The sequence below is a fragment of the Nocardiopsis sp. NPDC057823 genome, assembly GCF_042797335.1.
GTDB classification, from domain to species: Bacteria; Actinomycetota; Actinomycetes; order Streptosporangiales; family Streptosporangiaceae; genus Nocardiopsis; species Nocardiopsis changdeensis.
This window is the reverse complement of record NZ_JBHVLR010000029.1, coordinates 1-57,081: the sequence shown is the minus strand read 5'-3', so window position 1 is coordinate 57,081 and position 57,081 is coordinate 1. Positions and strand designations below refer to the sequence as shown.

At 73.5% G+C, this 57,081-nt stretch carries 49 protein-coding genes; 33 read left to right on the top strand and 16 right to left on the bottom strand.

Features of this window, described 5'->3' with window-relative positions; genetic code table 11:
* Nucleotides 1-269 precede the first annotated feature (269 nt).
* The 3 genes from ACFVNO_RS29825 to ACFVNO_RS29815 are packed head-to-tail and all read right to left on the bottom strand — an operon-like array spanning nt 270 to nt 4,814.
* The gene (locus ACFVNO_RS29825; RefSeq protein ID WP_355260124.1) at nt 270-2,585 is read right to left on the bottom strand and encodes a transglutaminaseTgpA domain-containing protein; all 2,316 of its coding nucleotides are present in this window, start codon (nt 2,583-2,585) and stop codon (nt 270-272) included.
* Nucleotides 2,582-3,775 (bottom strand): DUF58 domain-containing protein, encoded by a 1,194-nt coding sequence (locus ACFVNO_RS29820; protein WP_378897548.1) that lies wholly within the window; start codon nt 3,773-3,775, stop codon nt 2,582-2,584. Before ACFVNO_RS29820 ends, ACFVNO_RS29825 begins: the two co-directional genes overlap by 4 nt.
* A gap of 46 nt (nt 3,776-3,821) precedes the next feature.
* A complete protein-coding gene (locus ACFVNO_RS29815) occupies nt 3,822-4,814 on the bottom strand; it encodes a MoxR family ATPase (RefSeq protein WP_355260130.1) in 993 nt (330 codons plus the stop codon).
* A gap of 430 nt (nt 4,815-5,244) precedes the next feature.
* On the opposite strand from ACFVNO_RS29815, the gene mraZ reads away from it, so the two are divergent.
* The 4 genes from mraZ (at nt 5,245) to ACFVNO_RS29795 (ending at nt 9,405) form a co-directional block, all read left to right on the top strand.
* Complete coding sequence (gene mraZ / locus ACFVNO_RS29810) at nt 5,245-5,676, top strand: division/cell wall cluster transcriptional repressor MraZ (protein WP_355260133.1); 432 nt, start codon at nt 5,245-5,247, stop codon at nt 5,674-5,676.
* Between the two features lie 271 nt (nt 5,677-5,947).
* Entirely contained in the window at nt 5,948-6,985 is a 1,038-nt protein-coding gene (gene rsmH, locus ACFVNO_RS29805; RefSeq protein ID WP_355260136.1) for a 16S rRNA (cytosine(1402)-N(4))-methyltransferase RsmH, read from the top strand.
* 12 nt (nt 6,986-6,997) lie between these two features.
* Nucleotides 6,998-7,444, top strand: a complete 447-nt coding sequence (locus tag ACFVNO_RS29800; RefSeq protein ID WP_355260139.1) for a hypothetical protein — start codon at nt 6,998-7,000, stop codon at nt 7,442-7,444.
* Nucleotides 7,441-9,405 (top strand): peptidoglycan D,D-transpeptidase FtsI family protein, encoded by a 1,965-nt coding sequence (locus ACFVNO_RS29795; protein ID WP_378897543.1) that lies wholly within the window; start codon nt 7,441-7,443, stop codon nt 9,403-9,405. Before ACFVNO_RS29800 ends, ACFVNO_RS29795 begins: the two co-directional genes overlap by 4 nt.
* 202 nt (nt 9,406-9,607) lie before the next feature.
* On the opposite strand, the gene mmuM is transcribed toward ACFVNO_RS29795, so the two are convergent.
* Nucleotides 9,608-10,528: a homocysteine S-methyltransferase gene (mmuM, locus tag ACFVNO_RS29790; protein ID WP_378897540.1), complete on the bottom strand. Its 921-nt coding sequence runs from the start codon at nt 10,526-10,528 to the stop codon at nt 9,608-9,610.
* A 114-nt stretch (nt 10,529-10,642) separates the two neighbouring features.
* Between mmuM and ACFVNO_RS29785 the strand changes: the two genes are divergently transcribed.
* The 15 genes from ACFVNO_RS29785 (at nt 10,643) to ACFVNO_RS29715 (ending at nt 28,779) form a co-directional block, all read left to right on the top strand.
* Nucleotides 10,643-12,304 carry a UDP-N-acetylmuramoyl-L-alanyl-D-glutamate--2,6-diaminopimelate ligase gene (locus ACFVNO_RS29785; protein WP_220562506.1) on the top strand — a complete coding sequence of 554 codons (1,662 nt, stop codon included), beginning with the start codon at nt 10,643-10,645 and terminating at the stop codon, nt 12,302-12,304.
* A 328-nt stretch (nt 12,305-12,632) separates the two neighbouring features.
* Nucleotides 12,633-14,075 carry a UDP-N-acetylmuramoyl-tripeptide--D-alanyl-D-alanine ligase gene (gene murF / locus ACFVNO_RS29780; RefSeq protein WP_378897538.1) on the top strand — a complete coding sequence of 481 codons (1,443 nt, stop codon included), beginning with the start codon at nt 12,633-12,635 and terminating at the stop codon, nt 14,073-14,075.
* Nucleotides 14,072-15,145, top strand: coding sequence for a phospho-N-acetylmuramoyl-pentapeptide-transferase (gene mraY, locus ACFVNO_RS29775; protein ID WP_220562504.1), 1,074 nt, complete (start codon nt 14,072-14,074; stop codon nt 15,143-15,145). Before murF ends, mraY begins: the two co-directional genes overlap by 4 nt.
* Before the next feature lie 6 nt (nt 15,146-15,151).
* Entirely contained in the window at nt 15,152-16,588 is a 1,437-nt protein-coding gene (gene murD, locus ACFVNO_RS29770; protein ID WP_355260154.1) for a UDP-N-acetylmuramoyl-L-alanine--D-glutamate ligase, read from the top strand.
* A gap of 167 nt (nt 16,589-16,755) precedes the next feature.
* Complete coding sequence (gene ftsW, locus ACFVNO_RS29765) at nt 16,756-18,183, top strand: putative lipid II flippase FtsW (protein ID WP_355260157.1); 1,428 nt, start codon at nt 16,756-16,758, stop codon at nt 18,181-18,183.
* Complete coding sequence (murG, locus tag ACFVNO_RS29760) at nt 18,180-19,340, top strand: undecaprenyldiphospho-muramoylpentapeptide beta-N-acetylglucosaminyltransferase (RefSeq protein WP_355260160.1); 1,161 nt, start codon at nt 18,180-18,182, stop codon at nt 19,338-19,340. Before ftsW ends, murG begins: the two co-directional genes overlap by 4 nt.
* Nucleotides 19,337-20,833 (top strand): UDP-N-acetylmuramate--L-alanine ligase, encoded by a 1,497-nt coding sequence (gene murC, locus ACFVNO_RS29755; RefSeq protein ID WP_220562500.1) that lies wholly within the window; start codon nt 19,337-19,339, stop codon nt 20,831-20,833. Before murG ends, murC begins: the two co-directional genes overlap by 4 nt.
* A gap of 15 nt (nt 20,834-20,848) precedes the next feature.
* Nucleotides 20,849-21,610: an FtsQ-type POTRA domain-containing protein gene (locus tag ACFVNO_RS29750; protein ID WP_355260166.1), complete on the top strand. Its 762-nt coding sequence runs from the start codon at nt 20,849-20,851 to the stop codon at nt 21,608-21,610.
* 493 nt (nt 21,611-22,103) lie between these two features.
* Complete coding sequence (gene ftsZ, locus ACFVNO_RS29745) at nt 22,104-23,552, top strand: cell division protein FtsZ (RefSeq protein ID WP_355260169.1); 1,449 nt, start codon at nt 22,104-22,106, stop codon at nt 23,550-23,552.
* A gap of 132 nt (nt 23,553-23,684) precedes the next feature.
* Nucleotides 23,685-24,410, top strand: coding sequence for a peptidoglycan editing factor PgeF (gene pgeF, locus ACFVNO_RS29740; RefSeq protein WP_378897529.1), 726 nt, complete (start codon nt 23,685-23,687; stop codon nt 24,408-24,410).
* A 51-nt stretch (nt 24,411-24,461) separates the two neighbouring features.
* Entirely contained in the window at nt 24,462-25,187 is a 726-nt protein-coding gene (locus ACFVNO_RS29735) for a YggS family pyridoxal phosphate-dependent enzyme (RefSeq protein ID WP_355260175.1), read from the top strand.
* 135 nt (nt 25,188-25,322) lie between these two features.
* Nucleotides 25,323-25,853, top strand: coding sequence for a cell division protein SepF (locus ACFVNO_RS29730; RefSeq protein ID WP_220562496.1), 531 nt, complete (start codon nt 25,323-25,325; stop codon nt 25,851-25,853).
* 37 nt (nt 25,854-25,890) lie between these two features.
* On the top strand, nt 25,891-26,190 hold the full coding sequence (locus ACFVNO_RS29725; RefSeq protein ID WP_220562495.1) for a YggT family protein: 300 nt from the start codon (nt 25,891-25,893) through the stop codon (nt 26,188-26,190).
* A 131-nt stretch (nt 26,191-26,321) separates the two neighbouring features.
* A complete protein-coding gene (locus ACFVNO_RS29720; protein ID WP_220565256.1) occupies nt 26,322-27,173 on the top strand; it encodes a DivIVA domain-containing protein in 852 nt (283 codons plus the stop codon).
* A 64-nt stretch (nt 27,174-27,237) separates the two neighbouring features.
* Entirely contained in the window at nt 27,238-28,779 is a 1,542-nt protein-coding gene (locus ACFVNO_RS29715) for a hypothetical protein (protein ID WP_378897524.1), read from the top strand.
* A gap of 62 nt (nt 28,780-28,841) precedes the next feature.
* On the opposite strand, the gene ileS is transcribed toward ACFVNO_RS29715, so the two are convergent.
* Entirely contained in the window at nt 28,842-32,045 is a 3,204-nt protein-coding gene (ileS, locus tag ACFVNO_RS29710) for an isoleucine--tRNA ligase (RefSeq protein ID WP_378897521.1), read from the bottom strand.
* 366 nt (nt 32,046-32,411) lie between these two features.
* Between ileS and ACFVNO_RS29705 the strand changes: the two genes are divergently transcribed.
* The 5 genes from ACFVNO_RS29705 (at nt 32,412) to ACFVNO_RS29685 (ending at nt 35,373) form a co-directional block, all read left to right on the top strand.
* Nucleotides 32,412-32,672: a hypothetical protein gene (locus ACFVNO_RS29705; protein WP_220562492.1), complete on the top strand. Its 261-nt coding sequence runs from the start codon at nt 32,412-32,414 to the stop codon at nt 32,670-32,672.
* Nucleotides 32,673-32,680: 8 nt separating this feature from the next.
* Nucleotides 32,681-33,223 carry a GNAT family N-acetyltransferase gene (locus ACFVNO_RS29700; protein ID WP_355260185.1) on the top strand — a complete coding sequence of 181 codons (543 nt, stop codon included), beginning with the start codon at nt 32,681-32,683 and terminating at the stop codon, nt 33,221-33,223.
* A 145-nt stretch (nt 33,224-33,368) separates the two neighbouring features.
* On the top strand, nt 33,369-33,779 hold the full coding sequence (locus ACFVNO_RS29695; protein ID WP_220562491.1) for a TraR/DksA C4-type zinc finger protein: 411 nt from the start codon (nt 33,369-33,371) through the stop codon (nt 33,777-33,779).
* 29 nt (nt 33,780-33,808) lie between these two features.
* Nucleotides 33,809-34,450, top strand: a complete 642-nt coding sequence (lspA, locus tag ACFVNO_RS29690; protein ID WP_355260189.1) for a signal peptidase II — start codon at nt 33,809-33,811, stop codon at nt 34,448-34,450.
* A complete protein-coding gene (locus tag ACFVNO_RS29685; protein WP_220562489.1) occupies nt 34,447-35,373 on the top strand; it encodes an RluA family pseudouridine synthase in 927 nt (308 codons plus the stop codon). Before lspA ends, ACFVNO_RS29685 begins: the two co-directional genes overlap by 4 nt.
* A 116-nt stretch (nt 35,374-35,489) precedes the next feature.
* Here the strand turns inward: ACFVNO_RS29685 and ACFVNO_RS29680 are convergent, their stop codons facing one another.
* Nucleotides 35,490-36,461 carry a DMT family transporter gene (locus tag ACFVNO_RS29680; protein ID WP_378897515.1) on the bottom strand — a complete coding sequence of 324 codons (972 nt, stop codon included), beginning with the start codon at nt 36,459-36,461 and terminating at the stop codon, nt 35,490-35,492.
* A gap of 73 nt (nt 36,462-36,534) precedes the next feature.
* Between ACFVNO_RS29680 and ACFVNO_RS29675 the strand changes: the two genes are divergently transcribed.
* Nucleotides 36,535-37,455 carry a LysR family transcriptional regulator gene (locus tag ACFVNO_RS29675; RefSeq protein WP_220562487.1) on the top strand — a complete coding sequence of 307 codons (921 nt, stop codon included), beginning with the start codon at nt 36,535-36,537 and terminating at the stop codon, nt 37,453-37,455.
* A 247-nt stretch (nt 37,456-37,702) separates the two neighbouring features.
* Here the strand turns inward: ACFVNO_RS29675 and ACFVNO_RS29670 are convergent, their stop codons facing one another.
* Nucleotides 37,703-39,385, bottom strand: coding sequence for a thiamine pyrophosphate-dependent enzyme (locus ACFVNO_RS29670; RefSeq protein ID WP_378897512.1), 1,683 nt, complete (start codon nt 39,383-39,385; stop codon nt 37,703-37,705).
* A gap of 283 nt (nt 39,386-39,668) precedes the next feature.
* On the opposite strand from ACFVNO_RS29670, the gene ACFVNO_RS29665 reads away from it, so the two are divergent.
* Entirely contained in the window at nt 39,669-40,916 is a 1,248-nt protein-coding gene (locus tag ACFVNO_RS29665) for an Nramp family divalent metal transporter (protein ID WP_355260201.1), read from the top strand.
* A 45-nt stretch (nt 40,917-40,961) separates the two neighbouring features.
* Here the strand turns inward: ACFVNO_RS29665 and ACFVNO_RS29660 are convergent, their stop codons facing one another.
* From ACFVNO_RS29660 to ACFVNO_RS29650, 3 genes are all read right to left on the bottom strand, one after another.
* Nucleotides 40,962-41,276: an AzlD domain-containing protein gene (locus tag ACFVNO_RS29660; protein WP_355260204.1), complete on the bottom strand. Its 315-nt coding sequence runs from the start codon at nt 41,274-41,276 to the stop codon at nt 40,962-40,964.
* Entirely contained in the window at nt 41,273-42,031 is a 759-nt protein-coding gene (locus ACFVNO_RS29655) for an AzlC family ABC transporter permease (RefSeq protein WP_255646753.1), read from the bottom strand. The genes ACFVNO_RS29660 and ACFVNO_RS29655 overlap by 4 nt, the downstream gene beginning before the upstream one ends.
* Before the next feature lie 98 nt (nt 42,032-42,129).
* Nucleotides 42,130-42,987, bottom strand: a complete 858-nt coding sequence (locus ACFVNO_RS29650) for an AraC family transcriptional regulator (RefSeq protein WP_355260210.1) — start codon at nt 42,985-42,987, stop codon at nt 42,130-42,132.
* A 56-nt stretch (nt 42,988-43,043) separates the two neighbouring features.
* Here ACFVNO_RS29650 and ACFVNO_RS29645 point away from each other — a divergent pair, with 56 nt between their 5' ends.
* The 3 genes from ACFVNO_RS29645 (at nt 43,044) to ACFVNO_RS29635 (ending at nt 44,840) form a co-directional block, all read left to right on the top strand.
* Nucleotides 43,044-43,481 (top strand): GNAT family N-acetyltransferase, encoded by a 438-nt coding sequence (locus tag ACFVNO_RS29645; protein ID WP_220562482.1) that lies wholly within the window; start codon nt 43,044-43,046, stop codon nt 43,479-43,481.
* 145 nt (nt 43,482-43,626) lie between these two features.
* Nucleotides 43,627-44,295 (top strand): PaaI family thioesterase, encoded by a 669-nt coding sequence (locus ACFVNO_RS29640; RefSeq protein WP_355260214.1) that lies wholly within the window; start codon nt 43,627-43,629, stop codon nt 44,293-44,295.
* 248 nt (nt 44,296-44,543) lie between these two features.
* Nucleotides 44,544-44,840 carry a chorismate mutase gene (locus ACFVNO_RS29635; RefSeq protein WP_277615487.1) on the top strand — a complete coding sequence of 99 codons (297 nt, stop codon included), beginning with the start codon at nt 44,544-44,546 and terminating at the stop codon, nt 44,838-44,840.
* Between the two features lie 13 nt (nt 44,841-44,853).
* On the opposite strand, the gene ACFVNO_RS29630 is transcribed toward ACFVNO_RS29635, so the two are convergent.
* A complete protein-coding gene (locus ACFVNO_RS29630; protein WP_378897567.1) occupies nt 44,854-46,053 on the bottom strand; it encodes an endonuclease/exonuclease/phosphatase family protein in 1,200 nt (399 codons plus the stop codon).
* Between the two features lie 98 nt (nt 46,054-46,151).
* On the opposite strand from ACFVNO_RS29630, the gene ACFVNO_RS29625 reads away from it, so the two are divergent.
* The 3 genes from ACFVNO_RS29625 (at nt 46,152) to ACFVNO_RS29615 (ending at nt 51,709) form a co-directional block, all read left to right on the top strand.
* Complete coding sequence (locus ACFVNO_RS29625; RefSeq protein ID WP_378897503.1) at nt 46,152-46,997, top strand: hypothetical protein; 846 nt, start codon at nt 46,152-46,154, stop codon at nt 46,995-46,997.
* 186 nt (nt 46,998-47,183) lie between these two features.
* Nucleotides 47,184-50,747, top strand: a complete 3,564-nt coding sequence (gene dnaE / locus ACFVNO_RS29620) for a DNA polymerase III subunit alpha (RefSeq protein ID WP_355260220.1) — start codon at nt 47,184-47,186, stop codon at nt 50,745-50,747.
* Nucleotides 50,748-50,896: 149 nt separating this feature from the next.
* On the top strand, nt 50,897-51,709 hold the full coding sequence (locus ACFVNO_RS29615) for a PadR family transcriptional regulator (protein WP_355260223.1): 813 nt from the start codon (nt 50,897-50,899) through the stop codon (nt 51,707-51,709).
* A gap of 57 nt (nt 51,710-51,766) precedes the next feature.
* On the opposite strand, the gene ACFVNO_RS29610 is transcribed toward ACFVNO_RS29615, so the two are convergent.
* Together ACFVNO_RS29610 and ACFVNO_RS29605 are read right to left on the bottom strand one after the other, a co-directional pair.
* On the bottom strand, nt 51,767-52,300 hold the full coding sequence (locus ACFVNO_RS29610) for a DinB family protein (protein ID WP_355260226.1): 534 nt from the start codon (nt 52,298-52,300) through the stop codon (nt 51,767-51,769).
* Nucleotides 52,301-52,365: 65 nt separating this feature from the next.
* Nucleotides 52,366-52,905, bottom strand: coding sequence for a DinB family protein (locus tag ACFVNO_RS29605; protein ID WP_355260229.1), 540 nt, complete (start codon nt 52,903-52,905; stop codon nt 52,366-52,368).
* Nucleotides 52,906-52,986: 81 nt separating this feature from the next.
* Here ACFVNO_RS29605 and ACFVNO_RS29600 point away from each other — a divergent pair, with 81 nt between their 5' ends.
* A complete protein-coding gene (locus ACFVNO_RS29600) occupies nt 52,987-53,625 on the top strand; it encodes a hypothetical protein (protein WP_378897498.1) in 639 nt (212 codons plus the stop codon).
* 3 nt (nt 53,626-53,628) lie between these two features.
* Here the strand turns inward: ACFVNO_RS29600 and ACFVNO_RS29595 are convergent, their stop codons facing one another.
* The 3 genes from ACFVNO_RS29595 to ACFVNO_RS29585 all read right to left on the bottom strand — a co-directional run bounded on the left by ACFVNO_RS29595 (nt 53,629) and on the right by ACFVNO_RS29585 (nt 57,004).
* Complete coding sequence (locus ACFVNO_RS29595) at nt 53,629-55,494, bottom strand: AMP-dependent synthetase/ligase (protein ID WP_378897495.1); 1,866 nt, start codon at nt 55,492-55,494, stop codon at nt 53,629-53,631.
* A gap of 128 nt (nt 55,495-55,622) precedes the next feature.
* Nucleotides 55,623-56,078 carry a Cys-tRNA(Pro) deacylase gene (ybaK, locus tag ACFVNO_RS29590; protein WP_378897564.1) on the bottom strand — a complete coding sequence of 152 codons (456 nt, stop codon included), beginning with the start codon at nt 56,076-56,078 and terminating at the stop codon, nt 55,623-55,625.
* Between the two features lie 152 nt (nt 56,079-56,230).
* Nucleotides 56,231-57,004 carry an LON peptidase substrate-binding domain-containing protein gene (locus ACFVNO_RS29585; RefSeq protein WP_355260239.1) on the bottom strand — a complete coding sequence of 258 codons (774 nt, stop codon included), beginning with the start codon at nt 57,002-57,004 and terminating at the stop codon, nt 56,231-56,233.
* Nucleotides 57,005-57,081: the final 77 nt, after the last annotated feature.

Below are 57,081 nucleotides of genomic sequence, written 5' to 3'. Positions count from 1 at the left end.
GGATCACGAACGGGGCCCCGCACACCGTGCGGGGCCCCTTCGTCGTCTCCGCCTCCGTTCCGCCGGCCGGGGGCGGTGACCCCTGCCCGGGCGGGTACTCCGGGGCCAGAGAGGATCCGCTCCCGGAAGGCGGCGTGTCCGTGCCGGGAGCGGTGGCCCTGCCCGGACGGGCGTCCGCGTTCCGTCCGGGGCGGGCACTCCGGGGCAGGGAGTGTCCACCCCCGGAAGGCGGCGGGTCCGGGCCGGGGGGCGCCCCCGGCCCGGGGCGGTCAGGCGTTCTGCGGGGTGGGGTCCGCGACCGGGCGGCGGGGGCGGTCCCACAGGGAGCGGGGGAGCAGCGCCGCGCGCAGGCGCACGCCCCGCGGCACCACGGCGGGCAGGCCGCGCACGATGGCGCGCAGGTCCGCGCCGACCTCCTCGCTCCAGGAGGCCGCCGGGGCGTACCGGTCGCGCTCCTCGGCCAGCGCCAGGCGGTGCAGGGCCGCGCGCGCCTCCTCCGGGAGCGGCACCCGGTCCGCGTCGCGCAGGGCCGCCAGGCGGGCCGCCGTGCCGCGGGGGCTCTCCGCCAGGTCCCAGCCCAGGCCCAGGTCCACACAGGTGTCGCGCAGCTCCCGCCAGGCCGCGCCCGGGCGGCCCAGGCGGGACCGGCGCACGGACGCGCGCACCGCGGCGGGCAGGAACGGCAGCAGGAGGAGGGCCGCCACGGCCGCCGCGGCGGGCAGCCACGACAGGTCCGGGGCGTCCCGGCCGCCCCCGGCGGGCGCGGCCGCGGCCTCCTGCTCCTCCTCGGCGGAGGGGGACGGGGAGGGGGAGTCCTCCGGAGTCGGCTCCGGCTCCTCCTGCTCCGGCGTCGGCGCCTCCGTCGAGCCGGGCGTGGGCTCGGGGTCGGGGCGCTCGGCGGTGAGCCCGCCCCCGTCGGTGTACTCGGGCTCGGTCGCCGAGCCCTGGCCGCCCACCCCGCCCGGCGTCGGCTCGAAGCGCACCCATCCGGCGCCCTCGAAGTACAGCTCCGGCCAGGCGTGGGCGTCGCCGCTGGTCACGGTCCAGCGCCCGTCGCCGGTGCGCTCGCCCGCGGTGTAGCCGACCGCGACCCGGGCGGGGATGCCCGCCTGGCGGGCCATCACGGCCATCGCCCCGGCGAACTGCTGGCAGTACCCGGTCCGGTCCACGGTCAGGAAGTGCACCAGCGGGTCGGCGTCGGCGGGCACCTCCGGCGGGCGCAGGCTGTAGGCGAAGTCCCCCGAGGTGAAGAACTCCTGGAGGGCGACCGCCTTGAGGTAGGGCGAGTCGGTGTGGCCGGTCACCTCGTCGGTGAGATCCCGGACCTCCCGCCCGACGGAGGAGGGCACCGAGCGGAAGTCGCCCGGCAGCGACAGCGGGGACCCCGCGGCCCCGGCCAGGTCCTCGGCGGTGACCTCCCGCTCGGTGGTCTCCACCGTGAAGCTCAGGCCCGTGGGCGGCTGCTCGGTGGTGAACACCATGAGGCTGTCGGGGTGCACGTACCAGTCGCCGGAGACGTCGACGGTCCGCGCCCAGTACGGCAGCGGCAGGAAGTCCATGCCCTCGACGTCGGAGTCCAGGGACACCCGTGTCATCACGGTGTCCTCCTCCGGCGCGGACGGCCACCCGGTGGGCAGCGGGAGCTCGTCCTGGACCCGGGTGTCCCCGGAGGCGTCGACCGGGCTCATCGTCCAGTTGACGCCGTCGAACTCGTCCAGCACGTACCGGCGCAGGTAGCCGGGCTCCTCGGCGTCGGTGCGGTAGGTCAGCACGGTCCGGTCGGAGCTGGACAGCAGGTCCCGGCGCATCGACACCAGCGGGTGCGTGGTGGTGATGACGTCGTTCTGGCGGCCGACGTAGGTTCCCTGGGCCAGGGTGTGGAAGGCGTCGGTGCGCAGGCCCGGCAGCGCGGCGGGCAGGGCCAGCGCCGGCACGACGGCGACGGTCGCGGCCAGGGCCGCGGCGGCCCCGTGCCGGAGGGCGCCCAGCGGCGGCGCGGGCACCGCCACCCCCCACTCGCGGCCGCGCACCCACATGTCCACGGCCAGCAGCTGGACGAACCCGAACACGCACACGACGACCGCGCCGGTGCCGATCCCGGACCCCTCCACCACCAGCGGCACCACGGCCAGGGCCAGCAGCAGCCCGCCGACCATGCCGGGGCAGCGGGCGGTGGCGGCCAGGAAGTCGGCGGCGACGAGGAACAGCGCGAACGCCAGCGCGATGATCAGCATCACCCCGGCGGTCGCGGTCACCGGCGGTTCGTTGGTGTCGATGACCTCCAGCCCCTGGGAGAAGGCGGTGAGCACGTGCTCGACCGCCGCACCGGAGGGCAGCACGCCCAGGGGGGCCAGGTGCCCGGCGAACAGCGGGACGACGAGCAGCGCCACCACGGCCAGCTGGAGGACGGGCACGAGCAGGCCCAGCCACCCGGTCAGCATCCGGTAGAGCACCGACACGGCGGTGGCCGCGCCCATGAGCAGGACCGCGGGGAGCCACCAGTCGTCACCGCGCACCAGCGGCGCGATGAGGGGGAGGGCGCACAGCAGGGAGACCAGTGCGGCCAGGGGCATCAGGGCTTTCAACGCGGGACCTTCCCGAGGGGTGCGGCGTCGCGCCACAGCGAAGGCAGTTCGGAGAGGGCCGGCAGGTGCACGACCCGCCAGCCGGAGGCGGCCAGGATCTCGCCGGCGCCGGCGCGCGCCCGCTCGGAGGGCCAGGCCGCCCCCGCGCACAGCACGGCCACCCGGTGCCCGCCCCCGCTCCTGGCCAGGGCCGCGGCCTCCTCCGCGGTGAGCGCGCCCGTCACCGCGACGGTCAGGGAGGCGCCGGACGCGGGGAGGGCGGGGAGGGCGGCGGCGTCGGAGGCCTCCAGGACGGCGAGTCCGTCCAGCAGGGCGCCGGGCACGGCGGCGGGCATCCGGCCGCGCTCGGTGTGCAGCCGCACCTCGTGGTTCCGGTCGAGCAGGTGCAGGGCGACGGAGGCGGCGGCGCCCACGGCGGTCTCCAGGGAGTCGGCGGGCCCGCCGCCCGCGTGCGCGCGGCGCCGGGTGTCGAGCAGGACGACGCCGTACTCGCGCCGGTGCTGCTCGTCGCGGCGCACCATCAGCTCGCCGTGCTTGGCGGTGGAGCGCCAGTGGACCCGGCGCAGCTCGTCGCCGTACTGGTACCCGCGGGGGACCGGGTCCTGCTCGCCGATCCCGCTCTGTGTGCGGCGCGGCGAGTCGTCCCCCTGGGTGCCGCCCGAGCTTCCGCTCCGGTCCAGGGGCACGGTGGCGGGGGTGACGAGCAGGTGCTCGGGGGCTCCGGGGTGCTGCTCCACCCGCACCAGGCCCAGCGGGTCGGTGAGCGCGATCCACAGCGGGCCCAGCGGGTAGTTGCCGCGCACGGCGGGGCGGACCAGGTAGGCGAGGTCGCGGACGCCGCGCGGGCCCAGGAAGCCGATGGAGTAGCGGGGCTCGTGGCCCAGCCGGGTGGGCAGGGTGTCGCCGACCGACACCGCCGCCACCGGCCAGGTGTGCGAGGAGTTGCCGATCCGGATCATGATCCGGGCGTCGTGCCCCGCCGGGACCCGGGAGGGTACGACGCTGCGGCTGTGCACCACCCGGTCGGCGGCCCCGATCAGGGAGAGCGCCGCCGCCGGCGGCAGCGCCGTGGCCAGCACGCCCAGGACCACCAGCTCCCGCTGCCCGACGACGAACCCGGCGACCAGCGCGGCCAGGCCCAGGAGCAGCATGCACACGCCTCGGGCGGTGAGGGTTCGTCGCGGGCGCATGGACCCTCTTCTCGTAGGGGACCGGTCGGCGGACCGGCGCGGGGGATCAGCGGGGGGCGGGGACGGGCAGCCGGGCGACCAGCTCGGCGACGATCCGCTCGGGGGCCGTGCGCTCCATCTGCGCCTGCGGGCCGACCAGCAGGCGGTGCGCCAGGACGGGCACGGCCAGGTTCTGGACGTCGTCGGGGACGACGTAGTGGCGGCCCTCCAGGGCGGCGTGCGCGCGGGCGGCCCGCACCAGGTGCAGGGTGGCCCGCGGGGAGGCGCCCAGGTCCAGGTCGGGGCTGGTCCGGGTGGAGTTGACCAGGTCCACGATGTAGCGGCGCATGCCGGGGGCCACGTGCACCTCGCGCACCAGGTCGGCCAGGCGGCGGACGGTGCCCGCGTCGGTGACCGCGGCCAGGCCCTCCAGCGGCGACCCGGTGCCGTGCGAGTCGATCATGTCGAGCTCGGCCTGGGGGGAGGGGTAGCCCACGGAGACACGGGCCATGAACCGGTCCCGCTGGGCCTCGGGCAGGGCGTAGGTGCCCTCCATGTCCGCCGGGTTCTGGGTGGCCACGACCATGAACGGCCGCTCCAGGGGGCGGGTGCGCCCGTCGACGCTGACCTGCCGCTCCTCCATGCACTCCAGCAGGGCGGCCTGGGTCTTGGGCGAGGCGCGGTTGATCTCGTCGCCCAGCACGATGTTGGCGAAGACCGGCCCGGGGTTGAACTCGAACTCGCGCCGCTCCTGGTGGTAGACGCTGACCCCGGTGATGTCGCCGGGCAGCAGGTCCGGGGTGAACTGGACGCGCTGCACGGAGCAGTCCACCGCCCGGCCCAGGGCCTTGGCCAGCATGGTCTTGCCGACACCGGGGACGTCCTCGATGAGCAGGTGGCCCTCGGACAGCAGGACGGTCAGCGCGATGCGCAGGACCTCCGGCTTGCCCTCGATGACCGTCTCGATGGCGCCGCGGATGCGGTCCGCCACGGCGACGACCTCTTCCACGTCCGCCTGGACGCCGCCCCCGCGGCCGCCGTGGTGTGTGCCGAGTGACACGAGACCCCTCCCGCTGCGTGTGTCGGTGTTCGGAACCGAGGCTAGGGCCAATCAGAGCGATTGCAAACCAAAGTGCCGGAATCGGTCGTCGAATGCGGTCCAGTGCTACGAAAGTGCACTAAAGCGCGAGAATTGCTCATCTGATCATTCGTGGAGCCCGGGGTGGGGCGAACGGTGCGTTGGTGAATAAGGGGGCGAAGCGGTCGCCGGGGCTTTCTCGGAGCCGCCCCGGTCCCCGCCCGGAGCCCCGGTGGCGCGGCACGCCCGGGGGCCCGACCTCCCCCACTCACACCCCACCGCTGTGACCTGCGAATTCATCGTCCAATCGGCCATTGTGCCCGCATCGGAGCTGTTGACGGTGGGGAAGAGTGGAGTAAGGTGGAGCAGCGTGGAGAGGGCGAATTCTCCACATCGGGGGGAGGTCGGGAGTGTGTTCCTCGGTACCCACACGCCCCGCCTCGACCAGAAGGGGCGCCTGTTCCTCCCCGCGAAGTACCGCGACGAGCTGTCGGGGGGTGTGGTGATCACCAAGGGCCAGGAACGCTGCCTCTACGTCTTCCCGGTCAAGGAGTTCGTGCGCATCACCGACTCCCTCGCCCAGGCCCCCGTCACCGACCGCGCGGTCCGCGACTACGGTCGCATCTTCTTCGCCGGCGCCTCCGACCAGACCTGCGACGGCCAGGGCCGGGTCACCGTTCCGGCCCCCTTGCGCGCCTACGCGGGGCTCACCCGCGACTGCGCCGTCATCGGGGCCAACACCCGGCTGGAGATCTGGGACGCCGGGGCCTGGTCGGAATACGAGGCCGCACGCGAACGCGAGTTCGCGGACCTGGCGGAGGAGGTGCTGCCCGGGGTGCTGTGAGTCCGGACACCCCCGGACCCACGGCACCGGCGAGTCCACACCCTCGCAGTCGGGGTCCGGCGACGGCCTCCGAACGCGGTGACACGAGCTGGCGCGACTTCCCCGGTGCCAGACCGTCAACGCCGGTCCGCCGAAAGGTGGACAATAGCGGCCGTGTTCGGAGGCCCGCCGGAACCCGGTGAGGCCACGCCACACCGCGGAGCCCGGCCTGGGCCGGACGCGACCGCGGCGGAACGAGGGGGAGCGCGACAGCGTGGAGGAACGGCAGCGCATGGGGGACGACACCCGGGAGCGCGGGAACGAGGGCGCGGGAGCCGGGGGGACCGGCGACGACCGCGTCGCGGCCGCCCGCACGGGGGCCGACCCCCTGCACGTCCCGGTCATGCTCGACCGCATCGTGGACCTGCTGGCACCGGCACTGGACCGGCCCGGCGCCGTGTTCGTCGACGGCACCCTGGGCCTGGGCGGCCACTCCGAGGCGATCCTCGCGGCCTGCCCGAACGCCCGCCTGGTCGGCGTCGACCGCGACACCACCGCCCTGGAGCGCAGCGCCGCCCGCCTGGCCCCCTACGCCGACCGCGTCCACCTGGTCCACGCGGTCTACTCCGAGATCCCCCGCGCCCTCGACGAGGCCGGGGCCGCGGAGGCCGACGCCGTCCTGCTCGACCTGGGCGTGTCCTCACCCCAGCTCGACGAGACCGACCGCGGCTTCGCCTACGCCCACGACGCGCCGCTGGACATGCGCATGGACCGCACCCAGCCGCTCACCGCCGCCGAGGTCGTCAACACCTACCCGGTGTCCGAGCTCACCCGCGTCCTGCGCGCCTACGGCGAGGAGCGGTTCGCCTCCCGCGTGGCCCGCGCCATCGAGCGCCGCCGCGCCCAGGGCCCCATCGAGTCCACCCGCGAACTCGCCGAACTGGTCCGCGACGCCATCCCCGCGGCCACCCGCCGCACCGGCGGGCACCCGGCCAAGCGCACCTTCCAGGGGCTGCGCATCGAGGTCAACGCCGAGCTGTCCATCCTCGAGCGCACCCTGCCCGCCGCCCTCTCCCGGCTGGCCGTCGGGGGGCGCATCGCCGTGCTGTCGTACCACTCGCTGGAGGACCGCCTCACCAAGAAGGCGTTCGCGGCCCTGGCCACCGACACCACGCCCGCCGACCTGCCCGTCCCCCTCCCGGACCGGCAGCCCGAGCTCCGGCTCCTCACCCGGGGGGCCGAACTCCCCACGGACGAAGAGAACGAACGCAACCCCCGCGCCCAGTCGGCACGCCTGCGCGCGGCCGAACGCGTGCGGCCCGCGCGGTAGTAGGGAGAGCACATGACGACGACCAGGACGGACACCCGCCGCTCCGGCAAGCGCAAGGCGCCCGCGCCGCGGCGCACCGCCGCGCGCCCGGCGGCGCCCCCGGCCGAACGCGCGCCCGCACGGGGCCCGGCCGCCGCGGCACGCGCGCGCGCACCCAGGATCCCGTTCGTCCTGCTCATCCTGTGCCTGCTCGGCGGCGCCCTGGTCAGCCTCCTGCTGCTGCGCGGCGTCATCGCCCAGGAGGCGTTCGCCATCTCCAGCCTCCAGACCCAGAACCGTGAGCTGTCCTACGAGGAGCAGAGCCTGCGGGGCAGCGTCGCCCACCTGGAGACCTCCGAGCGCATCGCGGAGGAGGCCGAGGGCATGGGAATGGAGCAGGGTGACGCGCCCCGGTTCCTGGACCCCGGCAGCGGTGAGGTCACCGGAAACGCCGCCACCGACGGCGGGAGCACCGGTTGAGCACTCCCCGACGCCCCCGCGACCCCCGCAGGCCCGGCGGTACCGGGAAGTCCGGATCCCGCCCGGCCCGCAGTACCTCGCAGAGCGGCTCCCCGCGCGGCGGCGCGCGGGGCTCCAAGGCCGAGGGCAGGCCACCGCGCGAGGCGCGCACCGCGCCCACCGAGCGCAGGCGCCGCCGCCCGGCACCGCCCGCGCCCCCGCCGCTGCTGCGCCGCACCTTCCGGCGGGGCGCCCCGGGCAAGCGCATCCGGATCGGCGGCGCCCTGGCCCTGGCCGTCCTCGTGCTGTTCGCCGGGCGCCTGATCCAGATCCAGGGCTTCGAGGCGGAGCAGTACGCCGAGGCCGCCTCCGAGCTGCGCCTGCAGACCATCGACATCCCGACCCTGCGGGGCGCGATCACCGACGCCGACGGCGACCCGTTCGCGCTGTCCATGGAGGTGCGCACCGTCTTCGTCGACCCCGAGGAGGTCCGCGAGGACGAGCGCGACCGGCTCATCGACGAACTCGTGACGCGCTTCGACCTCGACGAGGAGGAGGTCGCAGCCAAGGTCGACGCCAAGCCCAGCCGCTACCAGGTGGTCGCCCGCAAGGTGCCGCCCGGCGACTGGCAGGAGCTGCGCGACCTGGAGCTGCGCGGCGTGGGCGCCGAGGTCGACTACGAGCGTGTTTACCCGGAGGAGACCGGCGCCGCCGACCTGGTCGGCTTCGTCGGCAGCGAGGGCCACGGCCTGGAGGGCCTGGAGGCCTACATGGACGGGGTGCTCGCCGGCGAGGCGGGCGAGCGCCAGGTCGAGGTGGGCGTGGACGGCACCCAGATCCCCATGGCGGGCGGTGTGGCCAAGGACCCCGTGCCGGGCCAGGACGTGCGCCTGACCCTGGACCGGGACGTGCAGTGGTACGTCGCCCAGACGCTGGCGGCCCGGGTGGAGGAGCTCGACGCCGACGGCGGCAGCGCCATCGTCATGGTCCCCGACACCGGCGAGATCATCGCGATGGCCGACTACCCGACCTACTCGCCCACGGACATCGCCGCCAGCGGGCCCGAGCAGTGGTCCAACGGCGCGGTCGCCGAGACCTTCGAGCCCGGCAGCACCAACAAGGTCATCACCATCGGCGCCGCGCTGGAGGAGGGGCTGACCACCCCGGAGACGGTCTACACCGTCCCCTACGCCCTGCGGTACTACGACCAGACCTTCCGCAACTCCAGCAACCACGGCACCCAGCGCCTCACGGTCAACGGCATCATGGCCCAGTCCAGCAACGTCGGCACCATCAAGGTCGCCGACCAGGTGGGCGCCGGGGTGCTGCACCGCTACATGACCGAGTTCGGGCTCGGCCAGCCCACCGGCCTGGCCCTGCCCGGCGAGGAGACCGGGATCCTCACCGACCCCGAGGACTGGTGGGGCACCCAGCTGCCGTCGGTGTCCATCGGCCACAGCGTCACCGTGAACGCCGCCCAGATGGCGTCGGTGTACGCCACCGTCGCCAACGGCGGCGTCCGGGTGGAGCCGAGCGTGGTCGCCGGGACCGTCGACACCGAGGGGAACTTCACCCCCGCCGACGAGCCCGAGCGCACCCGCGTCATCAGCGAGGAGACCGCCGAGCGCCTGGCGCTCATGCTGGAGGCGGTCACCAGCGACGAGGGCACCGCGCCCCAGGCCCGCATCGACGGCTACCGGGTGGCGGGCAAGACCGGCACCGCCAACCGGGTCAACCCCGAGACCGGGAGCTACGAGGGCGGCGGGTACACCTCGACCTTCGCCGGGTTCGCGCCCGCCGACGCGCCCGAGGTCGTCGTCCAGGTGGTCCTGCACAACCCGCAGGGCACCTACTACGGCGGCGAGGCGGCCGGCCCGGCGTTCAACGACATCATGTCGTTCGCGCTCAAGACCCTGAAGGTCCCGCCGACCGACACCGACCCGCCCGCCATCCGCCTCTTCGAGGAGGAGGGCGCCGGCTAGGACCCGTTCTCCCGGGCCTCCGCCGCGCCGCGGCCCGCCCGCCGAGAAGGTCCTCGACGGGCGGGCCGCGGCTCCACCGCCGTGTCCGGCGCCCCCTGGGGGAGAGGACCCGCGGCCCCGCCTCGGCGCCCCCGTCCGCCGAGTGGCGAAGGTCCCGGCGGCCTGCGGCCGCGGGCCCTCCCCGGGGACGCCTCCCACGGGCCTACGGAACCCCGCCGTGCAGGTGCCGCCGCACCGACCGGATGTGCTCCGGTCCGGTGCGGCAGCACCCGCCCACCAGCACCGCGCCCGCCCGGTGCCACCGCACCGCCTCGGCGCCGAACTCCTCCGGCTCCGACACGCCGGTCCAGCGCCGCGCCCGGGCGTCCCACACCTCGCCGGAGTTGGGGTAGGCCACCGCGGGGAACCCGGCCGCCGCCACCGCCCGGACCAGGTCCGGCACGAACCGCGGAGCCGTGCAGTTCACCCCCACCGCCACCAGCCGCCCCGCCGCCCCGGACGCCGCCAGTTCCGCGGCCAGCCCCCGCACCGGGGTCCCGTCGCCCAGCCGCTCCCCGTCCCGGCAGGACAGGCTCAGCCACGCCCGCACCCCCGGCGTCTCCCCGACCAGCCGCACCAGCGCCCGCGCCTCCGCCGCCGACGGCACCGTCTCGCAGGCCAGCAGGTCCGCCCCGGCGTCGGCCAGCACCCGCCACCGCTCCCGGTGCCAGGCGTACAGGCCGTCCTCGTCCAGGTCGTAGGCGCCGGTGTACTCCGAGCCGTCCGCCAGCGCCGCGCCGTAGGGCCCCACCCCGGCCGCCACCAGCCCCGAACCGAACGCGTCGCGCTCGGCCCGGGCCAGCTCCACCGAACGGCGCACCAGCCCCAGCGCCTCCGGCCGCGACCACCCCCGGGCCACCAGCGCCGGAACGCCCGCCTGGTAGCCCGCGGCCGTCGCCACCTCCGCGCCCGCCTCGAAGTAGGCGCGGTGCACCCGCCGGATCGCGTCGGGGTCCTCGGCCAGCAGCCGCGCCGACCACAGCCCGCCCGACAGGTCGTACCCGTACTCCTCCAGCAGCGTCGCCAGCCCGCCGTCCAGCACCACCGGCGGCCCCCCGGCCACCGCCTGCGCCACCCGGTCCATCCGCCCCACCCCCGCCCACCACGGTATTCGGGTGCGACGGGATCCGCCCCGCACCAGCGTGGAAATTACCGGCCGGTCCGCTCGAACGGTTACCCTCCACACGTGCCACCGGTAATGCGACCTGAACATACGCCCCTGCGTCCCCTGTCCGACCTCGTGCCGCTGCTCGGCCCGGACGCCGTCCTGCTGCGCCCGGACCTGGCCCCGGACCACCCGGTCCCGGCCCGCGAGGTCCAGGTGCGCGGCATCACCCACGACTCGCGCCAGGCGGGCCCGGGAGACCTGTACGCGGCCCTGCCCGGGACCCGGGTCCACGGCGCCGAGTTCGCCGAGCAGGTCGCCCTGGCGGGGGCCGCCGCCGTCCTCACCGACCCCGAGGGCGCCGACCGGGCCGCCGCCACGGGACTGCCGACCCTGGTCGTCCCCGACGTGCGCGCCGCCCTGGGCACCGTCGCCTCCTGGGTCTTCAAGAACCCCTCCGAAGACCTGCTGCTCATCGGCACCACCGGCACCAGCGGCAAGACCACCGTCTCCTACCTGGTGGAGTCGGGCCTGCGCCGCGCGGGGATGGGCACCGGCCTCATCGGCACCGTCGAGATGCGGGTGGGCGACGAGCGCGTCGCCTCCTCCCTCACCACCCCCGAGGCCACCGACCTGCACGGCCTGTTCGCCCTCATGCGCGAACAGGGCGTCACCGGCGCCGCCATGGAGGTCTCCAGCCACGCCCTGGCCCTGGGCCGGGTCGGCGGCGCCCGCTTCGACGTCGCGGTCTTCACCAACCTGTCCCAGGACCACCTGGACTTCCACAGCGACCTGCGCGAGTACTTCGAGACCAAGGCCCGCCTGTTCACCCCGGAGTACTGCGACATCGCCGTCGTCAACGCCGACGACCGCTTCGGCCGCGCCCTCGTGGACATGGTGCAGGGCGAGGGCAAGGTGCCCGTCACCACCTTCGGCGTCGAGGGGTACTCCGACGCCGACCCCGAGACCGCCCTGGAGGCGGACTGGAACGCCGTGGACGTGCGCCTGGGCGCCGCCGGCAGCACCTTCCGCATCGTCGGCCCCGGCGGGATGGAGGCGCAGGCCTCCGTCGGCCTGCCCGGGCCCTTCAACGTCTCCAACGCCATGGCCGCCGTCGTCGGCCTGGTCGAGGCCGGGCTGCCCCTGGAGACCGCCATCGAGGGCGTCGCCGCGGCCCCCGGCGTCCCCGGCCGCATGGAGAAGGTCGTCGCGCGCGAGGTCCCCGCGTCCTTCCAGGACTTCACCGCCCTGGTCGACTACTCCCACAAACCCGGCGCCGTCGAGGCCGTCCTGACCTCGGTCCGCTCCATCGCCGAGGGCGGCGTCACCGTCGTCCTGGGCTGCGGCGGCGACCGCGACCGCGCCAAGCGCCCCCTCATGGGGGAGGCCGCGGCCCGCCTCGCCGACCAGGTCGTCATCACCAACGACAACCCGCGCTCGGAGGACCCCGTCGCCATCGCCGCCGCGATGCTGGAGGGCGTCACCCGCGTCCCCGAGGACGAGCGCGCGCGCGTCACCGTCGAACTCGACCGCGCCGACGCCATCCGCCTGGCCGTCGCCCGCGCCCGGGCCGGCGACGTCATCGTCGTCGCGGGCAAGGGCCACGAGACCGGCCAGTACGTCAAGGGCGAGGTCCTGCCCTTCGACGACCGCGAGGTGCTGCGCGCCGCCATCGAGGAGCACCTGTCCGTGGACGTCCGCGAACGCCTGGGCGTCGCCCTGCTGGACGTCCACAAACCCACCGGCGGCGGCTGAGGACGCGCCGGCGGGCCCGCTCCGTGCGTTCCGCGCACGGGGCGCGGCCCAGGGTCACGAAGTGGCGGATATTGCCGTGCACAGGCCCTGCCGGGACCCCGGACACCCCAACATGTTCTAAGGTGGGTGCGGCAATCGCAGCCCGAACACCCGCCGCCCACCGGTGGCGCCATGGACGTGGTCGCCCCCGTCACCACCGCTGTGGGACCCGGCGCGGCACCGCGTGCGCGCCCGCCCGCGGTGCCATCCCCCGACCCGAGTCCTTTGGCCGGGTGGCCTCACGTCATCCCGTGGTCGCCGCGGGTCGGGCCTGACCTGAGGAGTGGATTTGATCGCGCTCACGCTCGATCGGATCGCCGAGATCACCGGAACCGCCCTCGGCGGAGCAGCCGGCCCGGACACCACCGTCGACGGACCCGTCGTGGTCGACTCGCGGCTGGTGGAACCCGGCTCCCTGTTCGTCGCCCTGAGCGGCGAGCGGGTCGACGGACACGACTACGCGCGGGCCGCGGTCGAGGCGGGGGCGGCCGCCGCCCTGGTCTCCCGCCCCGTCGACGCGCCCCACCTGCTGGTGAAGGGCGGCGACGACGAGGTCGTCGAGGCGCTGGCCCGGCTCGCCCGGTACGCCGCCGACACCCTCGCCGCCCCCTCCCGAGGCGACGACGCGGCGGAGATCATCGGGATCACCGGCTCTTCCGGCAAGACCACCACCAAGGACCTCATCGCCCAGGTCGTCGGGCGCCTGGGCGCCACCGTCGCGCCCGCCGGCTCGTTCAACAACGAGATCGGCCACCCCCTCACCGTGCTGCGCGCCGACACCGGCACCCGCCACCTGGTGCTGGAGGTCGCCGCCCGCGGCATCGGGCACATCGCCCACCTGTGCCGCGTGGCCCCGCCCCGCATCGGCGTCGTCCTCAACGTCGGCAGCGCCCACATGGGGGAGTTCGGCGACCGCGAGGCCATCGCCAAGGCCAAGGGCGAGCTCGTCGAGTCGCTGCCCGCGGCCGGCGGCCCCCGCGGCGGTGTGGCGGTCCTCAACTCCGACGACCCCAGGGTGAAGGCCATGGCCGCGCGCACGACCGCGCGCACCGTGTTCTACGGCACCGGCGAGGACGCCGAGGTGCGCGCCACCGACATCGTCATCGGCGACACCGGCGCCGCCTCCTTCACCCTGAACGCGGACGGCGCGACGGCCCCGGTGGAGCTCGCCCTCGTCGGCGCCCACCAGGTGCACAACGCCCTGGCGGCCGCCGCCGTCGCCCGCGAGCTCGGCATGGACCTCCCCGGCATCGCCGCCGCCCTGGGAGCGGCCACCCCGGTCAGCCGCTGGCGGATGGAGGTCACCGAGTACGACGGTGTCACCCTCGTCAACGACGCCTACAACGCCAACCCCGAGTCCATGCGGGCCGCACTGACCACCCTGGGCGCACTCGCCCGGGGCCGCCGACCCATCGCCGTCCTGGGCCACATGGCCGAACTCGGCGACGGGGGACGCATCGAACACGAGAAGATCGGCGAACTCGCCGCCGCTACCGGCGTCTCCCACCTGATCGTGGTCGGAGATCAGGCCGAAGGGATCGCGGCCGGGGCCGAGCGCACCGGCCGAGAGGGACTGTGGGCGGGCGAGACCGTCCGGGTCGCGGACGCCTCGGCGGCCGCCACGGCCCTGGGCGCACGGATGCGCGCGGGAGACGTCGTCATTGTGAAGGGATCACGGGTGGCAGCACTCGAAAAGGTTATCGACCTCATCACCGAAGGTGATGCCCGGTGATCGGCATCTCCATAGCGGCCGCGCTGTCGCTGATCGTCTCCATGGCGCTGATGCCGCCGCTGATCAAGCTCCTGTACCGCTTCAAGTTCGGCCAGGAGGTCCGCGACGACGGCCCCGAGGGCCACAAGACCAAGCAGGGCACGCCCACCATGGGCGGCATCGTCATCATCCTCGGCGCGGTGATCGGCTACTTCGGCTCCCACCTGGTGCTGGCGCTGGTGCAGCCCTCCGCCACCGGGCCCACCGCCTCCGGCCTGCTGGTGATGTTCCTGTTCGTCGGGATGGGCTGCGTCGGCTTCCTGGACGACTTCATCAAGATCTACAAGCGCCGCAGCCTGGGACTGCGCAGCGGCGCCAAGATGGTCGGCCAGGCCGTGGTCGGCGTCGGCTTCGCCTACGGCGTCACCATGTTCCCCAACGGCTACGGCTACACCCCCGCCGCCCCCAGCCTGTCCTTCCTCCGTGACTTCGGCCCCCCGCTGATGATCGGCCTGTTCGTCATCTGGGCGCTGTTCCTCATCGTCGGGTTCTCCAACGCCGTCAACCTCACCGACGGCCTCGACGGCCTGGCCACCGGCGCCACCATCCTGTCGCTGGTCGCCTACGTGATCATCGGCAACTGGCAGCTGCGCCAGTCCTGCGTGTCCTACCTGTCGAGCAACTGCTACACGGTCCGCGACCCCCTGGACCTGGCCGTCGTGGCCTCGGCCGTGCTCGGCTCCTGCATCGCCTTCCTCTGGTTCAACGCCCCGCCCGCCAAGGTCTTCATGGGCGACACCGGCTCCCTGGCCCTGGGCGGCCTCATCGTGGGCCTGGCCATCACCACCCGCACCCAGCTCCTGCTGCTGCTCATCGGCGGCCTGTTCGTCATCATCACCATGTCCGTGATGATCCAGATCACGTCGTTCCGCCTCACCGGCAAGCGCGTGTTCCGCATGGCGCCGCTGCAGCACCACTTCGAGCTCAAGGGCTGGGCCGAACCGACCATCGTCATCCGCTTCTGGATCATCCAGGGGCTGTTCGTGGCGGTCGCCATCGGCCTGTTCTACCTCGAATGGATGCCGAGGTAACCCCGGATGTCCCACCACTCCACCACTTCCACCCCCTTCACCGGCCTGCGGGTCTGCGTCGCCGGCCTGGGCGTCTCCGGACCGCCCGCGGTCCGGCTCCTGCTGGAGCACGGCGCCCGCGTCACCGTGGTCGACGGGCGTGACGACGACACCGTCCGCCCGGTCGCGGCCGAGCTCTCCGCCGCCGGGGCCGAGGTCGTCCTGGGCGCCACCCCGCTGCCCGAGGAGTGCGACCTCGTCGTCACCTCGCCCGGCTGGCGCCCCGACTCCCCGCTCCTGGCCGCCGCGGCCGAGGCCGGCATCGAGGTCATCGGCGACGTCGAACTGGCGTGGCGGATCAAGCCCGCCGACCAGCTGTGGCTGGCGGTCACCGGCACCAACGGCAAGACCACCACGGTGCGCATGCTGGAGGCGATGCTGCGGGCCGACGGCCGCGACGCGCTCGCCGTCGGCAACGTCGGCACCCCCGTGATCGATGCGGTCCGCCCCGACGCGGACGGCCGCTACCCCCGGGTACTGGCCGTGGAGCTGTCCAGCTTCCAGCTGCACTGGTCCTCCAGCCTGCGCCCGCACGCCGCGGCCGTCCTCAACGTCGCCCCCGACCACCTGGACTGGCACGGCGGCCTGGAGCCCTACGCCCGGGCCAAGGGCATGGTATTCGCCCCCGGCACCCTCCGGGTCGTCAACCTCGCCGACCCCTGGTCGGTGCGCCTGGCCGAGGAGGACGGCGACCCGCACACCCCGCTGGTCGGCTTCGGCCTGGGGACCCCGCGCCCGGGCGAGCTCGGCGTCGTCGAGGACCTGCTGGTGGACCGGGCCTTCGTCGACGACCCGGTGACCAGCGCCGAGGAGCTGGCCGCACTGGCCGACGTGCGCCCGCCCGCCCCGCACAACGTCGCCAACGCCCTGGCCGCGGCGGCGCTGGCCCGCTCCATCGGGGTCGCCCCCGCCTCCATCAGGGCCGGGCTGGCGGCGTTCGCCCCCGAACCGCACCGGATCGCCCACGTGGCCACGGTGTCCGGGGTCGACTACGTCGACGACTCCAAGGCCACCAACCCGCACGCCGCCGCCGCCTCCCTGGGCGCCTACGACACGGTGGTGTGGATCGCCGGCGGCCTGCTCAAGGGCGCCGACGTGGACGAGCTGGTGGCCGCGGCCGCCGGCCGGCTGCGCGGCGCGGTGCTCATCGGCGCCGACCGCGCCCGGCTGCGCGAGGCCCTGGACGCGCACGCCCCCGACCTCCCGGTCGTGGAGATCGAGGGCCCGGCCCCCGGCGCTCCCGAGGGCCACACCGTCATGGACGCGGTCGTCGCCGCGGCCGCGGACATGGCCAGGGAGGGCGACACCGTCCTGCTGGCCCCGGCCGCGGCGTCCATGGACATGTTCGCCAACTACCCCGAGCGCGGACGCCTGTTCGCCGAAGCGGTCCGCCGCCTGGGCTGACCACCCCGATCGCCGCCCCTGCGTGACCGAAAGCGCACGGGCGGTGATCGGTGTGCGCGGCGCCACCCCCTTCCGCGCCGAAGATGGCCAACACGCGGGAAATGTCCACGGTTCCCGCCCCGCAGTTCGCCACTATTGAGGCGCGCAGGTGCGGAGGGTGGGTGCGGATGGCGACGACGACGATCCCCGGGGTGGCCCGGACCCGGGGGACGACGGTGACCGAGGGGCGCGAGCGTGCCCTGTGGCGGGAGTGGATCGGGGCGCTGGACCGGCCCCTGACCTCCTACTACCTGATCCTGGGAACGGCGGTGCTGCTCATCGCCCTGGGCCTGGTGATGGTGCTCTCCTCCACGATGGTCAAGTCCATCAGCGAGACGGGGTCGTCCTTCTCCCTCTTCCAGAAGCAGCTGGTGTCGGCCGCCATCGGCCTGCCCCTGATGATCCTCGCCTCCCACCTGCCCCAGCAGGTGTTCCGGCTGGTCGGCTACCCCGCCATGATCGTCTCGGCCGCGCTGCTGCTCCTCACCGTCTTCCAGGGCGTGGAGGTCAACGGCGCCACCCGCTGGCTCGACATCGGCGGTCTGATCGTGCAGCCCTCAGAGCCCGCCAAGCTCGCCTTCGTCCTGTGGGGCGCCGGCATCCTGGCCCGCAAGGACGAGCTCAACGAGCTCACCGAGTGGCGGCACCTGCTCTTCCCGCTGCTGCCCGGCTGCGGACTGCTCGTCCTGCTCGTGCTGCTCGGCTCCAACCTGTCCACCGCCCTGGTGTTCCTGGTCACCTTCCTCGGGCTGCTGTGGGTGATCGGCGCGCCCGGCAAGCTCTTCGTCGCCATGTTCGGCCTCGTCCTGGGCCTGGCCGTCATCGCCATCGCCATCGAGCCCTACCGGATGGCCCGCGTCACCGCGCTGTTCGACCCCACCGCCGACCCGCTGGGCGACAACATGCAGTCGCTCCACGGGCTCTACGCCCTGGGCACCGGCGGCATCCTGGGCGTCGGCATCGGCGCCAGCCGGGAGAAGTGGGGCTTCCTGCCCTTCGCCGAGTCCGACTTCGTGTTCGCCATCATCGGCGAGGAGTTCGGCCTCATCGGCACCCTGCTCCTCCTGGCGCTCTTCGGGGTCCTGGGCTACGCCGGGCTGCGCGTGGCCTCCCGGGTCAAGGAGCCCTTCCCCCGCCTGGCCGCCTTCGCCATCGTGACCTGGATCATGGGCCAGACCATGATCAACATCGGCGCCGTCATCGGGCTGCTCCCGGTGACCGGAGTCCCGCTGCCCCTGGTGTCGTACGGGGGTTCGTCGCTGATCACCACCATGGTCGCCCTGGGCGTCCTGCTGTCCCTGGCCAAGACCGAGCCCCAGGCGCAGCGGGCCCTGGCGGCCCGGGGTCCCGGTTGGGTGGAAAGGGCTCTAAGCTGGCTGGGCCTGGAGAACACCACCGCCACGGCCGCCGGCCGCGGGGGCGGCGTGCCCTCCGGGCGCGCCGCCACGGCGCGGAGCCCGCGCACGAAGGCTCCGCGGGGCGGCAGGACCAAGCCCACGTACGACAGCGGACCGATCCCGTCCGGGGACCGGTCGAGGAGGAATCGGCGACGATGAGGGTAGCCCTCGCCGGAGGCGGCACGGCCGGGCATATCGAGCCCGCGCTCTCCCTTGCGGACGCGCTGCGGCGCATCGACCCCAACACGGAGATCCTCTGCCTGGGCACCGAGCGGGGACTGGAGACCCGCCTCGTGCCCATGCGCGGATACGAGCTGGGCCTGATCCCGGCCGTCCCCCTGCCCCGCAAGCTCACCCCGCAGCTGCTCAGCGTCCCCGGCAAGCTCGCCGGGGCCCTCAGCGCCGCGGGCGACCACCTGGACCGGCTCCAGGCCGACGTCATCGTCGGCTTCGGCGGCTACGTCGCCACCCCCGGCTACCTGGCGGCCCGGCGGCGGCGCGTGCCCATCGTCGTCCACGAGGCCAACCCCCTGCCCGGGCTGGCCAACCGCCTGGGCGCCCGGCTGACCCCCCACGTCTTCACCGGGCACCCCCACACCCAGATCCGCAACGGACGGTTCGTCGGCATCCCGCTCCGCCAGCAGATCACCACCCTGGACCGGCTGGCCATGGGCGACAAGGCCCGCACCTACTTCGGCCTGCGCCCGGACCTGCCCACCCTGCTGATCTTCGGCGGCTCCCAGGGCGCCCAGCGCATCAACGAGACCGCCTTCGCCGCCCGTGACGCCTTCCGCGACCACGGCGTCCAGGTCCTGCACGTCGTCGGCCCCAAGAACGCCGACGAGCCCCAGGACCTCACCCAGGACGGCATCCCCTACGTCGCCGTCCCCTACGTCGACCGCATGGACATGGCCTACGCCGCTGCGGACGTGGCCATGTGCCGCTCCGGTGCGCTGACCTGCGCCGAGCTCACCGCCGTCGGCCTGCCCGGCGCGTTCGTGCCGCTGGCCATCGGCAACGGCGAGCAGGCCCTCAACGCCGAGCCCGTCGTCCAGGCGGGCGGCGGCCTCATGGTGAACAACGCCGACGTCTCCGTCGAGTGGATCACCGGCACGCTCATCCCGCTGCTCACCGACACCGACCGGGTCGTCGCCATGTCCGAGGCCGCCGCCCGCATGGGCCGCCGCGACGCCGACATGGAACTGGCCCGCGAGGTCATGGCCGTCGCCCGCGGCGACCGCCCCGCGCCGGAGGTGCCCGTCGCCGAGGACGACGGCGACGACGCCTACTACGACGACGGGAAGGACGCCCGATGAGCCTGGTGCGACCGACCGACCCCGTCCCCGTCGACAAGCTGGGACGCACCCACTTCATCGGCCTGGGCGGCGCCGGCATGTCCGGCATCGCCCGGGTGCTGCTCCAGTCCGGCGTCGAGGTCTCGGGCAGCGACGCCCGCGACAGCGACACCCTGCGCGAGCTCGAGGAGATGGGCGCCCGCGTCCACGTCGGCCACGCCGCCGAGCACCTCGGCGACGCCGAGACCGTCGTCGTCTCCTCCGCCGTCCGGGAGACCAACCCCGAGCTCGCCGAGGCCCACCGCCGCGGCCTGCGCATCCTGCCCCGGGCCGCCGCCCTGGGCGCCCTGCTGCTGGGCCGCGAGGGCGTCGCCATCGCCGGGACCCACGGCAAGACCACCACCACCTCGATGGTCACCGTCGTCCTGCAGCACCTGGGCGTCGACCCCGGCTACGTGATCGGCGGCAAGCTGGTCACCACCGGCCTGGGCGCGGACGCCGGCATCGGCGGCCCCATCGCCGTGGAGGCCGACGAGAGCGACGGCTCCTTCCTCATGCTCTCCCCGAAGGTCGCCGTGGTCACCAACGTCGAGGCCGACCACCTGGACAACTACAGCGGCATCGAGGAGATCCACGCCAACTTCGACGCGTTCGTCGACCGCGTGGAGCGCACCCTCATCGTCGGCATCGACGACGAGGGCGCCCGCCGGGTCGCCCGGACCGCGCGCGAGCGCGGCAAGAAGGTCCTCACCTACGGCGAGGCCCCCGAGGCCGACTACCGGATCACCCGGATCCGCCCCCGCGGGTTCACCACCGAGTTCACCCTCGCGACCGCCGAAGGCGAGATCGAGGGCACCGTCGCGGTCCCCGGCCGCCACAACGTGCTCAACGCCGCCGCCGCGGTCGCCGTCGCCGACGAGCTCGGCCACGACCTGGAGGTCGCGGTCGAGGGCATCGCCGACTTCGGCGGCGCCGCCCGCCGCTTCGAGCCCAAGGGCGCGGCCGGGGGAGTGGGCGTCTACGACAGCTACGCCCACCACCCCACCGAGCTCGACGCCGACCTGCGCGCCACCCGCGCCGCCCTGGAGTCGTTCGCCGAAGAGGCGCGCGAGGCCGGGGAGGAGCAGGCGCCGGGCCGCATCATCGCCGTCTTCCAGCCGCACCTGTTCAGCCGCACCCGGATCTTCGCCGAGGAGTTCGGGGCCGCCCTCACCCTGGCCGACGAGGTCGTGGTGCTGGAGATCTACGCCGCCCGAGAGGACCCCGAACCCGGGGTCACCGCCGAACTGATCACCTCCGAGGTGGGCCACGACCGGGTGCACTACGTCCCCGGGCGCGCCGACGCCGTCCGCCTGGCCGCCGAGCTGGCGCGTCCGGGCGACATCGTCCTGACGATGGGCGCCGGCGACGTCACCGAGCTGGGCCCGCTCATCGTGGACCGGCTCGCCGAGGCCGCCGACGTGGAGGAAGTGGCCGAGTCCCTCGGCCACGGCGGCGGACGGGACCGGGACTGACGTCGGAGGACACGGGTGAGGGCAGACCACGACGGAGCGGACGGCGGCACCGGTACCGGAACCGCGCGGCCACCCGCCGCCGCGGCGTCGCGTGAGCGGTCCGACCCCTGGAAGGTCGCCTTCGTGGCCCTCCTGGTGGTCGCCCTGGTCTGCGTCGTCACCTGGATACTCCTGGGCTCGCGCCTGCTCGTGGTGCGCGAGGTCGCCGTGAGCGGGCTGGACCGGGTCGGACGCGAGGAGGTCGTCGCCGCCGTCGACGTCCCCACCGGGACCCCCCTCATCCGGGTGGACCTGGAGGCGGGCGCCGACCGGGTCGGCGACCTCGCCCTCGTGGAGTCGGCCACGGTCACCCGGGGCTGGCCCGCCACCCTGCGGGTCGAGGTCGTCGAACGCCGGCCCCTGCTCGCGGTGCGGGTGGGGGAGGAGTACCGGCTCGTCGACCGCGACGGCGTCCGCATCGAGGACTCGCCGTCCCGGCCCGGCACCCACCCGCTGGTCCGGGTCACCGGCGAGATCGAGGGGAACGACGCCGTCCGGGCCGCCGCGGCCATCGTCGAGTCCGCCCCCGACTCGCTGCTGGCCCGCATCCGGCTCATCGACGCCACCGACCCCGACGCCATCCGGATCGAGATCAGCGAGGGCGCCGTCATCGAATGGGGGACCGCCGAGGGCACCGGCGACAAGAGCGAGATCCTGCGCGTGCTGATGCGCGAGCACCCCCCGGGGGACGGTGTCGTGTACGACCTCTCCACCCCCGACCTGGCCATCGTCCGGTGAAGCGGCGGTCAGGCCCCGGGAAAGGACGGCAAAGCCGGACGAAGCCGGACCGGCGGCCGCTTCCGGAGGGCCGGCGGCCCCCTCGGGAGGGGGTGCGGACACGACGCGGGGACATTCCAGACGCGACGCGCCGAGTCAGCACATCGCTTCCTCGTGTTATACGACGTTAGGCTGAAGCAGTCATCGGTTGCCGGTGGTGGGCGGTCGGCTTACTGTCGAGAGTCACGACCACCGTCAACAAAGTACAGAACACGCTTTTCGGGGTACGCGGGAACCGTATTTCTCCCGCCGGACCCGGGGGAGGCACAGAGCCTCCCCGGTTCGGCACCCCACGGTTCACGCGGTCCCGGGTCCCCCGCGCCGGCGTCCTGGGACGCCTCGTCGGAGAACCCGAAACGCACACTGTAGAACCGGAGCCGAACCCACCGGCCCGGCGGACACCACCGCCGGACACGGGAGGGAACGGCGTATGCGAGCGGAAAGGCCCCTCGTCGTGGCAGCACCGCAGAACTACCTCGCGGTCATCAAAGTCGTCGGTATCGGCGGCGGCGGTGTCAACGCCGTCAACCGAATGATCGAAGAGGGGCTCAAGGGCGTCGAGTTCATCGCGATCAATACCGATGCCCAGGCGCTGCTGATGAGTGACGCCGACGTCAAGCTGGACGTCGGCCGTGAACTCACCCGCGGCCTGGGAGCCGGAGCCAACCCCGACGTCGGCCGCAAGGCCGCCGAGGACCACCGGGAGGAGATCGAGGAGGTCCTCAAGGGGGCCGACATGGTCTTCGTCACCGCGGGTGAGGGCGGCGGCACCGGTACGGGCGGCGCGCCCGTGGTCGCCAACATCGCCCGATCCCTGGGGGCCCTCACCATCGGTGTGGTCACCCGCCCCTTCGGCTTCGAGGGCAAGCGGCGCGCCACCCAGGCCGAGTCGGGGATAGCGATGCTCCGTGAGGAGGTCGACACACTCATCGTGATTCCCAACGACCGGCTGCTCTCCATCTCCGACCGGCAGGTCAGCGTCCTGGACGCCTTCAAGGCGGCCGACCAGGTGCTGCTCTCCGGTGTCCAGGGCATCACCGACCTGATCACCACGCCCGGCCTCATCAACCTGGACTTCGCCGACGTCAAGTCGGTCATGTCCGGGGCCGGCTCCGCGCTCATGGGCATCGGCTCGGCGCGCGGCGACGACCGCGCGGTGGCCGCCGCGGAGATGGCCATCTCGTCCCCGCTGCTGGAGGCCAGCATCGACGGCGCCCACGGCGTCCTGCTGTCCATCCAGGGCGGCTCCGACCTGGGGCTGTTCGAGATCAACGAGGCGGCACAGCTCGTCTCCAACTCCGCGGCCCCCGAGGCCAACATCATCTTCGGCGCCGTCATCGACGACGCCCTGGGCGACGAGGTCCGGGTGACCGTCATCGCCGCGGGCTTCGACGAACCCGAGGTCACCGGGCCCGCGCTGCACCGGCGCGAGCCGGTGGACCCTCCTAAGGCCGTCGCCCCCACGGCGGGCGCCGCGACCGGCGGACAGGGGGCGTCCACGACCCCCGCCGCGGACGCGGCCGGGGCGTCGGCCGAGAAACTGCCGTGGCTCGGCGGCCGGCACAGCGCCGAGCCGGCCCGTGCGCAGCAGACCCCGCCGCCGGCCTGGGAACCGGCCCCGACGGCCCCGGCGGCCCCGGTCGAGCCCGAGCCGGTCGCGGTGACCGAGCCCGAGCCGCAGCCCGAGCCGGAACCGCAGGCCCCGGCCCACGACCGGTTCGCCGAGGCCGCGCCGGCCGAGCCCGAGCCGGCCCCGGCCCGGGAGGAGCACGCCGACGAGCCCCGGCCCGTCCACGTGGTCTCGGAGTCGGTCGCCGAACGGCGCGCCGACGTCCCCACGCCCCGGCGCCGGGTCGTGTTCGAGGAGCCGGACGACCTGGACATCCCCGACTTCCTGAAGTAGCGCGGACCGACACCCCGGTACCATCGACGTGTCAGCGGCCCCGACCCGGGTGGGCGGGGCCGTCGCCGCTCCGGGGGCCGGCGTCCACCGCGCCGTCCCGACCGGGCCGAGGGAAGGACAGCGGTCACAGGGATGGGCACCATCGTCGACCTCGGGCACGGGGTCCGTGCCGCCGTCACCGAGCGCCACGGCGGGACCAGCTCCCCGCCCTACGACTCGCTCAACATGGGCCTGGGGACGGGGGACGACCGGGAGACGGTGCTGGCCAACCGGCGCACCGCCGCGCGGAACCTCGGTTTCGACGCCGACCGCGTCGTCTGGATGGACCAGGTGCACAGCGCCGACGTCCTGGTCGCCGACGCCCCCGGCACAGTCGGGACCTGCGACGGCGTCGTCACCACCACCCCCGGCCTGGTCCTGGCCTCCCTGGCCGCCGACTGCCTGCCCGTCCTGGCGGCCGACGGCGAACGCGGCGTCCTGGGCGCCGCCCACTCCGGCCGCCTGGGCACCGCCCACGGTGTGGCCGCCAACCTCATCGCCGCCATGGCCGACCACGGCGCCCGCCCCGGGAGCACCACCGTCCTCCTCGGCCCCTCCATCTGCGGCAAGTGCTACGAGGTCCCGGCCGGGCTGCGGGACGAGACCGCCCGCGACACCCCCGAGGCCGCCTCCACCACCCGCCGGGGCACCCCCGGGGTCGACATGGTCGCCGCCGTCACCGCACAGCTGCGCCGCGCCGGGGTCACCGACATCCGGGCCGACGGCCGCTGCACCCTGGAGACACCCGAGCTGTTCTCGCACCGGGGCGGCGCCCCCACCGGGCGGTTCGCGTCGTTCGTCTGGCAGGAACAGGACTGAACCGGACCGGACCGCACGGACCGGCGAGACCGAGAGATGGATGAGGACGACGTGTCACACGACCCGGCCCGCGTCGAGCGGATCAAGGAGAACCTCGCGGCGGCCCGCGCCCGCGTCGAGGCGGCCTGCCACAAGGCCGACCGGGACCCCGCGGAGGTGTCGCTGATCGCGGTCACCAAGACCCGCCCCGCCGAGGACGTGCGCATCCTCGCCTCGCTCGGCCTGGCCGACATGGGGGAGAACCGCGACCAGGAGGCGGCCCCCAAGGCCGCCGCCACCGCAGACCTCGACCTGACCTGGCACTTCATCGGCCAGTTGCAGACCAACAAGGCCAGGTCGGTGGCCTCCTACGCCGACGTCGTCCACTCGGTGGACCGGGCGAAGCTCGCCCGCGCGCTGGGCGACCGGGCCGCGGCCGCCGGGCGCCGCCTCACCTGCCTGGTCCAGGTCAACCTCGACGACGACTCGCAGGCGGGCGTGCTGGGCCCGCGCGGCGGGGTCGACCCCGCCGACGCGGCGGAGCTGGCCGCCCGGATCGACGAGCACGAGGCGCTCGAACTCGGCGGTGTGATGGCCGTGGCACCCCGAGAGGGCGACCCTTATGAGGCTTTCGGTCGTCTTTATGAGGTCGCGTGTCTCATTCGTGATCGTTATCCTCGGGCCACGATGGTCTCCGCGGGTATGAGCGGGGACTTGGAGGCCGCGATCGAGCGTGGCGCGACACACCTTCGGCTCGGTGCGGCGTTGCTCGGCGATCGCGGGCCGATCGTGGGGTAATGTCCCCACATAGACCTTGGAACCCGTCTGTGGAGTTCGCCCGAAAGGGCGTCACACCCCGTTGCACCAGGGAAGACGGGGCGGTACGGAGGAGTCGGCTGCGGTGCAGGCCGCGGGGACGACGGAGGACATGAGATGGCCGGCGCGATGCGCAAGATGGCGGTCTACCTCGGCCTCGTGGAGGACGACCGTTACGATCACCGCTATGCGGACGAATATGATGAGTTCGATGATTTCGACGAGGGCGTGGAGGAGCACCGCGAACGCGGCGCCGACTCCCCGCACGGCGAGGGAACACGGGGCGAGGACGTGAACGACACCGGCGACCACTCGGGCACGGGTGAACGGCGCGGTGGCACGACCACGACCTCTGCCTCCACCGCCGACCTCGCGAGGATCACCACGCTCCATCCGCGCACGTACAACGAGGCGCGTACGATCGGAGAGCACTTCCGGGAGGGTACGCCGGTGATCATGAACCTGACCGAGATGGTCGACAGCGACGCCAAGCGTCTGGTCGACTTCGCGGCTGGTCTGATCTTCGGTCTGCATGGCAGTATCGAACGCGTGACCAACAAGGTGTTCCTACTGTCCCCGGCCAACGTCGAGGTGACCGCGGAAGACAAGGCGCGGATCGCTGAGCGAGGGTTCTTCAATCAGAGCTAGACCATCGGATTTGTCCAGAGATTGGGTCGAATAGACCGTGAGTATCGTCCTGTCCGTGCTGGTCATCGCGCTGCGACTGTACGTCTTCGTACTGCTCGCGCGCGTCGTGCTGGAGATGGTGCAGTCCTTCTCCAGGGACTGGCGCCCCTCGGGGTTCCTGCTCGTGATCGCCGAGATCGTGTACACGCTCACCGACCCGCCGCTGCGTTTCCTGCGCAGGTTCATCAAGCCCGTCCGGCTCGGCAGCATCGCGCTCGACCTGAGCGTCCTGGTGCTGTTCCTGGGCCTGTCGATCGCCGCGAGCCTGCTGGGAAGCCTGGCACTCTCGGTCGCCTAGAGCAGGCGTCGGGGGCGAAAAAAGTCGCCCCCGATTCCGTTATGTGGTCTTGGTCATGATCCGGATTGCCGTAAGGTCACGATCAGGTAGCGTCCCTACGGATGGACTCCAAGCGCGCCAAGGAGACGAACATGCCGCTGACACCCGCTGATGTGCGGAACAAGCAGTTCAGCACGACCCGGCTCCGGCCGGGCTACGACGAAGAAGAGGTCGATGCCTTTCTCGACGAGGTCGAGTCCGAGCTGGACCGGCTGATCCAGGAGAACGAGGAACTGCGCGGCAAGCTCGCCGAGTGCCTGCGCGGCAAGGTGCCCAACGCCGGGATGCAGGACTTCCAGCAGCCCCAGGAGCAGCCCGAGCCGCCCCGCCCCGAGCCCGTCCAGCCGCCTCAGGCCGTCGTCGAGCCCCAGCCCCAGGCGCCCGCCCCCATGCACATGGGCATGGGCGGCGAGGAGAACATGGACACGGCCGCCCGCGTCCTGGCCCTGGCCCAGCAGACCGCCGACCAGGCCATCTCCGACGCCCGCCGCGAGGCCGACGAGACCCTGGGCCGCGCCCGCCACGAGTCCGAGGACATCCTCGGCAAGGCCCGCCGCCAGGCGGAGCAGATCATCGGCGAGGCCCGCGTCCGCTCGGAGAACCTCGACCGGGACGCCCAGGAGCGCCACCGCCAGGTCATGGGCAGCCTCGTCCAGCAGCGCGAGGAGCTGGAGCACAAGGTCAACGTGCTCAAGGACTTCGAGCGCGAGTACCGCAGCCGCCTGAAGGACTACTTCGAGCGCCAGCTGCGCGAGCTGGAGGAGGGCGCGGGCATCGAGCAGCCGAACCCGAACACCACGGGCGGCTTCCAGACGATGGCCCCGCCGACCGGTCCCACCCCGGCGCTGCAGCACGGCGGCCCCGGCGGCAACCCCTTCGGCCAGCCCGAGCCCGTCCAGCACGGCGGTTTCCACCCGGGCGAGGCCCCGCACGAGCGTCGCTGACCCCGGTCGGCGGTAGGCTCCACAACTGAAGACTCCGGCAACGTGTAAAGGTCCTGGTCGACCCGTGATCCTCAGCGTCCTCGCATCCGTCGCGGTGCTGGCGGCCATCGCCGTCATCGTGGCAGCCCTGGTGTTCGCCGAGACCACCCTGGTGTTCATCGCCCTGGGGTTGGCCGGCGTGAGTGTGCTGCTCCTGGTGGGCGCCCTCATCCAGGGGAGGACCCGAGTGGATCGAACGGACGGTTTGGGGAAGTCGTCCGTTCCCGCGGCCGTGCACGTGGCGCCGGAGCACTCCGGGCGCGTACCCGCACCGGCTCCCGAGCCGGTGCGGGAACCCCGCGCCTGGACGGAGGACTCCGGACCGGGGGAGCCGGAGTACGATCTGCCGCGCTGGCAGACACCCACGGCCCGTGAGTGGCCGGAACCGGACACGGTGGCGCCTGCCCCCGCCCCGTCCGCCTCCACCGCGGTCGAGCACGGCTCCCGCGAAGAGCAGGCACCCGCCCCTGTCGACCCCCGGCCCGCCCACCGCCCCTTCGAGGACGCGCGGGACCCGGCCCCCGAGCCCGCGGCCACGCGGGCCGAAGCCCCCGAGGATTCCCACGACGACGCCGGGCTCTCCTGGTTCGACCGGCGCGAGTCCGCCGCCGAGGAGGCGGAGGAGCAGGTCGTTCCGGCCCCCGCCTCCGGGACCGGCGATGAAGCCGGGGCGGAGCTCTCCTGGTTCAACAGGCGTGAGACCGCGACGGCCGATGACGACGCCGAGGCGCCCGGGGAGCAGGAGACCGCCGCCCCCGAAGCCGAGGACACCCGGCCCGTACGGGACACGGGCGACGCGGCCGATGACGCGCAGGAGCCGGTCGTCCAGACCGCCGCCTCCGGGACCGGCGATGACACCGGGGCCGAGCGCGAGCGTGCCGCGGACGAGGAGGACGACGAGGCCGTCTCCGAGCCCTCGTGGTCCGACCGGCGCGAGGACGCCGACGACGCGGACGACGTGCACGGGGCGGAGGAGCCCGGCGCGCCCGTCGCGGACTCCGTTGAGACCGGTGAGGTCGACGAGGCCGCCGCCGAGCCGGACACCGACTCCGCTGTCCGCGACACCGAGGACTCCGACGCGGCCGAACCGGCGCGCGACGAGGCGGCGGAGGCGGACGACGACCTCCGGACGCCGGCGGAGGACGCCGCCGACGGCTCTCCGCGGGGCGACGGGGACACCGGCGCCGGAGAGATCGCGGAGCGCGGGGACGCGGCCGAGGAGCCCGAGCCCTTCTCCTACAGCATCCCGCAGCGCGACGGGGACGCGCGGGACTCCGAGGCGCAGGAGGCCGGGGAGGCCGCCGCGGCGGACGCCGAGGACTCCGACGACGCCGACCGGCCGCGTGAGGACGCGGCGGAGGACGCCGGCGACGGCTCTCCGCGGGGCGACGGGGACACCGGCGCCGGGGAGTCCGCGGAGCGCGGGGACGCGCCCGAGGAGCCCGAGTCCTTCTCCTACAGCATCCCGCAGCGCGGCGACGACACCGAGACCACGGCCGTGTTCACCTACCGCAGGCCCCAGGACAACGAGGATCCCGACGCCACGGCGGCCTTCACCCGCGACTGACACCCGGCGACAACGACGACGGGCGCCGCCCCCACCGGGGGGACGGCGCCCGTCTCGTTCGGTCAGGCCCTGCGGAAGCCGAAGGCCACCCCGAACTCCTCCGACTCGGTGCGGTGCAGGTCCGCGCCGATCTCGCCCGCGGTGAACGCGTCCGCCAGCACCTCGCCGGCGATGGCCGCGGCGTGCTCGTCCAGCGCCTGCGCGGTGGACTCGTCGGTGGCCGCCCACCACACGTGGATGCGGTCCGACACGTCCAGGCCGCTCTGCTTGCGGGCCTCCTGGAGCATGCGCACCATCTCGCGGGCCAGGCCCGCGCGGCGCAGCTCCGGCGTCAGCTCCAGGTCCAGGGCCACGGTCTCGCCCGCACCCGAGGCGACCGCCCAGCCCTCGCGCGGCTGCTCGGTGACCAGCACCTCGTCGGCGCTGACCTCCACCGGCTCGTCCTCGACCCGGACCTGCGCCCACCCGGTGTCGCGCACCTGGCGCACCAGCTCCGCCGGGTCCGCCGCCCCGATCGCCCGGGCGACCAGCGGGGTCCGCTTGGCGAACCGCTTGCCCAGCGCCCGGAAGTTCGGCTTGACCAGGTAGTCCACCAGGTCGCCGCCGACCGTCGACAGCGACTCCAGCGACGCCACGTTCAGCTCGTCGGCGATCTGCTCCCGCAGCTGCGCGGGCAGGTCCGCGAACCCGGCGGCGCCCACCAGGGCCCGCGCCAGCGGCTGGCGGGTGCGCACCGCCGAGTCCACCCGGGCCGAGCGGCCCAGCTCCACCAGGCGGCGGGTCAGCGCCATGTGCGCCGACAGCTCCGGGTCGACCAGGTCCTCGCGGACCTCGGGCCACGAGGCCAGGTGCACCGACTCCGGGGCGTCGGGCCGGCGCAGCGCCGTCCACACGTGGTCGGTCAGGAACGGCACCACCGGCGCCATCAGCAGCGTCACGGTCTCCAGGGCCTCGAACAGCGTCGCGAACGCCGCCGCGCCCTCGGGGGTGTCCGCGCCGCCCCAGAACCGGCGGCGCGACCGGCGCACGTACCAGTTCGAGACGTCGTCGACGAACGCCGTCAGGCGGCGGCCCGCCGTCGTCGTGTCGAAGGCCTCCAGGGCCTCGGTGACGTCCCGCACGACCTCGTTGAGCTCCGACAGCAGCCACCGGTCCAGCAGCGGCCGGTCCTGCGGGGCCGGGGCGTCGGCCAGCCGGGAGTGGTCCCAGCCCTCGCCGGCGTTGGCGTACAGGGTGAAGAACGACACGGTGCTGTAGTACGTCAGCAGCACCTTGCGGACGATCTCCTCCAGTGCGGCGTGCCCCACCCGGCGGGCGGTCCACGGCGAACCGCTGGCCAGCATGAACCACCGCAGCGCGTCGGCGCCGTGCCGGTCCATCACCGGGATGGGCTCCATGACGTTGCCCAGGTGCTTGCTCATCTTGCGGCCGTCCTCGGCGAGGATGTGGCCGAGCACCACCACGTTCTCGAACGCGTTGCGGTCGTGCACCAGCGTGTTGACCGCCAGCAGCGAGTAGAACCAGCCGCGGGTCTGGTCGATCGCCTCGGAGATGTACTGCGCCGGGAAGTTCTCCCGGAACACCTCCGCGTTGACGTGCGGGGCGCCCCACTGGGCGAACGGCATCGACCCCGAGTCGAACCAGGCGTCGATCACCTCGGGCACCCGCCGGGCCACCCGCTGCTCCTCGGGCAGGGACGGGTCGGCGTCCGGGTCGGGGATGACGATGTCGTCCACGAACGGCCGGTGCGGGTCGAGGTTCGACAGGTCCTCGCCGCTGAGCTCGCTCAGCTCCGCCAGCGAGCCTACGCAGATCTGCCGCCCGTCGGGGAACTCCCAGACCGGCAGCGGGGTGCCCCAGTAGCGGTTGCGCGACAGCGCCCAGTCGACGTTGTTGCGCAGCCACTCGCCGAAGCGGCCCTCCTTGACGTTCTCCGGCACCCAGTTGGTGGCCTGGTTCTGCGCCAGCAGCTCGTCCTTGACCGCGGTGGTGCGGATGTACCAGGACGGCACCGCGTAGTACAGCAGCGCCGTGTGGCAGCGCCAGCAGTGCGGGTAGGAGTGCTCGTAGGCCAGGTGCCGGAACAGCAGGCCCCGGTCCTTGAGGTCGCGCACCAGCGTCTTGTCGGCGTCCTTGAAGAACACCCCGCCGACCAGGTCCAGGTCGGCCTCGAAGGTGCCGTCCGGGCGGACGGGGTTCACCATCGGCAGCCCGTAGGCGCGGCACACCGCCATGTCGTCGGCGCCGAACGCGGGCGACTGGTGCACCAGGCCGGTGCCGTCCTCGACGGTCACGTAGTCGGCGAGCACCACGTAGTGGGCGGGCTCGTCGAAGGCCACCAGGTCGAAGGGGCGCTGGTAGGTCCAGCGCTCCATCTCGTCGCCCTCGAAGGACTCCCCGGTCAGCTCCCAGCCCTCGCCCAGGACCTTCTCGAACAGCGGCCGGGCCAGCACCAGGCGCTCGTTCCCGTCGGTGGCCACCACGTACTCCACGTCGGGGTGGACCGCCACCGCCGTGTTGGACACCAGGGTCCACGGGGTGGTCGTCCACACCAGCAGCGAGGTGGGGTGCTCGGGCGAGGCCAGCGGCCCGGACGTCACCGGGAACCGCACGTACACCGACGGGTCGGTGACGGTCTCGTAGCCCTGGGCCAGCTCGTGGTCGGACAGGGTGGTGCCGCAGCGCGGGCAGTAGGGGCTGATCCGGAAGTCGCGGACCAGCAGGCCCTTGTCCCAGATCTGCTTGAGCGCCCACCACACCGACTCCACGTACTGGGGGTCCATGGTGCGGTAGGCGTCGTCCATGTTCACCCAGTAGCCCATGCGCTCGGTCATCGCGGTGAACGCGTCGACGTTGCGCAGCACGGACTCACGGCAGCGGGCGTTGAACTCGGCGATGCCGAAGGACTCGATGTCCTTCTTGCCGGACAGGCCCAGCTCCTTCTCCACGGCCACCTCGACGGGCAGGCCGTGGCAGTCCCACCCGGCCTTGCGGTCGACGTGGTAGCCGCGCATGGTGCGGAAGCGCGGGAAGACGTCCTTGAACGCGCGGGCCTCGACGTGGTGCACGCCGGGCTGGCCGTTGGCGGTGGGGGGACCCTCGTAGAAGACCCAGTTGGGGCCGCCTCGGGTCTGGTCGAGGGAGCGCTGGAAGACGTTCTCCTTCGACCAGCGGTCGAGGATCTCGCGCTCCATCGCGGGCAGGTCGATCTGCGCGGGCAGCTGGGGGAGTGCGCGGGACGCGCTCGGCCGGGACTCGTTGGCCACCGTCGTACCTTTCCATCAGGGTCGTTCCTGACGGAGGGACGAGGCCGGGGCCCCGCGGTACCACCCTCCTTGGACGCCGCCGGTCCGGTCCGCGCGAGGGCGGCCGGGACGGGTCCCACTTCGTTCACGTCTGCCGGTTCTACTGGGGGCGTCGGCCCTGTTCTTCCGGCGGTTCCGGGGTGATCTTCGTGCCGGTCGTACCCCCGGGCTCCCACCGCCCCCGGGTCGCTCGGACGCATCGACCGCTTCTAAGCTGTGTCCGTCCGGTCGGGGCCGGCACTACTCGTCCCCATCGACACCTGGGCACAGGATAACGCAGCGCGGGGGCGGCGCCCCGCGCTTTTTCGACGGGGAGGGCGGAGGCGGGTGGCGGAGAACGTGCGCGGAACCGTCCTGGTGACGCTTGCGGACCGGGACGACGCCGAGGAGCTGGCCGAACAGCTCCTGGAGCAGGGCTACGAACCGTGCCTGGTGCACCGGGACATGCTGGCGGGGGAGGACGACGCCGAGGACGCCGACTGGGTGATCGAGGTGCGCACCGGCCCGCACGGCGGCCCGGCGGTGTTCGACGAACCCCACCTGGCGGCGCTGGCCGAGGACTACGGCGGCTTCGCCGCCGCCGAGTGACCGCCGCCATGGGCCCCGTGCGCGTCCGCCGGGCGGTCCCCGCCGACGCCCCGGCCATCGCGGCCGTCAACGTCGCCTCCTGGCACGCCGCCTACCGCGGCCTCATCGCCCGGGAGCACTTGGAGAGCCTGGACACCGACCGCCTGGCCGGGATCTGGGCGGGGCGGCTGCGCGGCCACCTGGTCCGCCCGGGCGCGGGATGCCTGGTGGCCGAACCGGCCGAGGGGCCGGGCGGCATCGTCGCCTACGCCGGGTTCGCCCCGGCCGCCGACCCCGACGACGCCGACCGCACCGTCACCGACCTGGAGACCTTCTACTCGCTGCCCGAGGTGTGGGGCACCGGCGTCAACCGCCGCCTGTGGGAGGAGACCCTGGCCGCCATGACCGCCGGCGGCACCGGCCACGGCGTCCTGTGGGTGCTGGAGGGCAACGCCCGCGCCCGCCGCTTCTACGCCGCCGCCGGGTGGCGTGACACCGGCGCGGTCACCCCCACCCCGCTGCTGGGCGGGGCGCTGGTGGTGCCCGCGGTGCTGTACCGGCGCGACCTGTGAGGACGTGCGACGCCGGCGCCCGGGTCGTTGCCAAGGGGGCGGGGCTCGCCTAGGCTTCCCGGCACCACTCGCGGCTCCGTCCACGGGGGTGATCCCGCAGGTCGGCGGGGTACGGGCGGGGGCGCACGGTCGGGAGGTAAGTGCGATGAAGGCCACCGAGGCGGCGGATCTGCCGGTACTGCCCGGCGAGGAGCCGTGGACCCGGCAGGAGCTCGCGGGGGTCCGCGAACGCCTGGAAGACGACATCGCCGCCGCGCGCAGGGAGATCCGCCAGGTCGAGGAGCAGGTCGCCGAGCGGCTGGAGGACCCCGTGGACGGGGCCGGGGACGACCCCGCCGATACCGGGGCCAAGGCCTTCCAACGCGAACACGAGTTGGCGTTGGCCTACAATACTCGTGACCTGCTCGCCGCGAGCGAGCGGGCGATCGAACGGATGGACGCGGGAACCTACGGGGTCTGCGACTCATGCGGACGGCCCATCGGCAAGGAGCGCCTCCAGGCGTTCCCGCGGGCCACCCTGTGCGTCTCCTGCAAACAGCGCGAGGAGCGTCGCTGACTGAGGTAGAGCCCTCCGGGGACAGCAACATGACCACCGCCCGCACACCGGGGGGCCGCCGGCGGCGCTACCTGCTGCTGGTGCTCGTCGCGCTCGCCGCCATCGGCGTGGACCTCCTCACGAAGGAATGGGTCCTGGCCGCCTTCCAGGAGGGCGAGCGGCTCGACGTCATCGGCGAGATCGTGCAGTTCACGCTGGTGTACAACACCGGCGCCGCGTTCTCCATGGGCACCGACCACACCTGGGTGTTCACCACCATCGCCAGCGTCGTCGTCCTCGTCATCGCCTACATCGGGCTGCGGGTGCGCAGCGTCTGGTGGGCCGTGACCCTGGGCCTGATGATGGGCGGGGCCGCCGGGAACCTCGTGGACCGGATCTTCCGCGAACCCGAGCCGTTCCACGGCGCCGTCGTGGACTTCATCAAGGTGATGGACTTCCCGGTGTTCAACATCGCCGACTCCTGCGTGGTGGTCGGCGCCTGCCTGGTCGTCCTGCTGACCTTCAAGGGCGTGGAGCTGGACGGCAGCATCGTCTCCGACGACAAGGACGGCGACAGGGCCGGCGGCGGGGCGCGGGACACCGCGACCGCGGCCGGGGGCTCCGCCGAGGGCCGGACCGGGGACGACACCGCCCCCGGCGACGACACCACCACCGAAGGGAAGGGCCAGTGAGCGACACCCGCAGCCTGCCCGTGCCCGACGGGCTGGAGGGCGACCGGCTCGACTCGGCGATCGCCCGCATGTTCGGGCTGTCCCGCACCCGTGCGGCCGAGCTCATCGTGGACGGCAGCGTCCTGGTCGACGGCTCCGAGGCGGGCAAGTCCGACCGCGTCCGCGCCGGCGCCTGGCTGGAGATCACCCTGCCGCCGCCGCCCACCGCCCCCGTGCCGCGCCCCGAGCCCGTCCCGGGCATGCGGATCGTGCACGAGGACGCCGACATCATCGTGGTCGACAAGCCCGTCGGGGTCGTCGCCCACCCCACCGTCGGCTGGACCGGCCCCAGCGTCCTGGAGGGCCTGCTGGCCGCCGGGATCCAGGTGGCCACCAGCGGCGCCGCCGAGCGCCAGGGCATCGTGCACCGCCTGGACGCCAACACCACCGGGCTCATGGTGGTCGCCAAGAGCGAGACCGCCTACAGCGTCCTCAAGCGCGCCTTCAAGGAGCGCACGGTGGACAAGCGCTACCACACCCTCGTCCAGGGCCACCCCGACCCGCTGCGCGGCACCGTCGACGCGCCCATCGACCGCCACCCGGCGGGCGACGGCCGCTGGGCCGTGGTCGCGGGCGGGCGCCCCTCGGTGACCCACTACGACACCCAGGAGGCGTTCCGGGCCGCCAGCCTGCTGGAGATCAAGCTGGAGACCGGGCGCACCCACCAGATCCGGGTGCACATGTCGGCGCTGCGCCACCCGTGCGTGGGCGACATGCTCTACGGGGCCGACCCCACGCTCGCCGAGCGCCTGGGGGTGCGCCGCCAGTGGCTGCACGCGGTGCGGCTCGGGTTCGACCACCCCACCGAGCACCGGCCGGTGGAGTTCTCCAGCCCCTACCCGGAGGACCTGGAGCGGGCCGTGGAGATGCTGCGCGAGGACTGAGCCGCCCCGGTTCCCCGGCCGGTGCGGGCACCGGGCCGGGCGGGGCCGGACACGGCACGCGGACGCACGAGGGGCCGCCGGACACCCGTCCGGCGGCCCCTCTCCCGTCGTCCCGGTCAGCCCCGGGTCGGCGGGGCGACGGGCCGGGTGCGCACCAGCCCCTGGCACAGGGCCGCGCCGACGATGATCACCAGCGCCCCCAGCGGCTGGTTCCACGACAGGGTCTCGCCCATGAGGACGATCCCCGCGGCGATCGACACCACCGGCGCCACGTAGGTGACGGTGGTCGCGACGGTCGCCCCCGCCTCCCGCAGCACGGCGTACTGGAGCACGTAGGCCACCCCCGTGCCCATCACCCCCAGGACCAGGACCGAGGCCACCACCTGCCAGGTCACGTCGGTCGGGGCGTCGGTGGCCACCGGCACCAGCACCGCCAGCGGCACGGCGGCCAGCAGCAGCTGCAGCGCCGACAGCTCCAGGGCGCCGTGGGAGCTGCCCGCCACGAACCGGCGCAGGTACGGGGTGCCGATGCCGTAGCAGGCGGTCGCCGCGACCACGAACCCCATGCCGACCATGGCGTCCCGGTCGCTCACGCTCACCTCGCCCAGGGAGTTCCACACGCCGAACACCACGAGCACGCCCAGGAAGCCGATCCCCAGCCCGAGCACCCGGTCGCGGTCGGGGCGGCGCTCGTCGGCCAGCAGCAGCATCGAGAACACCACGCCGAACAGCGGCGTCGCGGCGTTGACGATGCCCATCACCGCCGAGGGGATGAGCTGGCCGGCGTACCCGAACAGCGTGAACGGGATCGTGTTGAGCAGCAGCGCGGCCACGAACATGTGGGCCAGCAGCCGCGGCGAGGTCGGCAGTCGGCCGCCGCGCAGCAGCACCACCGCCAGCAGCGGCAGGGCGCCGGCGGCGATCCGGCCCAGGGACAGCTGCATCGGCTCCAGGGACTGGGCGGCGACCCTGATGAAGACGAAGCTCATGCCCCAGATCAGGGCCAGGAGCGCGAACTTGACCCGCCAGTCGGCGGTGAGGCGGCGGACCCCGGCGGACGCGGCCGGGGAGGGAGAGAGCACGGGCATGGGACGTTTGTACCGCGCACCGATGTGTTAGGTCTACTTCGTATTTCTAAACGAGTGAGTTAGTGTTCCTTACATGCTCAGTGTCGACCGCCTCCGTGTCCTCCACGCCATCGCGGCGCACGGCTCCCTCAGCGCCGCCGCCGAGGCCCTGCACGTCACCAACTCCGCCGTCTCCCAGCAGCTCTCCAAGCTCGAACGCGAGGTCGGCCAGCCCCTGGTCGAGCGCAACGGGCGCGGGGTGCGCCTCACCGACGCCGCCGAACTCCTCGTCGAGCACGCCTCCCGGATCCTCTCCCTGGTGCAGCGGGCCGAGGCCGACCTGGAGGCCCACCGCGACCACGTCACCGGGCACCTGCGCCTGTCCGGCACCCCCACCGCGGTGCGCGGCATCCTGCCCCAGGCCCTCAACACCCTGCGCGAGGCCCACCCCCGGCTGCGGGTCGAGCTCTTCGAGGAGGAGCCCCACGAGAGCCTGCAGTCGATGGCCCGCGGCGAGGTGGACCTGTGCATGGTCATCGACTGGATGGGCTCCCCGCTCGCCCTGCCCGAGGGCATGAGCCGCGCGCCCCTGATGGAGGACGTCGGCGACATCGCCCTGCCCGCCGACCACCCCCTCGCCCACCGGGAGATCCTCGCCATCGACGAGATCCTCGACCTGCCCTGGATCAGCTGGTCGCGCGGGTCCATCTGCAACGACTGGCTCTACGACATGATCCGCTCGCGCGGCGGCGAGCCCAACGTCATCCACAACGTCGAGGAGCACCAGACCAAGCTGGCCCTCATCGCCGCCGGGATCGGCGCCGCCGTCATGCCCCGGCTGGGCCGCGGCCCGCTCCCCGACGGGGTGCGGGTGGTGCCGGTGCAGCCCGCCCTGGTCCGCCAGGTGTACGTGTTCTGGCGCACCGACGCCTCCCGCCGCCCCGCCATCCGCGCCACCGTCCGCGCCCTGCGCGAGTCGGCCGCCGCCTACGACACCCGCCCCGTCCCGGCCTGACGCCCGGGACGGGGCCCGGGCGGAGCCGCCGCGAGCGCGACGGACGCCGGGCCCGGTCGTCTTCCCCGCCCGGGACGCCCGCCGCGGGTAGCCGGGAGAGCCGTGCCTCGCGCGGGCGTGCGGACGGGCGGCCGCATCGGCGTCCCTGCCCGGGACACCTGCCCCGGGTGCCCCTGGGCGGAGACGGGGCGCCGCTCGACGCCCCGACCGGGGGCCGGCCTCAGGGGCCGGGCCCCGGACGGGACGGTCAGCGTGGGGCCTGGAGGAGTTCCGTCAGGGTCGCCGAGGGGCTGATCACCTCGGGGTCCGTGCGCACGTCCACCAGGGTCGGCAGGTCCGCCGCCACCGCCTCGCCCAGCACCTTGACCAGCTCCTCCCGGGTGTGCACGCTCTCCCCGCGCGCGCCCAGCGAACGGGCGTACCCCGCCAGGTCCAGCGGCCCGCCGATCCGCGTCCCCGCCAGCCGGCCCAGCTCGCGGGCCTGGTGCATGGCGATCGTGCCGTACAGCCCGTTCTGGAACACCACCACCGTCACCGGGGCGCCCTCGCGCACCGCCGTCTCCAGCTCCTGCCCGGTCATCAGCGCGCCGCCGTCGCCCGCCACCGCCACCACCGTGCGCTCCGGCTCGGCCAGCTTGGCGGCGACCGCGGCCGGGACCGCGTACCCCATCGCCCCGCTGGTGGGCGCCAGCTGGGTGCGCGGGTGCCGGAACCACCAGCCCCGGTGCAGGAACGACGCGAAGTTCCCGGCGTCGTTGGTGACCACCGCGTCCTCGGGCAGCGCCTCGCGCATCCCCGCGATCACCTGCCAGGGGTGCAGCCCCGGCCCCTCGTGCGCCTGCGTCTCCACCGGCACGGCCGACGAGTCCACCCAGGCCCGCCGGGCCGCGCTCCAGTCCCGGTAGGGGGCCTGGAACGGGGCTTCGGCCAGCTCGCGCAGGGCCTCGCCCGCGTCGGCCACCACCGACGCCCACAGGTCCAGGTGCGACCCCGGCCGCCCCGGGTCGATGTCGATCCGCGCCACCTTGGCCCGGGCCGTGTCCGGCAGCCGGTACCCCTGGGTTGTGGTCTCGCTCAGTCGGCACCCCACCACCAGCACCGCGTCGGCCTCCGACAGCGCGGCCAGCGTCGCGGGCGGGGCGCCCAGCCCCAGGTGGCCCAGGTAGAGCGCGTGGTCGTTGGGGAACACGTCCTGCCTGCGCCAGGCGGAGTACACGCCGGCGCCGAACCGCTCGGCCACGCGCACCAGGTCGGCGCGGGCGCCCCGGGCGCCCCCGCCCGCCACGACCACCGGCCGCACCGCCCGGGTCAGCCACGCCGCCAGCCGGTCGCGCTCGGCCCCGCCCAGCGGGGGCCGCGGCGGCTCCGGCGGCCGCGGGACCGACGCCGGTCCCACCACCTGTCCGAACAGGTCGCCCGGCACCGCGATGGACACCGGCCCCGGGCGGCCCGAGCGGGCCACCCGCAGCGCCTCGGCGGTCACCTCGGCCAGCCGGTCGGCCCGGTGCACGGTGGTGGACCACTTGGTGATGGGCGCGTAGAACGCGGTGAGGTCCACCTCCTGGAACGCCTCCCGCCCCAGCCGCTCCGTCTCGGCCTGGCCCAGGAACACGACCATCGGGGTGGAGTCCTGGTGCGCGGTGTGCACCGCGACCGCCAGGTTGGCCGCCCCCGGGCCGCGGGTGGCCGCCGCCACCGCCGGGACCCCGGTGAGCTTGGCGTCGGCCTCGGCCATGAACCCGGCACCGCCCTCGTGCCGGGTGGACACCAGGCGCATCCCGGGGTGGCGGTCGATCGCGTCGGCGAGCTCCAGGAAGCTCTCGCCCGGGACGGTGTAGCAGCGGCGGACGCCCGCGGCGGCCAGGACGTCGACCACCGCCTGCGCGGCGGTGCGGTCGGGGGGCGTGGGTCGGTGGTCGGCTGTGGCCATGGGGTGGGTCCCTTCCATCGTCGCAAGGTCCGCTCGGCGCGTCCGGGATCCGCCGGACGCCCGTCAACGACCTTTCCAGGCACCGTGAAGCCGGGTCAAGGAGCACCCCGGGCGCCTGTGGACGACCACCCCCGAACCGCCCCCTGTGATCCGTGTCATAGAGATTCGGGCACGGAAGGGTCACGGAGGGCATTGTCACCTTTGCAAGTGGTGTGTCCGCTTCTAAAGTGCTGCGAGTCCGCGGTGGAACCGGTCCGCCACGGGACGCGACGGAAGGACACAGGTGGCCGCCACCGAACAACGCAAGGCGACGTGGAAGCAGATCGGTCCGGGAATCGTCGTCGCGGCCACCGGCGTGGGCGCCGGAGACCTGGTCGCCACCCTCATCGCGGGCAACCTCTTCGGTTACGCCCTCCTGTGGGCCACCATCGTGGGCTGCATCGTCAAGATCTCCCTGGCCGAGGCGACCGGCCGCTGGCACCTCGCCACCGGGCGCACCATCTTCGACGGCTGGACCAGCCTGGGCCGCTGGACCTGGGCATATTTCGGCGTCTACGTGGTCCTCTGGGGCTTCGTCTACGGCGCCAGCGCCATGTCCGCCACGGCGCTTCCGCTCTCGGCCCTCTTCCCGCAGGTGCCCTTCAACGCCTGGGCGATCCTCGCGGGCGTCTCCGGCCTGGCCATCGTCTGGTTCAACCGGTACGCGATCTTCGAGAAGATCATGATGATCTTCATCGGCGTCATGTTCGTGATCGTCGTCGGCCTCGCGATCTACGTCGGTCCCGACATCGGCGAGGCCGTCACCGGCCTGGTCCCGCTGCTGCCCGAGGGCTCCCTCTTCTACACCCTGGGGCTCATCGGCGGCGTCGGCGGCACCATCACGATGGCCGCCTACGGCTACTGGGTCAACGCCAAGGGCTGGCGCGACTCCGGCTGGATGCGCATGATGCGCATCGACAACCGGGTCGCCTACATCACCACCGGCGTCTTCGTCATCGCGATGCTCGTCGTCGGCGCCGAGCTCCTCTACGCCAGCGGCATCGCCCTGTCCTCGGGCGACCAGGGCCTGCTCGACCTGGGCGAGGTCCTGCGCGACCGCTTCGGCGGGTTCGTCGCCACGCTGTTCCTCGTCGGCTTCTTCAGCGCCGCCTACTCGTCGATCATCGGCGTCTGGCACGGCGTCAGCCTGCTCTTCGCCGACTTCGTCAACCACGTGCGCGGCCAGAGCGACATGGACCCGGGGGCCACCGAGAAGAGCCTGCCCTTCCGCGCCTACATGCTGTGGCTGACCTTCCCGCCCATGCTGCTCCTGCTGCTGGGCCGCCCGGTCCAGCTCATCATCGCCTACGGCGTCCTCGGCTCGTTCTTCATGCCGTTCCTCGCCTTCACGCTGATGTGGCTGCTCAACTCCTCCCGCACCCCCGCCGAATGGCGCAACGGGTGGATCTCCAACACCGGCCTGGCCATCGCGGGCGGCCTGTTCCTGGTGCTGTGCGGATACGAGCTCTACGGCGTCATCACCGGGGAGTGACCCCGGCGCGGGGGCGGTACCTCCAGGGCCGCCCCCGCACCGCGTTCACAGCCCCAGGGCCCGCAGCCCGGCGGTGACCACCGCCGCGGCCAGCACCACCACCAGGAACGGGGCGCGCAGCGCCAGCGCGGCCACCGCCGCGCCCACCCCGCCCATCCGGGCGGTGTCCCAGGCCAGCGCCTGGCCCTCGCCGCGCAGCGCCTCCACCGCGATCAGCGCGGCCAGCAGCGCCAGCGGCACCGCCGTCGCGAACCGGCGCAGCCAGGCGTTGTCCAGCAGGCGCCGCGGCGCCGCCAGCCCGGCGAACTTCAGCAGGTAGCACCCGGCCGCCGTCGCGACCAGCACGATCCACAGCGTCACGACCGCACCCCCTCGCCGTCGTTGTCGGACTCCTTCGCGTCCGCGGCCCCGGGGGCCGCAGCGGGGCCGGCCACCCGCATCTCCGGCCCGACCAGGGCGATCAACGCGGCCGACGCGGCCAGCAGCACCGGCACCCCCGGCGGCAGCAGCGGTGTGGCCGCCAGGGCCAGCCCCGCCCCCAGCCCGGCGATCAGCCAGGTGCGGGCGCCGCCCTCGCGCAGCCGCGGCCACAGCAGTGCCAGGAAGATCGCCGGGCCGACCGCGTCCAGGCCCAGCGCGCCGATGTCGCTCACGCGCTCCGTGGCCAGAGCGCCCACCAGCGTCGTGACCACCCACGACGTCCCCAGCACCACATAGGTCGTGGTGAACGCCAGCCGGGCCGAGGCCCGGTCCGGCTGGGCCAGGGCCACCGCCGTCGTCTCGTCGATGACCCCGTGCGCGGCCAGCGCCCGCCGGAGCCCGCCCCGCAGGTCGAGGACGTCGGCCAGCCGCAGGCCGTACAGGGTGTTGCGGGCGCCCAGCAGCAGGGCGCCCAGCGCCCCGGCGACCAGGTTGCCGCCGCCGGCGACCACGCCGATCAGCGCGAACTGGGAGGCTCCGGTGAACATGAACATGCTGGTGAACACGGCCTGGGCCGGGGACAGCCCGGCGGTCGCGGCGGCGGTGCCGAACGCCAGGCCGGCGGCGCCCACGGCGACGCCGACCCCGAGGCTGTCGCGCACCGCGGGAGAACGGAGAAGGGAGATGGCTTTCACGCCGCCCCACGCTAGGAGCCGGGGCCGCCCGCCGTCTTGTACGTTCTTGCGCCCGCCCGGCACCGTGCCCGACCCCGGGCCGCCGGGCCGAACCCGGCTCAGCGCCCGGCCAGCGCCCGCCGGTACGCGCCCGGGGGCACCCCCAGGTGGCGGCGGAAGTGCCTGCTCAGATGCGCCTGGTCGGTGAACCCCACCTCCACCGCCACCTCCGACGGGGCCCGCCCGGCCGCCAGCAGCGTCCGGGCGCGGTCCACCCGCAGCTGGTTGAGGTAGGCGTGCGGGGGCAGCCCGTAGGCCTTCGAGAACGCCCGTGACAGCGCGAACGGGCCCAGGCCCACCGCGGCGGCCAGCTCCTCCAGGGTCGGCGGGTCGGTGAGCCGGGACGCCAGCACCTCCCGCGCCAGGGCCGTCTCGGGCCGGGCCTCGCGGGTCCGGACCCGGGGCGGGCGCTCGCGGCCGTGGGAGCGCAGCAGCGCCGCGATCCCGCGCCGCACCAGGGAGGAGGCCCCCAGCCGGTCGCCGCGTTCGGCCGCCAGGTGCGCCGCGTGCAGCAGCCGGGACGCCTCGGGTGCGTCGATCCCCGACTCGCTGAACGCCGGGGTGCCCCGCAGCCCCAGCTCCCGGGCGATGCCGACCACCACCTCCGGCCGGGGGTAGAACACCCGGTACGTCCACCCCTCGGGAACGCCCGCGTGCCCGGTGTGCACCTCGTCCGGGCCGACCACCGCCAGGCCGCCCGGGCCCACACGCGAGGTGCCGCCGGGGTGGGCGTACTCCTCGACGCCGCCGGTGATGACCCCGAACGTGTAGGTGGGGTGGGTGTGCCGGGTGAAGTTGGTGGTGACGAACCGGGCGGTGAGCATCTCCGTGTCCGGCAGCCCGGAGAAACGCCAGTAGCGCGCGCGTTCGGCGCGGGGGTCGTCGACGACGGGGTGGACCGTACTGGGCATGCCCATACGCCCAGGTTAACGTCGGTTCCTCCGCGGTGCCGCGCCGGTATTACGCTGCGCTCATGACCACGACCGAGATCAGGCAGGCGCGCGACGACCGCGACCGCGCCGCAGTGTTCGTCATCCGGGGCGCCGTCTTCGTCGCCGAGCAGAAGGTGCCCGTCGCCGAGGAGTGGGACGACCGCGACCCCGCCGCCCTCCACCTCCTCGCCCTCGTCGACGGGGTGCCCGCGGGCACCGTCCGCGTGGTGGAGCAGGACGGGGGAGCGGGCCTGCTCGGGCGCATGGCCGTACTGCCCGAGCGGCGCGGCACCGGCCTGGGCGCCGCCCTGGTGCGGGCCGCGGAGGACCTGGCCCGCGAACGCGGGCTCGCCGCCATGGAGCTGCACGCCCAGACCCACGCACTGGGCTTCTACGAGCGGCTGGGCTACACCGCCCACGGGGAGGAGTTCCTCGACGCCGGGATCCCGCACCGGCACATGGTCCGCGACCTGGGCTGACGTCCCTCGAAGTGCCCCCCGTCTCCCCTCGGTGTGACGGGGGGCGCACCCCCGGCCGCGGGGCGACCGGAATACCACCGAGTAGGATTCGGTTTCGGGTGGTGGCCCCCACCACCAGTGCACACGCCGACCCGACGAGGAACACATGACGGTCAACACGCAGCCGGCCACCGAACGCCCCGACCCCCGCGCCTTCGGCCTCCCCGTGGTCGAACAGGCCGACATCCCCGCCGAACTGCGCACCCTCGTCGGCCGCGTGCACGCCCTCATCGACACCGTCGCCAACACCACCGAGACCGACCCCGCCGTCCTCGCCGAGGCCGCCGCCGCCGTCGAGGAGGTCACCGACCGCCTCGCCGCCGCGCCCCGCCGCCAGATCGGCACCATGGTCCGCCGCGACCTCCCCGACGGCGAGAGCGAGTACGGCACCATCACCAACATCGTCGCCGGGGACACCAACCCCGCCGCGCCGCCCCTGTCCCTGGTCCCGGCCGCCGGCGGCGGGGTGTACGGCGAGGTCACCCTCGACACCGTCTACCAGGGCCCTCCCGGGCTGGTCCACGGCGGCTGGATCGCCGCCCTCCTCGACCAGGCCGTCGGGACCGCCTCCTCCCTGGCGACCTCGCCCGGCCTCACCGCGCGGCTCGAGGTGAACTACCGCAGGCCCACCCCGCTGTTCAACCCGCTGGAGATCACCGCCGAGGTCGAGCGCACGGAGCGGCGCAAGGTCTACGTCAACGGCCGTATCCGCGTCAACGGCGAGGTCACCGCCGAGGCCACGGCCATCATGGTCCGCGTCGAGGTCCCCGAATAGGGGACCGGCCGGGGGCGCGCGTGCGCGCCCTCCGCGGACACGCTAAGATCACGCACATGACCCACCGCTATCACGTGTTTAGCGAGCCGACGCTCCCGTCGGCCGCCGACGACACGTAGGCGGAGACGGGAACGTCGGCAACAGAGCACTCGGGCCCCGCGGCCCCGGTGCTCTTTCGCTTTCCAGGCGGCCGACACCCTCCCGCACGGGACCCCGTACGGCCGCATCCACCGCGACCGGAGGCCACCGTGCACGACCAGACGTCCACCACCAGCGAGATCGCCCGCCTGCGCGAACACATCGACGCCATGGACGCGCGCCTCGCCGAGCTCTTGGAGCAGCGCGCCCTCGTCGCCGCCCGGGTCCAGCGGCTCAAGCCCGTCGGGTACTTCGCCGGACGCGACATGGACCGCGAGCGCCGCCTCGTCGAGCGCATGGCCGAACACGCGCCCCGCCTGGGCGCCGACCGGCTCGCCGCCATCATGGACAGCGTCATCACCGCCGGCCTGGCCGCCGCCGAGGAGGAGGCCGCCCGCGACCGCTGACCCGGCGGGGGCGTCAGCGGGACACGTCCACCCACACCAGACGGTGGTCGGAGGCGGGGAACGGGGGACCCGCGCCGGCCAGGCGCGCCAGCGGGTCGTCCGGCGCCGGCCAGAACACGCCCCGGTCGCCCACCGCCAGGTCCCGCGAGGGCAGCACGTAGTCCACCCGCAGGTGCCCCGGCGGGGTGTCCTCGGTGAAGGCGTCCCCGTGGCCGGGCGCGCCCGCCGCGCTCCCGGCCCGGCCCCGGCCGCCCTGGGAGTGGGGGAGCGGGTCCGCCACCCGGGGGTGGGCCAGCAGGCGGTCGATCGCCCCGGGCAGGGAGGAGCCGTTGCGGGGGTCGGCGTTGAGGTCCCCCGCCAGCACGAACGGGGCGTCCGGCGCCAGCCCTCCGGCGGCCCCGGCGTCGTCGCGGATGTAGCCGTCCGCCCCGGGCGTCAGGTAGTCCGCCCAGAACCGGATCTCGTCGTGGTTGCGCAGCACGTTGCGGCGCTCGGGGCCGTCGAACGCGGGCGGCGTCGGATGCGAGGCCAGCAGGTGCACCGGGCGGCCCCACCCGGTGTCCACCGGCAGGTCCCAGTGGCTCTTGGACGACAGCCGCGCCGCCGCCCACGCCCGCGGCGACAGGAACGGCTCCCCGCTCGCCGGGTCCACCGGGACCAGCGCCCCGGGCATCGCCGCCCGCGGCAGCAGCCGGAACGTGCGCGCCCGCTCCGCGTCCAGGGGGTACCGGGAGAGCACCGCCATCCCGTACTGGCCGGGGAACCGGCCGAACCCGAACGCGTCCCCGGCGTAGGCGTCGCTCCCGGGCTCGGCCACCACCCGCCCGTCGCCGTCGAGGTCCTGACCGGACGCGACCCCGGTGTTCACCGGAGCAGCGAAGACATGGGGGAACTCCACACCCTCGGCACCGTTCCACCCGCGCTCCAGGTACTCGCGGGCGAACAGCTCCAGGGACCGGCCCGTCGGGTCGTGGTCGAACTCGTTCACCAGCAGCACGTCGGGGCGCACCCGCTGCACGGTCTCGGCGACCGCCCGCGCCAGCCTCCACTCCCCGGAGGCCAGCGCCGACGCCATCGCCCCGGGCCGCTGCCGCGACAGGGCCGTGTTGAAGGTCGCGAACCGCACCGACCCGGCGGGCACGGGCGGCGGCACCGACGGGGACACCGCCACGGCGGGCGCGGCGGCCGGCACGTCCTCGGAGGCCAGGACCATGGTGGCGGTGGACGCGGGAAGGAGAGGTCTCACCCGCCCATTCTCCCAACCGGAAAAGCCCTTGCGCGGATCCGGCCGCCCCCGCTTTCCTCGGGGGCATGCCCGAACCCAACCTGCCCTTCCGCTGGGACGTGGAACACGACCGCCTCGGCTCCCTCGTCGAGCCCGCCGACCCCGAGCGGTCCTATGTCGAGGCCCTCACCGAGTGCGCCGCCAAGGTGCTGGCCCGCGGCGGCGACCGCGACCTGTACTTCGTCGGGCGCTCCCCGGACAGCGTGTACGACCTGCTGCGGGGCGTCCTGGCCGACACCGGGCACCGCGACCGCGTGCACCGGCTGCCGCTGTCCCTGTACGGGTACGACGGCCAGGGCCTGAGCCGGGCCGAACAGGCCCAGCTGCGCGCCAACCTCACCGCCCAGGGCGTCACCCCGGGGCGGCTGGCGGGCGGCGGGCGCGCGGTCGTGTTCTGCGACCTGGTCTCCCACGGGAGCACCTTCGAGAACCTGCACCGCGAGCTGCGCTCGTGGATCGGCGACGACGGCGCCGACTGGAACCGCATCCGGGGCCGCATCGGCTACCTGGGCATCGTCATGCGCGGCAAGACCAGCCCCAACACCTGGCGCTGGCAGCAGCACGCGCCGTGGGTGGGGGAGCTGCCGCCGCGCGCGGTGCGCAACGTGTCGGTGCCCGGGTGGCTGTGGGGCTACCTGGGCAACTTCCAGCCCAAGACGGAGCCGTCGTTCCGCCGCACCCGCTGGGCCGACCCGGGGGTCGCCCGCCCGCGCCACGACGAGAGGACCCGCGCCGCCCTGTCGGGGGCGGTGGCGCTGTTCGAGCGCGCCCGCACGCCGGAGGTCCGCTCCGCGTTCCGCGCCGTCCTGGCGGCGGAGCCCGCCTTCCGGGAACCGTGGCTGCGGACCCTCGCGCACGACATCCGTTCTTGAAGGGGGACGGTGGGGCAGGAGTGGTCTCGTCCCAGGGCCCCACACCCCCGCCGCCGAGCGAGGCGACCTCCCCCGCGGCCTTCGCCTGATCCGTGGTTCGGGCCGGGCGGGCACCGAACGTCGTGGGAAAGTCGTAGGCTCAGGAGACACCACCCGTCCGTCCACCCACTGGGGAGCACTCCACCCATGGCAGACTCCTTCGTCCACCTGCATGTCCACACCGAGTACTCCATGCTCGACGGTGCGGCCAAGCTCAAGCCCCTCTTCAAGGAGGCGGGGAGACTGGGCATGCCTGCGGTCGCGATGACCGACCACGGCAACATGTTCGGGGCGTACGAGTTCTACCAGCAGTCCAAGGGCTCGGGGGTCAAGCCGATCATCGGCATCGAGGCCTATGTCGCCCCCGAGTCGCGTTTCCACAAGCAGCGCGTGTTCTGGGGGCGCGCCAGCGGGTCGGACGACACCTCTTCCGAGGGCGGCAAGGACATCTCCGGCGGCGGCCGCTACCTGCACATGACGATGCTGGCGCGCAACGCCACGGGCCTGCGCAACCTGTTCAAGATGTCGTCGCTGGCCTCCATCGAGGGCTACTACATGAAGCCCCGCATGGACCTGGACCTGATGTCGGAGAACAGCGAGGGGATCATCGTCTCCACCGGCTGCCCCTCCGGCGGTGTGCAGACCCGGCTCCGGCTGGGCCAGGAGAAGGAGGCCATCGAGTACGCCGCCAAGCTCCAGGACATCTTCGGCAGGGAGAACGTCTTCCTGGAGCTGATGGACCACGGCGTGCCCATCGAGAAGGAGGTCCGCGACGGCCTCCTCAAGGTCGGCCGGGAGCTCAAGATCCCGCCCCTGGTCACCAACGACTCCCACTACGTGTACGAGTCCCAGGCCGACGCCCACGACGCGCTGCTGGCGGTGGGCGTGGGCAAGAACCTGGACGACCCCACCCGGTTCCGGTTCAACGGCTCGGGCTACTACCTCAAGACCGCCGACGAGATGCGCGGCCTGCTCACCTTCGACGAGTGGCAGGAGGGGTGCAGGAACACCCTGCTGATCGCCGAGCGCATCGACCCCAACGCCTACGACGAGGTCTTCGCCCACCGCGACCTGATGCCGGTCTTCCCCGTCCCCGAGGGGGAGACCCAGTCCTCCTGGCTGGCCAAGGAGGTCGAGCGGCTGCTGCCGACCCGCTACCCGGACGGTGCCGGTGCGGAGGTCCGCCAGCGGGTGGAGTTCGAGCTGGGCATCATCAACGAGATGGGCTTCCCCGCCTACTTCCTGGTGGTCGCCGACATCTGCCAGTACGCCCGCAAGGAGGGCATCGCGCTGGGCCCCGGCCGCGGCTCGGCGGCGGGCTCGATGATCGCCTACATCCTGGGCATCACCGACCTGGACCCCCTGGAGCACGGGCTGCTGTTCGAGCGGTTCCTCAACCCCGAGCGCGTGTCCATGCCCGATGTCGACCTCGACTTCGACGAGCGCCGGCGCGGCGAGATGATCGAGTACGTCACCCGCCTGTACGGCGCCGAGCGGGTCGCCCAGATCCTCACCTTCGGCACCATCAAGGCCAAGGCCGCCGTGAAGGACTCCACCCGCATCCTGGGCATGCCCTACTCGGTCGGGGACCAGATCACGAAGGCGTTCCCCGCGGCCGTGGGCGGCAAGGAGATCCCGCTCGACGCCGTGTTCAACCCCGAGCACGAGCGGTACCCCGAGACCACCGAGCTGCGCAACCTGGTGGACAACGACCCCCAGGTCGCCAAGGTCATGGAGACCGCGCGCGGTATCGAGGGCCTGACCCGCGGCACCGGTGTGCACGCGGCGGGCGTCATCCTGTCCAAGGAGCCCCTGCTCGACGTCATCCCGCTGCACATGCGCGACGCCGACGGGGCCATCATCACCGGCTTCCCCTACCCTCAGTGCGAGGAGATGGGGCTGCTCAAGATGGACTTCCTGGGCCTGCGCAACCTCACGATCATGGACGACGCGGTCAAGTCCATCAAGGAGGCCGAGGGGATCGACATCGACCTCTCCAAGCTCCCCCTGGACGACAAGAAGACCTACCAGCTGCTCGCGCGCGGCGACACCCTGGGCGTGTTCCAGCTGGACGGCGGCGCCATGCGCAACCTCCTCAAGCGGATGCAGCCGAAGAAGTTCGGCGACATCGCCGCCGTCAACGCCCTGTACCGGCCCGGTCCGATGGCGGCCAACGCCCACAACGACTACGCCGACCGGTCGAACGGCCGCCAGGAGATCACCCCGATCCACCCGGAGCTCAAGGACGCCCTGGAGCCGATCCTCGCCGAGACCTTCCACCTGATCGTGTATCAGGAGCAGATCATGGCCATCGCCCAGCAGCTGGCCGGGTACACGCTGGGCGGGGCCGACCTGATGCGCCGCGCGATGGGCAAGAAGAAGAAGGAGGCCCTGGAGGAGGAGGAGGCCAAGTTCTTCCCCGGCGCCATGGAGCGCGGCTTCTCCAAGGAGGCCATCCAGACGCTCTGGGACGTCATGCTCCCGTTCTCGGGCTACGCGTTCAACAAGTCGCACGCCGCCGGCTACGCCCTGGTCTCCTACTGGACCGCCTACCTCAAGGCCAACCACCCCGCCGCGTACATGGCCGCGCTGCTGACCTCGGTCAGCGACGACAAGGACAAGATGGCGGTCTACCTCGCCGAGTGCCGCGCCCAGGGCATCAAGGTGCTCCCGCCGGACGTCAACGAGTCCGGTCTGCGCTTCACCCCCGTGGGCAAGGACATCCGCTTCGGCATGGGCGCGGTCCGCAACGTGGGCGCCAACGTCGTCAACTCGATCATCAAGAGCCGCACGGAGAAGGGCAAGTACACGTCCTTCACCGACTTCCTGTCCAAGATCGAGCTGGCCGCCTGCAACAAGCGCGTCATCGAGTCCCTGATCAAGGCGGGCGCCTTCGACTCCCTGGGCCAGCCCCGGCGTGAGCTGTACCGCCACCACGAGGTCGCGGTCGACGGCATGATCAGCTCCAAGAAGCAGGAGGCCCACGGCCAGTTCGACCTGTTCGGCGGTGCTGAGGAGGGCGGCGACTCCACCCCGATCGGGCTGAACATCCAGTGGGGCGACGAGGAGTGGGACCGCAAGACCAAGCTCGCCTTCGAGCGCGAGATGCTGGGCCTGTACGTGTCCAGCCACCCGCTGGCCGGGGCCGAGCGGGTGCTGGCCCGCTCCCGGGACACCTCCATCGCCCAGATCGTGGCCGGGGAGATGAGCCGCGAGCGCAACGAGCTGCGCATCGCCGGGCTGATCTCCAAGGTGGAGAAGCGGGTGAACAAGGCGGGCAACCAGTGGGCGATCGCCACCGTGGAGGACCTGGACGCCTCCATGGAGGTGCTGTTCTTCCCCAAGACCTTCCCGCTGTACGTGGACGCCCTCATCGAGGACACCGCGGTGACGGTCAAGGGCCGCCTCAACGACCGGGACGGCACCTGGTCGATGTTCGCCTCGGAGCTGTCCATCCTGGACATCTCGCACATCACCGAGGGCGAACCGCCGGTGCTGCTGACGGTGGACGAGAAGCGGCTGACCCCGGAGCTGGTCGACGAGCTGCGCCAGGTGCTGAGCACGCACAAGGGGGACACCCCGGTGCGCATCCGGGTGGACAACCCGGTCCGTTCCAAGGTCTTCGCGGTGGACCGCTACTCGGTGCGGATCTCCCCGGAGTTCAACGGTGAGATGAAGAGCCTGCTGGGGGCGTACGCGGTCGACTACTAGCCGCCGCCCGACCGTATCCCCGTGCGCCGCCGACCGGCGCACGGGGATTTTTCGTGCCCGGGGCTTGCCGAAGCGAAGTTAGCGATATATCTTTGAGCTATCAGAACAGAGCATGACAGTCGCTCTGTATCGACACTGAGGAGAACACCATGACCGCCATGGCACTTCCCGGTCCCTGGGACTGGAACGACGACAGCGCGGACGGCCCGCGCGGCCCCCGGTCGCGCCGCTTCGCCGAGGGGCGGCGCGGCGGCGGGCGCCGCCGGGACCACCACCACGGAGGCGGACCCCACGCCGGGTTCGGCCCGGTGGTGCCGCCCGGGCCCCCCGCGCCACCCGTACCGCCGGGAGGCCCCGGCGGCTGGGGGGCCGGGCCGTTCGGGCCGGGGGGACCGTTCGGTCCCGGCGGGCCCTTCGGCGGGTTCGGGCCGCACGGCCCCGGCGGGGGGCACCGGCGGGGCGGCCCCCGCGCCCGGAGGGGCGACGTGCGCACCGGCATCCTGATGCTGCTGGCCGAGGAGCCGCGCAGCGGCTACGAGATCATCCGGGAGGGCCGTGAGCGCAGCGGCGGGGCCTGGCGCCCCAGCCCCGGCTCCATCTACCCGATGCTCCAGCAGTTGGAGGACGAGGGGCTCATCGTCCAGGAGGAGGGCGAGGGCCGCCGCCGCCCCTACCGGCTCACCGAGGAGGGCATCGACCACCTCGAGGAGCACGGCGCCGACCTGACCCCGCCGTGGGAGGCCGCCGCCGACGCCTACGCCGACGACCGCTCCCGCTACGAGGAGATCGGCGCCCTGGCCGCCCAGCTCGGCGCCGCCGCCTTCCAGGTCGCCCAGGCCGGCACCCCCGAGCAGGTGGACCGCGCCAAGCGGCTGCTGGCCGAGAGCAAGCGCGGCCTGTACCGCATCCTCGCCGAGGACGAGCCCGAGTCCGACGACGGGTACGACACCGGACAGGACTGACCCCGGACACGGCGACGGGGCCCGCCGCGGATCGGCGGGCCCCGTCGGTCGTCGCCCCTACTCCCCGGTGGTGCCGTCGGCGAGTTCGCGCAGGATGTCCAGGTGCCCGTTGTGCCGGGCGGTCTCCTCGATCATGTGCACCAGCACCCAGCGCAGCGTCGTGGCGTCCTCGCCCTCGCGGCGGCGCACGGCCGCGGTGTCCAGCTCCAGCTCCGCGGTGATCTCCCGGGAGCGCTCGCACTGCGCCTCGTACTCTTCGAGCAGCGTCCCCAGCGGCACCTCGTTGCCGCGCCGCCACTCGCCGTCCGGGTCTTCGGGGGTCGCGTACCCGCGCTCGGGCAGCCCCAGCAGGATCCACTCGAACCAGGCGTGCTCCACCCAGCGCAGGTGGGACACGATCGCGCCCACGCTCATCAGCGGAGAGGTGGGCAGCGGGGTGGCCGTCGCGTGTTCGGCGGCGATCCCCGCGCACTTGGCGTGGACGGTGGCGCGGTGCCGGTCCAGCCAGGTGGTGAGCATGGTGCGCTCGTCGGCGTCCGTCGGCGGGTCGACGCGTTCGGGCGCGGCCGGGAGGGTGATGTGTTCCGTCATCTCCCCATCATGGCGGTCACGGCCGACGGTCTTCACGTCCTTTTCCGCTCCCGCGCGCGCCGTCCTCACTCCCCGGTGGTGCCGTCGGCGAGCTCGCGCAGGACGTCCAGGTGCCCGTTGTGCCGGGCGGTCTCCTCGATCATGTGGACCAGCACCCAGCGCAGGGTGGTCCGCCCCCGGGACCCCAGGACCTTGCGCGAGGACGACCCGAGTTCGAGTTTGGCGGTGATCTCCCGCGACCGGGCGCACTGGGCCTCGTACTCCTCCAGCAGCGCCCCGAGGGGGAGCCCGGCCCCCAATCGCCACTCGGCGTCGGGGTCCTGTGCGCTGTAGGGGGCCAGGTCCGGCTGGTCCAACATCGCGCTCTCGAACCAGAACGCCTCCACCCATCGCAGATGGGACACCACACCGCCCACGGTCATCAGCGGCGAGGTCGGCAGCGGCGCGGCCGAGGACAGGGACGGGTCCAGCCCCGCGCACTTGGCGTGGACGGTGGCGCGGTGCCAGTCCAGCCAGGAGGTGAGCATGGTGCGCTCGTCGGCCGCCATCGGGGGGTCGACACGGGCGGTCAGGGGCAGGTGAAGAGTGCTGTTCTTGTCGCTCATGCCGGTATTCTCCGTTCCGGTCATGCCGCCGAGCCACTGGTTTTCCGTGGTGAGGGCACGAGGGCGAGGAGAAGACCGCAGATGGACGACCGGAACGGCGCGGACGCGCCGCGCGGGCCGCGACCGCTGATCGTGGGCGCATGGGTGTTCGGCGCGCTGGCCGCCGCCGGCGCGCTGCTCGGTCCGGTCTGGTGGCTCCTGGCCCCGGACCGGGCCGAGGGCACGGCCCTGGGGGAGGGGGAGGTCTTCACCGGCACCAGCGAGGCCCTGTTCGCGGGGGAGGGGACCTTCGTCCTGGTCACCGCGCTGGCGGGACTGCTCAGCGGCTACGCCGTCTACATGGTGCAGTTCCCCCTGGCCCGCAGGCGCCCCCGCGACCTGCGCCTGTGGTGCCTGCTGGCGGGTTTCCTCGGCTCCGCGGCGGGGACCCTGCTGACCTGGCGGATCGGCATGCTGCTGGACACGCCCCTGCACACGGCGCTGGCGCGGGCGCAGGCCGGTGACGAGGTCGCCGTGGGCCTGCACCTGGACGCCACGGCGTTCCTGGTCGCCTGGCCCTTCGTCTTCGTGCTCCAGTACGCCCTGCTCGACCTGATCAGCATGGTCCGCCGGGACCTGCCGGGCGTGCCCCGGCGCGCCCGGGCCGCCGCGGCCTCCCCCGACGCGCCGTGGTCCGGCCCCTCCCCGGTGGGCGAGGGGCCGGACCCGCTGGCACGCTGACCGTCAGACGGCCCGGATGCCGTCCTCGTACATACCGTCCAGGATGTCCTGGTACTTGGTCTCCACCGCACGGCGCCGCATCTTCAGGCTCGGCGTGATCTCGCCGCCCTCCACGGTCAGGTCGTTGGGCAGGATCGAGAACTTCTTGACGGTCTCGTGCCGGGGCAGGTCCCGGTTGAGCTCGTCGACGGCCTCCTGGACCATCGCGCGCACCTTCGGCTCCCGGGTGAGGGCGGTGTAGTCGAGGCCGCCCAGGCCGTTCTCCCGGGCCCAGGCCGTGACGGCCTCGGGGTCCAGCGCGACCAGCGCCACGCAGTAGGGCCGGCGGTCGCCGTGCACCACCAGGTTGCTGACGTAGGGGCACAGCGCCTTGAACCGGCTCTCCAGGTGCTGCGGCGCCACGTACTTGCCGTTGGAGGTCTTGATGAGCTCCTTCTTGCGGTCGGTGATGCGGAGCCTGCCGTCCTCCAGGACGCCGATGTCGCCGGTGGCGAACCAGCCGTCCCGGTCGATGGCCTCCTCGGTGGCGCCCGACAGGTTGTGGTAGCCGCGCATGACGCCGCCGCCGCGCAGCAGGATCTCGCCGTCCTCGGCGATCTTCACCTCGGTCCCGGGCATCGGCATGCCCACCGTCCCGAACCTGATGCCGCCGGGCCGGTTGAGGAAGGATCCCGCGCTGGTCTCGGTGAGCCCGTAGCCCTCCAGGATGACGATCCCGGCGCCGTAGAAGAACCGGCCGATCTCGGGGGCCAGCGGGGCGCTGCCGGAGATGAAGAACTTCAGCCGGTCGCCGAAGCGGGCGCGCAGCTTGGAGAAGACGAGCCGGTCGGCCACCCTGTGCTGCAGGGCCAGGGCCCCGGCGGGCTCCCTGCCGTCCTCCCTGAGCCGGGCCACCCGGTCGCCCACGCCCACGGCCCACTTGAAGATGCGGTACTTGGCGGCGCCGCCCTCCTTGGCCTGCATGACGACCCGGTTGTACACCTTCTCGAAGATGCGGGGGGCGGCGGCCATGAAGGTCGGCCGGACGACGGAGAGGTTGTCGACGATCTTGTCGACCCGCCCGTCCACGGCGGTGGAGAACCCCACCTGCAACTGGTTGACCTGCATCAGCTTGCCGAACACGTGGGACAGCGGCAGCCACAGGTACTGCACGTCGTCGGGGCCGAGCAGCTCCCAGCCCTGGCCGCGCAGCTCCGTGTCCAGGTCCTGGAGCGCCTTGGCCTCGTACAGCCAGTTGGCGTGGTCCAGCCGCACGCCCTTGGGGCGGCCGGTGCTGCCGGAGGTGTAGATGAGGGTGGCGATGTGGTCGGGCGCCACCGCCTTGACGAGCTCGTCGAACAGCTCGGGCCGCTCCCTGTGCAGCGCGGCGCCCAGGGCGGCCAGTTCGTCCAGGGTGATGACCCAGCCGTCGTGGCCGCCCTCGCCGTCGAAGACGACGACCTTGGACACGCCGGGGATCTGCGCCCGCTGGTCCACCAGCTTGGCGACCTGGTCGGCGTTCTCGGCGAAGACCAGCATGCTGCCGGAGTCGGAGATGATGTACGCCGAGTCGGCGGCGGTGGAGGAGGGGTAGACGGTGGTGGAGGCGCCGCCCGCGCACAGGATCGCCAGGTCGGCCAGGATCCACTCGATCCTGGTGGAGGAGGCGATGGCGCAGCGCGCCTGCGAGGTGACCCCGAGGGAGTGCAGGCCCAGGGCGAGGTCGCGGACCCGGTCGCGGGTCCGCGACCAGGTCAGGGTCTCCCAGGTCTCGGGAGCACCGGTGCTGTTGGGAACGGGGTAGGTGAACGCCGTCGCGTCGCCGCTCTCGGCCACACGGGAGACGAACATGTCCGGAACCGACGAGAAGGGGGATGAAGTGTTACCCATGTCACAAAGCTACCCTCGGGTAGTAGGGGCGGCAACAGCCGATGTCCCCTTGTGACAAGGTATGCGCGGTTTCATTCCCGATCGCCCCGATCGGTTCACCGCCCCGTTCCCGGCCGCCGTTGCGCCGCTCAGGCGGCGCCGATGGGGGCGACGACCGCCTCGGTGAGCGTGATGAGGTCGGCGGGCGCCAGCTCCATCTGGAGCCCGCGCCGCCCCGCCGACACGTAGACCGTCCGCTGCCCGCGCGCCGACGCGTCGACGACGGTGCACAGCCGCTTGCGCTGCCCCAGCGGGCTGATCCCGCCGCGCACGTACCCGGTGGCCTTCTCCGCCTTGGCCGGGTCGGCCATCACGGCCTTCTTCCCGCCCACGGCGGCCGCCAGCGCCTTGAGGTCCAGTGAGGTGCTCACCGGCACCACCCCCACCGTCAGGACCCCGTCCACCTCGGCCACCAGCGTCTTGAACACCTGCTCGTGGGGGATCCCGAGCGCGTCCGCGGCGTCCGTGCCGTAGGAGTGGCCGTCCCCGCCGGCCGCCTCGTACGGGTGCAGTGTGTAGGTGGTCTTGGTCCGTCCGGCCGCCACGGTGGCGGGTGTGGCCTTTCCGCTCATCGGTTCCCCGGTCCCTCGTCGAAGCGCGCCCGACCCCCGGGCGCCTGGTCTGTAGGGCAGGCTAACGAACCCGGCGCCCGCGGCGCCCGGACCGGGGGCGCGGGTCCGGTCCGCGTCCGCCGCCGTCAGTTGAAGGAGACCCCGTTGTTGAGGAACGGGCCGGCGGGCAGCGTGTTGAGGGTCGGCGTGTGCACGATGCGGTTCTCCCGGCGCAGGAACCGGGCCAGCACGGCCAGCCGGGTCGCCGCGTCCTCGGCCTCCAGCAGCCGCTGTTTCTCGGCCTGGTCGAGCACGACCGCCTCGGACAGCGCGTACGACAGCGGGACGGGGTCCTTGGGCGGGTCCACGAACGTCCCCGGGGTCAGCCCGGCCGCGGACAGCCGCTCCCGGTAGACCTCGAACAGCGCCCGCACCCGCTCGGCGTGCTCCTCGGCGTCGGGGCCGGCCGCCTCGGGCAGGAACGACACCGACGCGGTGGGGTAGACGTCGGCGGAGGAGGCGTCGACCTCCGACAGGTCGTCGACCGTGAACCGGGTGCCGCCCTCCACCACCAGGTCGTAGCGGCCGTCGTCGTAGGTGCGCACGTTGCGGACCAGCGCGGTGCAGCCGGTGGCGCTCACCCGGGGGAGCCGGACGTCGCCGCCCAGGGTGGGCGCCCCGACGGGGTTCTCGGTGGTCTGCGCGGACGAGGTGGCCGCCACCTCGTGCCCCAGCTCGATCCACACCACCCCGAACCGCCGCGGTGAGCGGTCGCGCCCGGCGAGTTCACCGCGGGTGAGGGTGGGGCCGAGCAGTTCGGAGACCAGCCGCCGGTAACGCGGCTCGAAGACGTGCAGGGGGACGTTCACACCGGGGAACAGAACGGTGTTCAAGGGAAAGATCGGCAGAGCCTGGGCCATGGCCCCAGTATGCCTTTCGTCACGGCCGTTCGGGCTCGGACACCCGGCGGGGGCGCCCGGTCGGAACCGGGCGCCCC

What these genes read in the sequence shown, in the direction of transcription:
- ACFVNO_RS29820 (WP_378897548.1), bottom strand. Translation starts at nt 3,775, where the DNA reads ATGCGCCCGCGACGAACCCTCACCGCCCGAGGCGTGTGCATGCTGCTC.
- rsmH (WP_355260136.1), top strand. Translation starts at nt 5,948, where the DNA reads ATGGGGGACGACACCCGGGAGCGCGGGAACGAGGGCGCGGGAGCCGGG.
- ACFVNO_RS29800 (WP_355260139.1), top strand. Translation starts at nt 6,998, where the DNA reads ATGACGACGACCAGGACGGACACCCGCCGCTCCGGCAAGCGCAAGGCG.
- mmuM (WP_378897540.1), bottom strand. Translation starts at nt 10,528, where the DNA reads ATGGACCGGGTGGCGCAGGCGGTGGCCGGGGGGCCGCCGGTGGTGCTG.
- ACFVNO_RS29785 (WP_220562506.1), top strand. Translation starts at nt 10,643, where the DNA reads ATGCGACCTGAACATACGCCCCTGCGTCCCCTGTCCGACCTCGTGCCG.
- murD (WP_355260154.1), top strand. Translation starts at nt 15,152, where the DNA reads ATGTCCCACCACTCCACCACTTCCACCCCCTTCACCGGCCTGCGGGTC.
- ftsW (WP_355260157.1), top strand. Translation starts at nt 16,756, where the DNA reads ATGGCGACGACGACGATCCCCGGGGTGGCCCGGACCCGGGGGACGACG.
- murG (WP_355260160.1), top strand. Translation starts at nt 18,180, where the DNA reads ATGAGGGTAGCCCTCGCCGGAGGCGGCACGGCCGGGCATATCGAGCCC.
- murC (WP_220562500.1), top strand. Translation starts at nt 19,337, where the DNA reads ATGAGCCTGGTGCGACCGACCGACCCCGTCCCCGTCGACAAGCTGGGA.
- pgeF (WP_378897529.1), top strand. Translation starts at nt 23,685, where the DNA reads ATGGGCACCATCGTCGACCTCGGGCACGGGGTCCGTGCCGCCGTCACC.
- ACFVNO_RS29730 (WP_220562496.1), top strand. Translation starts at nt 25,323, where the DNA reads ATGGCCGGCGCGATGCGCAAGATGGCGGTCTACCTCGGCCTCGTGGAG.
- ACFVNO_RS29720 (WP_220565256.1), top strand. Translation starts at nt 26,322, where the DNA reads ATGCCGCTGACACCCGCTGATGTGCGGAACAAGCAGTTCAGCACGACC.
- ACFVNO_RS29700 (WP_355260185.1), top strand. Translation starts at nt 32,681, where the DNA reads ATGGGCCCCGTGCGCGTCCGCCGGGCGGTCCCCGCCGACGCCCCGGCC.
- ACFVNO_RS29695 (WP_220562491.1), top strand. Translation starts at nt 33,369, where the DNA reads ATGAAGGCCACCGAGGCGGCGGATCTGCCGGTACTGCCCGGCGAGGAG.
- lspA (WP_355260189.1), top strand. Translation starts at nt 33,809, where the DNA reads ATGACCACCGCCCGCACACCGGGGGGCCGCCGGCGGCGCTACCTGCTG.
- ACFVNO_RS29680 (WP_378897515.1), bottom strand. Translation starts at nt 36,461, where the DNA reads ATGCCCGTGCTCTCTCCCTCCCCGGCCGCGTCCGCCGGGGTCCGCCGC.
- ACFVNO_RS29675 (WP_220562487.1), top strand. Translation starts at nt 36,535, where the DNA reads ATGCTCAGTGTCGACCGCCTCCGTGTCCTCCACGCCATCGCGGCGCAC.
- ACFVNO_RS29670 (WP_378897512.1), bottom strand. Translation starts at nt 39,385, where the DNA reads ATGGCCACAGCCGACCACCGACCCACGCCCCCCGACCGCACCGCCGCG.
- ACFVNO_RS29650 (WP_355260210.1), bottom strand. Translation starts at nt 42,987, where the DNA reads ATGGGCATGCCCAGTACGGTCCACCCCGTCGTCGACGACCCCCGCGCC.
- ACFVNO_RS29645 (WP_220562482.1), top strand. Translation starts at nt 43,044, where the DNA reads ATGACCACGACCGAGATCAGGCAGGCGCGCGACGACCGCGACCGCGCC.
- ACFVNO_RS29640 (WP_355260214.1), top strand. Translation starts at nt 43,627, where the DNA reads ATGACGGTCAACACGCAGCCGGCCACCGAACGCCCCGACCCCCGCGCC.
- ACFVNO_RS29630 (WP_378897567.1), bottom strand. Translation starts at nt 46,053, where the DNA reads ATGGTCCTGGCCTCCGAGGACGTGCCGGCCGCCGCGCCCGCCGTGGCG.
- ACFVNO_RS29625 (WP_378897503.1), top strand. Translation starts at nt 46,152, where the DNA reads ATGCCCGAACCCAACCTGCCCTTCCGCTGGGACGTGGAACACGACCGC.
- dnaE (WP_355260220.1), top strand. Translation starts at nt 47,184, where the DNA reads ATGGCAGACTCCTTCGTCCACCTGCATGTCCACACCGAGTACTCCATG.
- ACFVNO_RS29615 (WP_355260223.1), top strand. Translation starts at nt 50,897, where the DNA reads ATGACCGCCATGGCACTTCCCGGTCCCTGGGACTGGAACGACGACAGC.
- ACFVNO_RS29610 (WP_355260226.1), bottom strand. Translation starts at nt 52,300, where the DNA reads ATGACGGAACACATCACCCTCCCGGCCGCGCCCGAACGCGTCGACCCG.
- ACFVNO_RS29605 (WP_355260229.1), bottom strand. Translation starts at nt 52,905, where the DNA reads ATGAGCGACAAGAACAGCACTCTTCACCTGCCCCTGACCGCCCGTGTC.
- ACFVNO_RS29600 (WP_378897498.1), top strand. Translation starts at nt 52,987, where the DNA reads ATGGACGACCGGAACGGCGCGGACGCGCCGCGCGGGCCGCGACCGCTG.
- ACFVNO_RS29595 (WP_378897495.1), bottom strand. Translation starts at nt 55,494, where the DNA reads ATGGGTAACACTTCATCCCCCTTCTCGTCGGTTCCGGACATGTTCGTC.
- ACFVNO_RS29585 (WP_355260239.1), bottom strand. Translation starts at nt 57,004, where the DNA reads ATGGCCCAGGCTCTGCCGATCTTTCCCTTGAACACCGTTCTGTTCCCC.